Annotated in this window: 53 protein-coding genes (2 of these 53 cut by a window edge); 31 read left to right on the forward strand and 22 right to left on the reverse strand. The window is 55.7% G+C overall.

Annotated elements, in window-relative coordinates; genetic code table 11:
• A protein-coding gene (locus M495_RS04485; protein WP_020825459.1) for a peroxiredoxin C crosses the window boundary here: on the reverse strand, positions 1-546 show its 5' portion. Its footprint begins 57 nt before the window's first position; 546 of the gene's 603 nt are visible here — the first part of the coding sequence; its start codon is at positions 544-546; the stop codon falls past the left edge of the window.
• Between the two features lie 229 nt (positions 547-775).
• Positions 776-1357 (reverse strand): ACP phosphodiesterase, encoded by a 582-nt coding sequence (locus tag M495_RS04490; protein WP_020825460.1) that lies wholly within the window; start codon positions 1355-1357, stop codon positions 776-778.
• Between the two features lie 244 nt (positions 1358-1601).
• On the opposite strand from M495_RS04490, the gene queA reads away from it, so the two are divergent.
• From queA to secF, 5 genes are all read left to right on the forward strand, one after another.
• A complete protein-coding gene (queA, locus tag M495_RS04495; RefSeq protein WP_020825461.1) occupies positions 1602-2672 on the forward strand; it encodes a tRNA preQ1(34) S-adenosylmethionine ribosyltransferase-isomerase QueA in 1071 nt (356 codons plus the stop codon).
• Positions 2673-2744: 72 nt separating this feature from the next.
• Complete coding sequence (tgt, locus tag M495_RS04500) at positions 2745-3869, forward strand: tRNA guanosine(34) transglycosylase Tgt (RefSeq protein ID WP_020825462.1); 1125 nt, start codon at positions 2745-2747, stop codon at positions 3867-3869.
• Positions 3870-3902: 33 nt separating this feature from the next.
• Entirely contained in the window at positions 3903-4235 is a 333-nt protein-coding gene (yajC, locus tag M495_RS04505) for a preprotein translocase subunit YajC (RefSeq protein WP_004949246.1), read from the forward strand.
• Between the two features lie 25 nt (positions 4236-4260).
• Complete coding sequence (gene secD, locus M495_RS04510) at positions 4261-6108, forward strand: protein translocase subunit SecD (protein WP_071844576.1); 1848 nt, start codon at positions 4261-4263, stop codon at positions 6106-6108.
• Between the two features lie 10 nt (positions 6109-6118).
• Positions 6119-7087 (forward strand): protein translocase subunit SecF, encoded by a 969-nt coding sequence (secF, locus tag M495_RS04515; protein WP_020825464.1) that lies wholly within the window; start codon positions 6119-6121, stop codon positions 7085-7087.
• Between the two features lie 70 nt (positions 7088-7157).
• Here secF and ttrR read toward each other — a convergent pair whose 3' ends face one another.
• Together ttrR and ttrS are read right to left on the reverse strand one after the other, a co-directional pair.
• Complete coding sequence (ttrR, locus tag M495_RS04520; protein ID WP_020825465.1) at positions 7158-7757, reverse strand: tetrathionate respiration response regulator TtrR; 600 nt, start codon at positions 7755-7757, stop codon at positions 7158-7160.
• Positions 7735-9492, reverse strand: coding sequence for a tetrathionate respiration histidine kinase TtrS (gene ttrS / locus M495_RS04525; RefSeq protein WP_041414268.1), 1758 nt, complete (start codon positions 9490-9492; stop codon positions 7735-7737). Before ttrS ends, ttrR begins: the two co-directional genes overlap by 23 nt.
• 153 nt (positions 9493-9645) lie before the next feature.
• On the opposite strand from ttrS, the gene ttrB reads away from it, so the two are divergent.
• The 3 genes from ttrB to ttrA are packed head-to-tail and all read left to right on the forward strand — an operon-like array spanning position 9646 to position 14511.
• Positions 9646-10380: a tetrathionate reductase subunit TtrB gene (gene ttrB / locus M495_RS04530; protein ID WP_020825467.1), complete on the forward strand. Its 735-nt coding sequence runs from the start codon at positions 9646-9648 to the stop codon at positions 10378-10380.
• Positions 10377-11435: a tetrathionate reductase subunit TtrC gene (gene ttrC / locus M495_RS04535; protein ID WP_020825468.1), complete on the forward strand. Its 1059-nt coding sequence runs from the start codon at positions 10377-10379 to the stop codon at positions 11433-11435. Before ttrB ends, ttrC begins: the two co-directional genes overlap by 4 nt.
• Positions 11428-14511, forward strand: coding sequence for a tetrathionate reductase subunit TtrA (gene ttrA / locus M495_RS04540; RefSeq protein ID WP_020825469.1), 3084 nt, complete (start codon positions 11428-11430; stop codon positions 14509-14511). The genes ttrC and ttrA overlap by 8 nt, the downstream gene beginning before the upstream one ends.
• Positions 14512-14558: 47 nt before the next feature.
• Here the strand turns inward: ttrA and M495_RS04545 are convergent, their stop codons facing one another.
• The gene (locus tag M495_RS04545) at positions 14559-15113 is read right to left on the reverse strand and encodes a SadB/YajI family lipoprotein (RefSeq protein WP_020825470.1); all 555 of its coding nucleotides are present in this window, start codon (positions 15111-15113) and stop codon (positions 14559-14561) included.
• Positions 15114-15299: 186 nt separating this feature from the next.
• On the opposite strand from M495_RS04545, the gene nrdR reads away from it, so the two are divergent.
• The 6 genes from nrdR to pgpA all read left to right on the forward strand — a co-directional run bounded on the left by nrdR (position 15300) and on the right by pgpA (position 19428).
• Positions 15300-15749, forward strand: a complete 450-nt coding sequence (gene nrdR, locus M495_RS04550; protein WP_004949256.1) for a transcriptional regulator NrdR — start codon at positions 15300-15302, stop codon at positions 15747-15749.
• 10 nt (positions 15750-15759) lie between these two features.
• Positions 15760-16869 carry a bifunctional diaminohydroxyphosphoribosylaminopyrimidine deaminase/5-amino-6-(5-phosphoribosylamino)uracil reductase RibD gene (ribD, locus tag M495_RS04555; protein WP_020825471.1) on the forward strand — a complete coding sequence of 370 codons (1110 nt, stop codon included), beginning with the start codon at positions 15760-15762 and terminating at the stop codon, positions 16867-16869.
• Between the two features lie 119 nt (positions 16870-16988).
• Complete coding sequence (gene ribH, locus M495_RS04560) at positions 16989-17459, forward strand: 6,7-dimethyl-8-ribityllumazine synthase (RefSeq protein ID WP_012005513.1); 471 nt, start codon at positions 16989-16991, stop codon at positions 17457-17459.
• A 20-nt stretch (positions 17460-17479) separates the two neighbouring features.
• Complete coding sequence (gene nusB, locus M495_RS04565; RefSeq protein ID WP_020825472.1) at positions 17480-17896, forward strand: transcription antitermination factor NusB; 417 nt, start codon at positions 17480-17482, stop codon at positions 17894-17896.
• Between the two features lie 52 nt (positions 17897-17948).
• Positions 17949-18932, forward strand: coding sequence for a thiamine-phosphate kinase (thiL, locus tag M495_RS04570; protein ID WP_020825473.1), 984 nt, complete (start codon positions 17949-17951; stop codon positions 18930-18932).
• 1 nt (position 18933) lies between these two features.
• The gene (gene pgpA / locus M495_RS04575; RefSeq protein ID WP_041414271.1) at positions 18934-19428 is read left to right on the forward strand and encodes a phosphatidylglycerophosphatase A; all 495 of its coding nucleotides are present in this window, start codon (positions 18934-18936) and stop codon (positions 19426-19428) included.
• Positions 19429-19474: 46 nt separating this feature from the next.
• Here the strand turns inward: pgpA and M495_RS04580 are convergent, their stop codons facing one another.
• The 4 genes from M495_RS04580 to xseB all read right to left on the reverse strand — a co-directional run bounded on the left by M495_RS04580 (position 19475) and on the right by xseB (position 23647).
• Positions 19475-20449 (reverse strand): aldo/keto reductase, encoded by a 975-nt coding sequence (locus M495_RS04580; RefSeq protein WP_020825475.1) that lies wholly within the window; start codon positions 20447-20449, stop codon positions 19475-19477.
• 108 nt (positions 20450-20557) lie between these two features.
• Positions 20558-22423, reverse strand: coding sequence for a 1-deoxy-D-xylulose-5-phosphate synthase (gene dxs, locus M495_RS04585; protein WP_020825476.1), 1866 nt, complete (start codon positions 22421-22423; stop codon positions 20558-20560).
• A gap of 34 nt (positions 22424-22457) precedes the next feature.
• Positions 22458-23378 (reverse strand): (2E,6E)-farnesyl diphosphate synthase, encoded by a 921-nt coding sequence (ispA, locus tag M495_RS04590; protein ID WP_020825477.1) that lies wholly within the window; start codon positions 23376-23378, stop codon positions 22458-22460.
• A 5-nt stretch (positions 23379-23383) separates the two neighbouring features.
• Positions 23384-23647, reverse strand: a complete 264-nt coding sequence (gene xseB / locus M495_RS04595; protein WP_020825478.1) for an exodeoxyribonuclease VII small subunit — start codon at positions 23645-23647, stop codon at positions 23384-23386.
• Positions 23648-23879: 232 nt separating this feature from the next.
• On the opposite strand from xseB, the gene thiI reads away from it, so the two are divergent.
• Positions 23880-25328: a tRNA uracil 4-sulfurtransferase ThiI gene (gene thiI / locus M495_RS04600; protein WP_020825479.1), complete on the forward strand. Its 1449-nt coding sequence runs from the start codon at positions 23880-23882 to the stop codon at positions 25326-25328.
• Positions 25329-25361: 33 nt separating this feature from the next.
• Here thiI and yajL read toward each other — a convergent pair whose 3' ends face one another.
• Together yajL and panE are read right to left on the reverse strand one after the other, a co-directional pair.
• Entirely contained in the window at positions 25362-25952 is a 591-nt protein-coding gene (gene yajL, locus M495_RS04605) for a protein deglycase YajL (protein ID WP_020825480.1), read from the reverse strand.
• Positions 25915-26826 (reverse strand): 2-dehydropantoate 2-reductase, encoded by a 912-nt coding sequence (gene panE / locus M495_RS04610; RefSeq protein WP_020825481.1) that lies wholly within the window; start codon positions 26824-26826, stop codon positions 25915-25917. Before panE ends, yajL begins: the two co-directional genes overlap by 38 nt.
• Before the next feature lie 167 nt (positions 26827-26993).
• Between panE and M495_RS04615 the strand changes: the two genes are divergently transcribed.
• Positions 26994-27485 carry a YajQ family cyclic di-GMP-binding protein gene (locus M495_RS04615; protein WP_020825482.1) on the forward strand — a complete coding sequence of 164 codons (492 nt, stop codon included), beginning with the start codon at positions 26994-26996 and terminating at the stop codon, positions 27483-27485.
• 201 nt (positions 27486-27686) lie between these two features.
• On the opposite strand, the gene M495_RS04620 is transcribed toward M495_RS04615, so the two are convergent.
• The 8 genes from M495_RS04620 to M495_RS04655 form a co-directional block, all read right to left on the reverse strand.
• Positions 27687-29051, reverse strand: a complete 1365-nt coding sequence (locus M495_RS04620; protein WP_020825483.1) for an MFS transporter — start codon at positions 29049-29051, stop codon at positions 27687-27689.
• Between the two features lie 347 nt (positions 29052-29398).
• Positions 29399-30289, reverse strand: a complete 891-nt coding sequence (cyoE, locus tag M495_RS04625) for a heme o synthase (RefSeq protein WP_020825484.1) — start codon at positions 30287-30289, stop codon at positions 29399-29401.
• Between the two features lie 17 nt (positions 30290-30306).
• Complete coding sequence (locus M495_RS04630; protein WP_020825485.1) at positions 30307-30645, reverse strand: cytochrome o ubiquinol oxidase subunit IV; 339 nt, start codon at positions 30643-30645, stop codon at positions 30307-30309.
• Positions 30642-31259, reverse strand: coding sequence for a cytochrome o ubiquinol oxidase subunit III (locus M495_RS04635; RefSeq protein ID WP_041414272.1), 618 nt, complete (start codon positions 31257-31259; stop codon positions 30642-30644). The genes M495_RS04630 and M495_RS04635 overlap by 4 nt, the downstream gene beginning before the upstream one ends.
• Entirely contained in the window at positions 31249-33240 is a 1992-nt protein-coding gene (gene cyoB / locus M495_RS04640) for a cytochrome o ubiquinol oxidase subunit I (RefSeq protein WP_020825487.1), read from the reverse strand. Before cyoB ends, M495_RS04635 begins: the two co-directional genes overlap by 11 nt.
• Positions 33241-33244: 4 nt before the next feature.
• The gene (cyoA, locus tag M495_RS04645; RefSeq protein WP_041414273.1) at positions 33245-34192 is read right to left on the reverse strand and encodes a cytochrome o ubiquinol oxidase subunit II; all 948 of its coding nucleotides are present in this window, start codon (positions 34190-34192) and stop codon (positions 33245-33247) included.
• Between the two features lie 439 nt (positions 34193-34631).
• Positions 34632-36110, reverse strand: coding sequence for a muropeptide MFS transporter AmpG (gene ampG, locus M495_RS04650; protein WP_020825489.1), 1479 nt, complete (start codon positions 36108-36110; stop codon positions 34632-34634).
• 53 nt (positions 36111-36163) lie between these two features.
• Entirely contained in the window at positions 36164-36742 is a 579-nt protein-coding gene (locus M495_RS04655) for a lipoprotein (RefSeq protein WP_006319785.1), read from the reverse strand.
• Positions 36743-37107: 365 nt separating this feature from the next.
• On the opposite strand from M495_RS04655, the gene bolA reads away from it, so the two are divergent.
• From bolA to M495_RS04700, 9 genes are all read left to right on the forward strand, one after another.
• Positions 37108-37422, forward strand: coding sequence for a transcriptional regulator BolA (gene bolA / locus M495_RS04660; RefSeq protein ID WP_004940361.1), 315 nt, complete (start codon positions 37108-37110; stop codon positions 37420-37422).
• 366 nt (positions 37423-37788) lie between these two features.
• Complete coding sequence (gene tig, locus M495_RS04665; protein WP_020825490.1) at positions 37789-39093, forward strand: trigger factor; 1305 nt, start codon at positions 37789-37791, stop codon at positions 39091-39093.
• A 623-nt stretch (positions 39094-39716) separates the two neighbouring features.
• Positions 39717-40340: an ATP-dependent Clp endopeptidase proteolytic subunit ClpP gene (clpP, locus tag M495_RS04670; protein ID WP_020825491.1), complete on the forward strand. Its 624-nt coding sequence runs from the start codon at positions 39717-39719 to the stop codon at positions 40338-40340.
• Positions 40341-40503: 163 nt separating this feature from the next.
• Positions 40504-41775, forward strand: coding sequence for an ATP-dependent protease ATP-binding subunit ClpX (gene clpX / locus M495_RS04675; protein ID WP_020825492.1), 1272 nt, complete (start codon positions 40504-40506; stop codon positions 41773-41775).
• A 194-nt stretch (positions 41776-41969) separates the two neighbouring features.
• Positions 41970-44324 carry an endopeptidase La gene (gene lon, locus M495_RS04680; RefSeq protein WP_020825493.1) on the forward strand — a complete coding sequence of 785 codons (2355 nt, stop codon included), beginning with the start codon at positions 41970-41972 and terminating at the stop codon, positions 44322-44324.
• 216 nt (positions 44325-44540) lie between these two features.
• Complete coding sequence (gene hupB / locus M495_RS04685; protein WP_006319790.1) at positions 44541-44813, forward strand: nucleoid-associated protein HU-beta; 273 nt, start codon at positions 44541-44543, stop codon at positions 44811-44813.
• 182 nt (positions 44814-44995) lie between these two features.
• Positions 44996-46879 (forward strand): peptidylprolyl isomerase, encoded by a 1884-nt coding sequence (ppiD, locus tag M495_RS04690; RefSeq protein ID WP_020825494.1) that lies wholly within the window; start codon positions 44996-44998, stop codon positions 46877-46879.
• Between the two features lie 139 nt (positions 46880-47018).
• Positions 47019-47408: a ComEA family DNA-binding protein gene (locus tag M495_RS04695; RefSeq protein ID WP_020825495.1), complete on the forward strand. Its 390-nt coding sequence runs from the start codon at positions 47019-47021 to the stop codon at positions 47406-47408.
• 155 nt (positions 47409-47563) lie between these two features.
• The gene (locus M495_RS04700; RefSeq protein WP_020825496.1) at positions 47564-47977 is read left to right on the forward strand and encodes an acyl-CoA thioesterase; all 414 of its coding nucleotides are present in this window, start codon (positions 47564-47566) and stop codon (positions 47975-47977) included.
• A 35-nt stretch (positions 47978-48012) separates the two neighbouring features.
• Here M495_RS04700 and queC read toward each other — a convergent pair whose 3' ends face one another.
• Positions 48013-48711, reverse strand: a complete 699-nt coding sequence (queC, locus tag M495_RS04705) for a 7-cyano-7-deazaguanine synthase QueC (protein WP_020825497.1) — start codon at positions 48709-48711, stop codon at positions 48013-48015.
• A gap of 97 nt (positions 48712-48808) precedes the next feature.
• A complete protein-coding gene (locus M495_RS04710; protein ID WP_041415228.1) occupies positions 48809-50557 on the reverse strand; it encodes an SgrR family transcriptional regulator in 1749 nt (582 codons plus the stop codon).
• Positions 50558-50660: 103 nt separating this feature from the next.
• On the opposite strand from M495_RS04710, the gene cof reads away from it, so the two are divergent.
• On the forward strand, positions 50661-51485 hold the full coding sequence (cof, locus tag M495_RS04715; RefSeq protein WP_020825499.1) for an HMP-PP phosphatase: 825 nt from the start codon (positions 50661-50663) through the stop codon (positions 51483-51485).
• A 61-nt stretch (positions 51486-51546) separates the two neighbouring features.
• On the opposite strand, the gene M495_RS04720 is transcribed toward cof, so the two are convergent.
• Positions 51547-52587 carry a PLP-dependent cysteine synthase family protein gene (locus M495_RS04720; RefSeq protein ID WP_020825500.1) on the reverse strand — a complete coding sequence of 347 codons (1041 nt, stop codon included), beginning with the start codon at positions 52585-52587 and terminating at the stop codon, positions 51547-51549.
• Between the two features lie 122 nt (positions 52588-52709).
• Between M495_RS04720 and M495_RS04725 the strand changes: the two genes are divergently transcribed.
• From M495_RS04725 to amtB, 5 genes are all read left to right on the forward strand, one after another.
• The gene (locus tag M495_RS04725; protein ID WP_020825501.1) at positions 52710-53171 is read left to right on the forward strand and encodes an Lrp/AsnC family transcriptional regulator; all 462 of its coding nucleotides are present in this window, start codon (positions 52710-52712) and stop codon (positions 53169-53171) included.
• A gap of 97 nt (positions 53172-53268) precedes the next feature.
• Positions 53269-55044, forward strand: a complete 1776-nt coding sequence (locus M495_RS04730) for a SmdA family multidrug ABC transporter permease/ATP-binding protein (RefSeq protein WP_020825502.1) — start codon at positions 53269-53271, stop codon at positions 55042-55044.
• Complete coding sequence (locus M495_RS04735) at positions 55037-56815, forward strand: SmdB family multidrug efflux ABC transporter permease/ATP-binding protein (protein WP_020825503.1); 1779 nt, start codon at positions 55037-55039, stop codon at positions 56813-56815. The genes M495_RS04730 and M495_RS04735 overlap by 8 nt, the downstream gene beginning before the upstream one ends.
• Before the next feature lie 292 nt (positions 56816-57107).
• Positions 57108-57446, forward strand: a complete 339-nt coding sequence (gene glnK, locus M495_RS04740; protein ID WP_012005549.1) for a P-II family nitrogen regulator — start codon at positions 57108-57110, stop codon at positions 57444-57446.
• A 36-nt stretch (positions 57447-57482) separates the two neighbouring features.
• Positions 57483-57671, forward strand: the 5' portion of a protein-coding gene (gene amtB, locus M495_RS04745) for an ammonium transporter AmtB (RefSeq protein ID WP_020825504.1). 1098 nt of this gene lie beyond the right edge of the window; 189 of the gene's 1287 nt are visible here — the first part of the coding sequence; its start codon is at positions 57483-57485; the stop codon falls past the right edge of the window.

Below are 57671 nucleotides of genomic sequence, written 5' to 3' on the forward strand. Positions count from 1 at the left end.
CATACCTGCTTTGCCTTTTTCCCATTGAGCCGGGCACACTTCGCCGTGCTGCTCGTGGAATTGCAATGCGTCAACGGTACGGATCATTTCGTCGATGTTACGGCCGATTGGCAGGTCGTTAACAACCTGAGCGCGAACCACGCCGTCTTTGTCGATCAGGAAAGAACCACGCAGGGCAACGCCTGCTTCTGGGTGCTCGATGCCGTAAGCTTTCTGAATTTCACGCTTAATGTCAGCAACCATTGCGTATTTCACTTCCCCGATGCCGCCATTTTCGACTGGGGTTTTACGCCATGCGTTGTGGACAAATTCTGAGTCGAATGAAACGCCAACCACTTCAACGCCACGCTTCTGGAACTCTTCATAGCGGTGATCGAAAGCGATCAGCTCAGAAGGACATACGAAGGTGAAGTCCATCGGCCAGAAGAACAGGACGGCCGGTTTGCCGTTCAGGTGCTTCTTGAAGTTGAAGTTTTCAACGATTTCGCCATTGCCGAGTACGGCAGCTGCGGTGAAGTCAGGGGCTTGACGAGTTACCAGGACCATAATTACTCCTGTAATAGGTGTTAAGGGGTTGATGTAAAAACAAGGGCCAGTATAGGGGCCACGACTGGGTGAATAAAGGGTAAAAGACCAATCAATGAGATAGCTTTTACCTATCAAAGTCGTTGATTAAATTTAGCGAGCTTTAAAAATAACCTTTTCCCGTAAAAGGGCAAGGCTTAAAAAACAATTTCTTGTAAAGCGTCGCATTTTCAATGGGTTTGGTTTGACCTTACAGCTTTTTCTCTTTTGCCTGCTGCATCATCTGGGGGTAAAACTGCCAGAACTGTGTTTCAAGCTGATGATAATTGCGCTCTACGTCGGCGAAAGATCCCGCCAGCGCCGCCAGGCGTGGACGACGGCTGGCCATGCCCGCCAGCACGTTGCCGATAAACGGCAGTTCGGCGTAGCGCTCCAGCCAGCGTTCCGGCCAGAGATAACCGTTCAGATTCTGAAAGCGCGCCGGCGTCAGTGGCAAATGCGGCACGATCTGGCTGCGGGCTTGCTGGGTAAAGCCGTGCAGGCTGAGGGACGGCTCCAGTTGCTGCCAGTGGCGAGCCAGAAAGTGATCCCATACCACGTCGAGCGTGATTGGCGCTACGCGCCGGTGTTCTGCAGAGAAATAGTCGCGGCAGGCTTTGACCTGCGGCAGGCTGTCGGTCAATACGTCGACGCGGCGGTGCATCATAATGCCGGCCACCACCTCGGGATCGTACTCGCCTGCGGGGTTGCCGCGCACGAAGTCGGCCAACAGATTGCCCAGTAACGAGCTTTCCGCAAGCTGGGCCAAATGGAGATGAGCGAGAAAATTCATCCGGCAACTATACCTGAAGTCATGCAAATCCTCCTTATTTCTTGCCGCTGACCGCCCACAGCTTTAGACTAGGCCGCCTGTTTTTTATGACCAACATACCCGTCGCCTTTCAAGCCGCAGTGTTGTTGGCTGCACTTGCCCACTCCGGTCACTTACTCAAGTAAGCTCCCGGAGATGGGCAAGCTGGCCGCCTAACTGCAACTTGAAATGCATAGGGTATATACAATTGAAGAAGTGAATACCCATGCGCGTCGCCGATTTTTCATTTGAACTTCCCGAGTCCCTGATTGCCCGCTATCCCCAATCTGAGCGTAGCGGTTGCCGCTTGCTGCAGTTGGACGGGCCGAGCGGGGCGCTGACGCACGGCGTATTCACCGATCTGCTGGATAATCTGGAAGCCGGCGATCTGCTGGTGTTCAACAATACCCGGGTGATCCCGGCCCGCATGTTTGGCCGCAAGGTCAGCGGCGGCAAGATTGAAGTCCTGGTTGAACGCGTGCTGGATGACCATCGTGTGTTGGCGCACGTTCGCGCGTCGAAAGCGCCTAAGCCGGGCGCCGACCTGCTGCTGGGCGACGATGAAAGCATCGCCGCCACCATGGTAGCGCGTCACGATACGCTGTTCGAACTGCGTTTCAACGATGAGCGCGACGTGTTCACTATCCTCAATGCCGTCGGCCACATGCCGCTGCCACCTTATATCGATCGCCCGGACGAAGACGCTGACCGCGAGCTTTATCAGACGGTCTACAGCGAGAAGCCGGGTGCCGTCGCTGCGCCGACCGCCGGGCTGCACTTCGACGAGCCGCTGCTGGCCGCGCTGCGCGAGAAGGGCATCGAGATGGCCTTTGTCACGCTGCATGTGGGCGCCGGCACCTTCCAACCGGTGCGGGTGGAAACCATCGAAGAACACGTCATGCACGCCGAATATGCGGAAGTGCCGCAGGACGTGGTTGACGCGGTATTGGCCTGTAAAGCTCGCGGCAAGCGCGTGGTGGCGGTAGGCACGACCTCGGTGCGTTCCCTGGAAAGCGCCGCAAACGCCAGCAAGGAGGCGTTAATTGCCCCGTTCTTCGGCGACACCAGCATCTTTATCTTCCCCGGCTACCATTATCAGGTGGTTGACGCGCTGGTGACCAATTTCCACCTGCCGGAGTCCACGCTGATTATGCTGGTTTCCGCCTTTGCCGGTTATAAAAACACCATGAATGCTTATCAGCAGGCGGTGGCCGAGCAGTACCGATTCTTCAGCTATGGCGATGCGATGTTCATCAGCCGTAACCCGCAGGCGGAGCAAGAGTCCGTCGGCGCCTGATTTTCTGGGCTGCGCATCTGGCGCGGCCCTGTTTTAACGACATCAGACTGTTTCTCTGATGCTGGAGGCTTTGTGAAGTACGAATTAGACACTACCGATGGCCGCGCTCGCCGTGGCCGCCTGATCTTTGACCGTGGCGTGGTGGAAACCCCGGCCTTTATGCCTGTCGGCACCTACGGCACGGTAAAAGGCATGACGCCGGAAGAAGTGAAAGAGACCGGCGCGCAGATCCTGCTGGGCAACACCTTCCACCTGTGGCTGCGCCCAGGCCAGGAAATCATGAAGCTGCATGGCGATCTGCATGATTTCATGCAGTGGCATGGCCCGATCCTCACCGATTCCGGCGGCTTCCAGGTGTTCAGCCTGGGCGCAATGCGCAAGATTAAAGAGGAAGGCGTTCATTTCCGTAACCCGATCAACGGCGACAAGGTGTTCCTCAGCCCGGAAAAATCGATGGAAATCCAGTATGACCTGGGTTCCGACATCGTGATGATTTTCGACGAATGTACGCCGTACCCGGCAGATTGGGACTACGCCAAGCGTTCGATGGAAATGTCACTGCGCTGGGCGCAGCGCAGCCGCCAGCGTTTTGACGAACTGAATAATAAAAATGCGTTATTCGGCATTATTCAGGGCGGTGTTTACGAAGATTTACGTGATGTTTCAGTAAAAGGGCTGGTGGATATCGGTTTTGATGGTTACGCTGTGGGCGGCCTGGCGGTCGGTGAGCCAAAAGAGGATATGCACCGCATTCTTGAACATGTTTGCCCGCAAATTCCGGAAGATAAGCCGCGTTACCTGATGGGCGTCGGCAAGCCGGAAGACCTGGTTGAAGGCGTGCGTCGCGGTATCGATATGTTCGACTGCGTGATGCCAACGCGTAATGCCCGTAACGGCCATCTGTTCGTGACTGACGGTGTGGTAAAAATCCGTAATGCCAAGCACAAGGATGATACTTCTCCGCTGGATAAAGACTGTGATTGCTATACGTGTCGCAATTACAGCCGCGCCTACTTGCATCATCTCGATCGTTGCAACGAAATACTGGGTGCCCGATTGAACACCATTCATAACCTGCGTCACTACCAACGCCTGATGGCGGGTTTACGCGAGGCCATTGAACAGGGTAAATTAGAGCTGTTTGTTGCGGATTTCTACGGTCGGATCGGTAAACCGATTCCACCTTTAAACGCTTGAATTAATAATTGATAACTTAATGAGGGAATTTCAATGAGCTTTTTCATTTCTGACGCCGTCGCATCCGCAGGGGCTCCGGCTCAGGGAAGCCCGTACTCTCTGATCATTATGCTGGTGGTGTTCGGTCTGATTTTCTATTTCATGATCCTGCGCCCACAGCAGAAACGCGCTAAAGAGCACAAGAAGCTGATGGACTCGATCGGCAAGGGTGATGAAGTGCTGACCACCGGTGGCCTGATTGGCCGCGTGACCAAAGTGGCTGACACCGGCATTATCGCCATTGCGCTGAACGACACCACGGAAGTGATGATCAAGCGTGACTTCGTGGCGGCCGTTCTGCCGAAAGGTACCATGAAGGCCCTGTAATTTTGTTTTCCCGAAGGGAATTGCCGTGCTAAACCGTTATCCTTTGTGGAAGTATCTGATGCTGATCGTGGTGATCTTCATCGGTCTGCTTTACGCGCTTCCCAACATCTATGGTGAGGATCCGGCTGTACAAATCACTGGCGCGCGCGGTGTCGCCGCCAGTGAAACTACACTGGACCAAGTCCGTACCGTATTAGAAAAAGACAAGATTACGAGCAAGTCGATTGCGCTGGAAAATGGCGCCATCCTGGCTCGCTTTAGCAATCCTGATATTCAGCTGCGCGCCCGTGAAGCCCTGATGGCGGAACTGGGTGACAAGTTCGTGGTTGCGCTGAACCTGGCGCCGGCCACACCAGCCTGGTTGGCCATGCTGGGCGCCGAACCGATGAAACTCGGTCTGGACCTGCGCGGTGGCGTGCACTTCCTGATGGAAGTCGACATGGACACTGCCCTGAGCAAGCTGCAGGAACAGACCATGGATACCCTGCGCAGCGAGCTGCGTGAAAAGGGCATTCCTTATGCGTCTATCCGCAAGCTGGACAACAACGGCGTGGAAGTACGTTTCCGTGACGATGCTGCCCGCGATCAGGCCATCAGCTACCTCAGTCCGCGTCAGCGCGATATGGTGTTCTCTGCCAACGGCAGCAACACCCTGAAAGCCAACCTGACGGATGCCCGTCTGAGCGAAGCGCGCGAATACGCGGTACAGCAGAACATCACTATCCTGCGTAACCGCGTTAACCAGCTCGGCGTTGCCGAACCGCTGGTGCAGCGTCAGGGCTCCGACCGCATCGTGGTCGAACTGCCGGGCATTCAGGATACCGCTCGCGCCAAAGAGATCCTCGGCGCTACCGCTACGCTGGAATTCCGCCTGGTTAACACCAATGCGGACGTCACGGCTGCGGCAAATGGCCGTGTCCCAGGCGACTCAGAAGTGAAAGACACCCGTGAAGGCCAGCCTGTCGTGCTGTACAAGCGTGTGATCCTGACCGGTGACCATATCACCGACTCCACTTCCAGCACCGACGAATATAACCAACCGCAGGTGAACATCTCGCTGGACAGTGCCGGCGGCACTGCGATGTCCAACTTCACCAAGGACAATATCGGCAAGCCGATGGCGACCCTGTTTGTGGAGTACAAGGACAGCGGCAAGAAAGACGCCAATGGCCGTGCGATTCTGGTGAAACAGGAAGAAGTGATCAACGTGGCGAACATTCAGTCACGTCTGGGCAACAGCTTCCGTATTACCGGTATCGGCAACCCGAACGAAGCACGTCAGCTTTCGCTGCTGCTGCGTGCCGGTGCGCTGATTGCGCCAATCCAGATTGTGGAAGAGCGTACAATCGGCCCGACCCTGGGACAACAGAACATCACCCAAGGTCTGGAAGCCTGCTTGTGGGGCTTGGTGGCATCCATCGTGTTTATGGTGGTTTGGTACCGTAAGTTCGGCATGATCGCCACCACGGCGCTGGTCGCCAACCTGGTGCTGATTGTCGGCGTGATGTCCCTGCTGCCGGGGGCGACGCTGACCATGCCGGGGATTGCCGGTATCGTGCTGACGCTGGCGGTGGCGGTCGACGCCAACGTACTGATTAACGAACGTATCAAGGAAGAGCTGAAGAACGGACGTTCCGTTCAGCAGGCGATCCATGAGGGCTATAAAGGCGCGTTCTCCAGTATCGTTGACGCCAACATCACCACCCTGATCACCGCGATCATTCTGTACGCAGTAGGTACCGGTTCGATCAAGGGCTTTGCGATTACCACCGCAATCGGTGTGGCGACGTCCATGTTCACCGCGATTGTCGGTACCCGTGCCATCGTCAACCTGCTTTACGGCGGCAAACGCATTAACAAGCTGTCTATCTGAGGAGTGCGTTGTGGCACAGGATTATACTGTTGAACAACTCAACTACGGCCGTAGAGTCTATGACTTTATGCGCTGGGATTACGTGGCCTTCGGCATCTCGCTGGTGCTGCTGATCGCGTCAATCGCCGTTATGTCGGTACGTGGTTTTAACTGGGGTCTCGATTTCACCGGCGGTACGGTGATTGAAATCAGCCTGGAAAAACCGGCCAACCTCGATCTAATGCGCGATACGCTGGAAAAAGCTGGGTTCCAGGACCCGGTTATTCAGAACTTTGGCAGCAGCCGTGACGTGATGGTGCGTATGCCACCGGCGACCGGTACCGCTGGCCAGGAACTGGGTAACAAAGTGATCGGCGTGATCAACGATTCGGTCGACAAAAACGCTAGCGTAAAACGCATAGAGTTCGTCGGCCCGAGCGTGGGGACCGAACTGGCGCAAAACGGCGGCATGGCGCTGCTGGTGGCGTTGATCAGTATCCTGATCTACGTCGGTTTCCGCTTCGAATGGCGTTTGGCGCTGGGGGCGGTTATCGCGCTGGCACACGACGTGGTCATCACCTTGGGCGTGCTGTCGCTGTTCCATATCGAGATTGACCTGACCATCGTCGCTTCATTGATGTCGGTTATCGGTTACTCGTTGAACGACAGCATCGTGGTTTCCGACCGTATTCGTGAGAACTTCCGCAAGATCCGCCGCGGGACGCCTTACGAAATCATGAACGTGTCGCTGACCCAGACGCTGAGCCGTACTTTGATGACCTCCGGTACCACCCTGATGGTGGTGCTGATGCTGTACATCTTCGGCGGCGCGATGCTGCACGGCTTCTCTCTGGCTATGTTGATCGGTGTGTCTATCGGTACCGTATCCTCCATCTACGTGGCGTCCGCGCTGGCGTTGAAGCTGGGTATGAAACGTGAACACATGCTGCAGCAGAAAGTGGAGAAAGAGGGCGCAGATCAGCCTTCTCTCTTGCCGTAATCTGTCGGTGAGTTGAAATACGATGCCGGTCCGGTTTATCCCGACCGGCATTTTTTTTGCCTGAAAATCGCTAATCCAGACTGGTTAGCGTTAGTCGGTTAAGCGCGTTCACCAGTTCTGCCAGGCTACCCGCCTGCATTTTTTCCATCACTCTGGCCCGATGCACTTCGACGGTGCGTACCGCGATAAAGTGGCTTTCGGCGATCTGTTTGTTGGTCATTCCTGCGGCTACCGCACGGGCAATATCGCGTTCGCGCGGTGTCAGCGCGCCGAAAAGCTGTTGCCGTTGGCGTTGCTCAACCTGACGTTGCGAATGGATAATGCCGCGCTCCAGTGCTTCAATCAGCGGCGCGGCGGCGATCGGTTTTTGTAGAAAATCGACGGCTCCCAGCTTCATTTCCTCCACGGCCATGGCAATATCGCCGTGACCGGTGACGATCACCACTGCCAGCGTACTGTTTTGCCGCCGCAGCTGTTGATGAACCTGTTGCCCATCAATCCCCGGCATCCGGATATCCAGCATGACGACGCCGCATTGATAGGGATCGATGCTGTCGATGAATTTTTGACTGTCGTGCCAGGTTTGTACCCGATAATTCAGCCCTTCGAGTAAAAAGCGGCAGGCGTCGGTAACGGCAAAATCATCATCAACCAGATGTATCAGCGCCATGGCTGGGATCCTTTTGAATGACAGGGAAGTGCAGAATAACGCGCAGCCCCTGTCGTTGTGGGGAAGCTAAGTAATTTTCCAGCGTCAGCTTTGCGCCTTGGCCCTTCAACAGCCGCTGGCAGATCACCAACCCTAAGCCCAGACCTTCCTGTTTGGTACTGCGGAAGGGCACGAACGGCAGTGCCAGTTGTTCGTCGCTGAGCCCGCCGCCATCGTCTTCAACGATCAACCGGTGCTGATGTGCGTCGGCTTCGTGGCGCAGCGTGATTTGTTGGGCACCCGCCTGCAGGCTGTTGCTCAACAGATTGGTGAGCACTTGCTCTAATAACGTCGCCTGGCTGTACAGCTGACTCTGCGACGGGATGTTAATGGTTAATCGGCACTGCGGATGCTGTTGTTTTATTTGCATCAATTGGATGACGTGTTCCACCAGCGGGCGCAGTAACAGCCATTGTGCATTTTCGTCATGGGGTGTTTTGCTGGCCCAGCGTCGCAAGTTAACGATACTCTCCGCACCACGCTGTGCCTGCTGGCCAATCTGTTCGAGGATTGGCAGCAGTTCATGTTGGTTGTCGCTGCGTTCCAGACGGATACGACACCCTTCCGCATAGTGGCGGATCGCCGCCAGCGGTTGGTTAAGCTCATGGGCAAAACCGGAGGCCATTTCGCCCAGGGCGCTGAGGCGCTGCGCCCGGGCCAGAGCAGTTTCTCTGGCGCGTAGCGTCTGATGCATTTGTTCGAGTTGGCGCCCGCGGCGGCGTACCAGATAACCTACCCACAGATGATTGGCGCCGAGCAATACCATCACCCCGAAAATTCCACTGAGCAGCAGCCAATGCTGCTGTGCCCAAAGGTACAGTTCCTGCCAGAGAGAACGCTGCGTCGGGTGGATATTCAGATCCTGCAGCAGCTGATTAACCTGACGTGATGACGCCGGGGCTCCCCAAACCGGCAAGCCGGGGGTGTTCATCTGCAGCAACTGGCGAGTTAATTCGTCTGCCAACCGGTCCGGCACGTGGTTTAAGGCGGCAAAGGACCAGTTAGGGTACAGTTCGGTGCTGGTCAGGCAGCGCTGGCCGCTTTGCTTCGCCAGCAGTGCGCGATAATCACCGGCCTGCAGTAATCCTTCCGCCTGCATTTTTTCCAACAGGCAAACCGGCACAATCACCGCATCCAATGCTCGATCGCGCAATTGATACAGTAGAGCATCCGCCGGGTAACCGCTGAAGTGCAGCTGCAGATCTTTCTCCGGGTTCAGCCCCGCGGAAAGCAGTTCTTTGTAACCCAGCAGGTAGCCGCCAAAAGCATCGGTAGCGACGGCACCGACGTTCTTTCCGGTCAGTTGGCGGGGCGTGGTTATTAGACTGTCGCTGCGCACCAGTATGACGCCGCCGACGACGTTGCTTGAGCCCTGCTGAGGGGGTTGGGCTGAACGCAGTGAAACCAGCCAGCGCAGTGGATAGCGGTTATCCAGTTGAACGTATTGAGCCGGGTTGGTGAGCAGAAAATCGACGCGCTCGCTGCGGACGGCCTCTTTCATACCGCTGAGGCTCACTGGCGACAGTTGGAAATGGTCTGCGGGAAACTGGCGGTTAAGATGATCGACCAACGGCTGCCATTGGACCAGCGCATGGGCATCGCCACGCAGCGCCAGCACCGCTATCGTCCATTGTTCCGCCCAGGCTGAGCTCAACCAACTGCCCAGCAACAGAAGTAGCGCTGCTGCTCTTTTCACATCATCTCCGCTTTTATGATCCCCATCACCGGTCTGAATTGTCCTGGATCAAGCCGTCGACGGTAATGTGGTAAACCACAATATTGGCGACCGGTTGCCCTTTTTACACTCCCTTGTATCAGTTCCCCGGCAGGTACTTATTGGGAGAAATCAATGGACAGTGGGAAACGTCAGTTTTTACAACGGCTAGGTGCGCTCACCGCCGGCGCTGCGCTGGTGCCGCTGGCGCAGTCAGGTTGGCAGTTACAGCCGGCCCGTCGCGAAGGCAACGGTGAAAAACGCATGGCGATGCTGATTGATTTGCGTCGCTGCATTGGCTGTCAGGCATGCACGGTCAGTTGCGCGGTGGAAAACCAACTGCCTCAGGGGCAATTTCGCACCAGTGTACTGCAATATCAGGTCACCCTGGAGGGCCAGGCATCGACCACCAACGTGCTGTTGCCACGGCTGTGCAATCACTGCGATAACCCGCCCTGCGTGCCGGTTTGCCCGGTACAGGCCACTTTCCAGCGGCAGGACGGCATTGTGGTAGTCGATAACACCCGTTGCGTTGGCTGTGCCTATTGCGTACAGGCCTGCCCTTATGAGGCGCGCTTTATCAACCATGAAACTCAAACCGCGGACAAATGCACGTTCTGCGTGCATCGGCTGGATGCCGGACTGCTACCGGCCTGTGTCGAATCCTGTGTCGGAGGCGCACGGATGATTGGCGATCTTAACGATCGTCAGGGAGTGTTGAGGCGCACTTTGGAACAGCACCAGCCTCAGCTCAAGGTACTCAAGCCTGAGCAGGGCACGCATCCGCAGGTTTTCTATCTGGGGCTGGATGAGGCTTTCGTCAGACATGTCCGGGGGCAACCGGCGTTGTGGCAGGAGGTGCACGCATGATCCGCGAAATCATGGCCCGTCCGCAGGAGATCGCCTGGCTGCCCTGGGCGGTGCAGTATTTCTTCTTCATCGGTTTGGCCTGCGGCAGCGTCGTTATTGCCGTCTGGCTGCGCTGGCGTGAACCCAACAAAACGGTCCGGCTGGAACTGGCCGCCGTCTCGTTGGCAGTCGTGAGCGGCACAGTCGCCCCATTGGCTCTGAGTGCCGATCTGCACCAACCTGCCCGTATCTGGCATTTTTACGCGCACTTTACGCCCTGGTCGTGGATGTCGCTCGGCTCGCTGTTCTTGCCGCTGTTTACCCTGCTAGTGATGGGCTATTTCGCGCTGCTGATGCGTAGCCGGTTGAGAGCGGAAACCTTGCCATTCTGGGCGCGTTGGTTGCAGATATTCCCGGCCTGGCGCGAGGAAAAATGGCTACGTTGGGTGGCGCTGGCCACCTTGCTTTCGGCAGCCAGCATCTTGCTCTACACCGGGCGCGAGGTATCCGTCCTCAGGGCGCAGCCGCTGTGGTACAGCCTGTGGTTGCCCTGGTTGCTGTTGCTTACCGCTGTGCAGGCCGTTCCGCCGCTGTTGGCCTGCTGGTTGCGGTACGAACCGCAGTGGCAGCCACGTCTGGCTGGCTATCAGGCAGTGAGTTTGCTGTTGCTGTGCTTCTCTTGCCTTGGCTGGTGGCTGGATGGCAGCACGTCCTCTGCCGCGTTGCATCGCTTGGCAAGTCAAGGCGTGGTTTGGCGTTTGGCCGGCATCGCCGTTGTCGTCTCGATCTTGTTGTTGTTGGCGCTGGCCTGGCGAGTTCGCAGCCAAGCGCTGGGGGCAAAAGGGTTGCTGGGCCAGTGCATGGTCGCGCTGTTGCTCTGCTGGGGTGTGCGTTGGCTGCTGCTGATGCAAACCCAGACGCTGCCTAAGTTCAACGTATTAACCAATCCCTATGTGCTACCGCTCGGCAGCGAAGGGCTGTTGGCGATTCTGGGCACTTTGGGGTTGTGGATAGCGTTAATCATTGGGATCCGTGAATTACAGCATCAGTTGATGGAGAAAAAACAGTATGGCTAAGTCAACGCGACGTCAGTGGTTAAAAGGCGGCCTGGCCCTGGGCGGGTTGACGCTGTTCGGCGCCAGCTACAGCGAGATGGTGCAGAAGGTGTTTACCGGGCTGCGCGACGGCAGCAGCGGTAAATTGACGCTGGACAGGATCAGCGCCAACGCCTTGCCGACCGAAGGGCGTCGACACCCCGATGGCTGGCAGGCCAACCCACAGCAGGCAGTATCGATGACCCAGTGTTTTGGCTGCTGGACGCTATGCGGGGTACGGGTCAGGGTGGATCGCCAGAACCACCAAATCTTGCGGATCGCCGGTAATCCTTACCATCCGCTGTCTCACGATCGTCACTTTCCCTACGCTTTGCCGGTGGCGGACGCGCTCAACCGTCTGGGGGGCGATGAGGGCCTTGAACAACGCTCGACGGCCTGCGCCAGGGGCGCGACCTTGCTGGAGGGATTAACCAGCCCTTACCGCGTGCTGGAGCCGATGAAGCGGGTAGGGCCGCGCGGCAGCGGGCAGTGGCAACGCATCAGCTTTGAACAGCTGATTCAGGAAGTGGTGGAGGGCGGCGATCTGTTTGGCGAAGGGCCGATCGAGGGGTTGCGGGCTATCCGCGATCTCGACACGCCGCTCGATCCGGCTCAGCCTTCGTTGGGCCCCAAGGCCAATCAACTGTTGGTCACCAATGCCGGCGATGAAGGCCGGGACGCGTTCATCAAACGTTTCGCGCAAAACGCCTTCGGGACACGTAACTTCGGTCATCATGGTGCCTATTGTGGATTGGCCTATCGTGCCGGTTCCGGGGCTTTAATGGGCGATTTGGAAACCAATGCCCACGTCAAACCGGACTGGGATAATTTGCGCTTTGGCCTGTTTCTCGGCACTTCACCGGCGCAGTCCGGCAACCCGTTCAAGCGCCAGGGGCGCCAACTGGCCAATGCCCGCATGCGCGACGAGTTTCGTTACGTGGTCGTGGCTCCGGCATTGCCGTTGACCACGACCCTGGCCAACGATCACAACCGTTGGGTGCCGGTGTTGCCCGGTACAGACTCTGCGTTGGTCATGGGGATGATCCGCTGGATTATCGAACAGGAACGTTATAACGCAGACTACCTGGCGTTGCCAGGCGAGGTGGCAATGCAGGCCGCCGGTGAAAAAAGCTGGACCAATGCCACGCACCTGGTAGTCACCGATGAAGATCACCCCTTGTGCGGACAGTTTTTGCGCCAGACAAATCTGGACGGCAGCATGCCAGGAGAGTCAGAGAGTTCGCCTTTGGTATGGGATGAGCAGCGCGGTCAGCCGGTAGCGGCCAACCTGGCGCTGCAGGGGCCGTTGCGGGTGGATCAGCCATTACAGTTGGCCGACGGTTCGCAGGTTCGGGTGCGTTCGAGCTTCCTGTGTCTGCAACAGGCGGCTGAGCGCTTTACGCTGGCTGAATACAGCGCGCGCTGCGGTGTCAGTGCCGAGACCATTGCCGCACTGGCCAAAGAGTTTACCTCTTACCAACGGCAAGCGGCGGTGATTGCCCACGGCGGCATGATGAGCGGCAACGGCTTTTATAACAGTTGGGCGGTGATGATGCTCAACGCGCTGATCGGCAACCTGAACCTTAAGGGCGGTGTTTCGGTGGGCGGCGGCAAATTCAAAGAGTTTGCCGACGGGCCACGCTATAACCTCAAGACGTTTCCCAGCATGGTGAAACCGAAAGGATTGGTGCTATCACGCAGCAAGCAGGCGTATGAACAATCCGACGAATATCGCCGCAAGCTTGAGCAAGGGGAAAAACCTTACCCGGCGCGCGGGCCTTGGTACCCGTTCGTGGCGGGTCAGTTCACCGAACAGTTGGCACCGGCGCTGATGGGATATCCCTACCCGCTAAAAGCCTGGATCAGCCATATGGGCAACCCGCTGTATGGCGTGGCCGGTTTGCGTGAGGTGGTTGAGCGTCGGCTGAAGGACCCGCGGCAGCTACCGCTGTTTATTGCGATCGATGCTTTTATTAACGAAACCAGCGCGCTGGCGGACTATATCGTCCCGGATACGCATAACTTCGAGAGTTGGGGCTTTACCGCCCCCTGGTCCGGTGTGATGGTGCGGGCGAGTACCGCGCGTTGGCCGGTGGTGCCGTCACGTACGGCGAAAACGGCCGATGGGCAGCCGGTGGCGCTGGAGAGCTTTGTCATTGCGCTGTCTAAAGCTCTGGGGTTACCGGGCTTTGGCGACGGCGCATTGCAGGATCCACAGGGTAACCGCTTCGGGCTGCACAATGCCGAAGATTATTATCTGCGGGCGGCGGCCAACGTGGCTTTTGCCGGTGAACCGCTGCCCGAGGTGACGGAAAGCGAGCTGCGATTGACCGGGGTCGATCGCCTGCAACCGGCGCTGGATAGCGTGTTGAAAGCGGATGAGCGACTGCGTGTGGGCTATCTGCTGGCGCGCGGTGGGCGTTTTGCGCCTTATGAGCAGGCCTGGCGTGGCGATGAAACCGGCCCGCAGTGGAAAAAGGGATTGAATATCTGGAACGAAGAGGTGGCCCGCCACCGCCATGCGATGACGGGAGAGCGCTATAGCGGATGTCCGACCTATTACCCGCCGCGTTTTGCCGACGGCTCTGATGTCGGGGAGCACTATCCGCCAGAGGCATGGCCGTTCCGTTTGATGTCGTTCAAATCGCATCTGATGAGCAGCTCTACGGCACCGATCGATCGCTTGCGTGCGGTGAAACCGGTCAATCTGGTGGCGCTGAATCCGGCCGATGCGCGACGCTATGCGCTGCGGCATGGCGATCGGGTCAGGTTGCAGACCCCGGGGGGCAGCGTCGAAGCCCAGATCAGCCTGCTGGATGGTGTGATGCCTGGCGTAATTGCTATTGAGCATGGTTATGGCCATCGTGAGATGGGCGCGCGGACACACACACTGGATGGTCAACCGTTGGCCGCGGATGCACGCATTGCCGCCGGCATTAATCTCAACGACCTCGGTTTGCCCGATCCGACCCGCGAAATCAGCAATAGCTGGCTGGATTGGGTCAGCGGCGCGGCGGTGCGCCAGGGGTTGCCGGCAAGGCTGCAGCGGTTGAGCTAAGCAGTAGGCCCACGCTCGGTCAAGGCCGGGAGTGGGCATTCAAAAGCTTAGTGCTGAGGGACGGCGGCCGTAGTGGGCTCTACGCTGTGCAGTCGCACATAGCCCAATTGCTCTGGCGTCAGGCCGCTGAAACGCAGCTCAAAGCTGTATTCTGTTTTTGGCAGCAGCGAGTCCGCGGTGGCGATAGGTTGTGAAAGCGCATCGGCCGTCAGCGGTTTACCGGTGGCCGCATCTAGCTGGCCCCATTCCACTACCGCCTTGAACGCAGGCAAGGAGGCTTGTGACAGGGTGCGAACGTGCAACAAGGCCTGGGCGCCGTTAGCCTCGGTTTTTACGTGGCTAAGTGACACGCTCAGTTCGCCGAGATTGCTGTGCAGACGGGCGGCATTATTGGCTGCAGGCACCAGATAGACGCCGCTGGTGGAGTTCTGATTCAGCTGGTTTTGCTGTTCCAGCGCCGTGGCCTGATTGGTCAGGATGGTGAGTTTCTGATTCAGTTCAACCACCTGGTTACGCAGCTTCGGCACTTCGCGAGTTTGTGCGCATCCGGCCAGCAGAACCAGTGCGCTGAGCAGGCAAATTTTGGGGTAACGGGTTGTCATGGCGGGTATTTCCTATTCAACATCTCCTGATATCAGCTTAGCCCGCCTGATGGGGAAAGTCATGTTCGTCGCCTTTTGGGCCGCTATTTCGAAGAGGGGCTCGCAACAAATAACCGGCGGCCTTTGTTGTGACCGCACTTCGGGGTAAACTGTTCTTAACTATGAAAACGTTTATCAGGACGTGTTATGCATTGCCCTTTCTGCGCCGCCGTTGATACCAAAGTCATTGATTCTCGCCTGGTGGGTGATGGTTCGCAGGTGCGCCGTCGCCGCCAATGTCTGGTTTGTAATGAACGTTTCACCACCTTTGAAGTGGCTGAACTGGTGATGCCGCGGGTAATAAAAAGCGATGAAGTTCGCGAGCCCTTCAACGAAGACAAACTGCGTCGCGGCATGCTGAAAGCGTTGGAAAAGCGCCCGGTCAGCTCCGACGACGTGGAAAACGCGATTAACCACATTAAATCCCAACTGCGCGCCACCGGCGAGCGTGAAGTGCCGACTAAACTGGTGGGCAACCTGGTGATGGATGCGCTGAAAAAACTGGATAAAGTGGCCTATATTCGCTTTGCCTCGGTTTATCGCAGCTTTGAGGATATCCGCGAATTCGGCGAAGAGATCGCCCGTCTGCAGGACTAAGGGAGCTTTGATGCATAACGACGAATTGTATATGGCGCGCGCCTTCGAACTGGCGCGGCTGGGGCGTTTTACTACGGCACCTAACCCTAACGTCGGCTGCGTGATTGTGCGCGATGGCGAAATCGTCGGCGAAGGCTACCATTTGCGCGCCGGTGAACCCCATGCGGAAGTGCATGCGTTGCGCATGGCGGGCGAAAAAGCCCGTGGTGCCACGGCTTACGTCACGTTGGAGCCTTGTAGCCACCATGGCCGCACGCCGCCTTGTGCCGATGCATTGGTCGCCGCCGGCATTACCCGTGTGGTTGCGGCGATGCAAGATCCTAATCCGCAGGTCGCCGGTCGTGGTTTGTATAAGCTGCAGCAGGCCGGGCTGGACGTACGCCACGGTGTGATGCTGGCCGAAGCCGAGGCGGTGAATTTGGGCTTCCTCAAGCGCATGCGCACCGGCTTCCCTTATGTACAACTGAAGCTGGGTGCCTCGCTGGATGGGCGCACGGCAATGGCCTCTGGCGAAAGCCAATGGATCACCTCTGAGCAGGCGCGTCAGGACGTGCAGCGGTTGCGGGCGCAAAGCGCCGCGATTCTCAGCACCAGCGCTACGGTGCTGGCTGATGATCCGTCACTGACGGTTCGTTGGGATGAGCTGGACGCCGAAACTCAAAGCATTTATCCGCGTGAAAACCTGCGCCAGCCGTTGCGCATTATCCTCGACAGCCAAAATCGCGTCACGCCTCAGCATCGGGTGGTTAATCAGCCGGGTGCAACCTGGTTGGCACGCCTGCAGGCGGACGCTCAAACCTGGCCGCAGGACGTCGAGCAACTGACGTTTCCGGCGCACGGCGGCGGAGTCGATCTGGTGGTGATGATGATGCAACTGGCAAAACGCCAGGTGAACTCGATCTGGGTAGAGGCCGGTGCACAGCTCGCCGGTGCCTTGCTGCAGGCGGGGCTGGTCGATGAGCTCATTTTGTACATCGCGCCAAAACTGTTGGGCGATAATGGCCGCGGTCTGTGTCAACTGCCGGGCCTTGAGCGTCTGGCCGATGCGCCGGAGTTTGTTTTCAGCGAAGTACGGCAAATTGGCCCCGATTTGCGGCTGCGGTTGAAGGCAAAATACTGAATTTAATGCCCGCGAGCCGGGGCGGTCAGCGTTTTACAAAACCGCCCGCGCAGGCAGATAAAGAATGTGATAGAATCCGCCCCCCTGCGGGGTATTGAACCCATTTTTAAGGAAAGCCCATGAAAGTTATCGAAGGTGTTGTTGCTACTCCAAATGCCCGTGTGGCGATCGCAATTGCACGTTTTAACAATTTCATCAACGACAGCCTGCTGCAAGGTGCTATCGATGCACTCAAGCGCATTGGCCAGGTTGCTGACGACAACATCACCGTTGTCTGGGTCCCGGGCGCTTACGAGCTGCCGCTGACTGCACGCGTGCTGGCTAACACCGGCAAATACGATGCGGTTATTGCACTGGGCACCGTTATCCGTGGGGGCACCGCGCACTTCGAATATGTCGCGGGCGAAGCCAGCTCCGGCCTGGGCAGTGTTTCTTTGAACACTGAAATCCCAGTTGCCTTTGGCGTGCTGACAACCGAGAGCATCGAACAGGCTATCGAACGTGCCGGCACCAAAGCGGGCAACAAGGGTGCTGAAGCTGCTCTGACCGCACTTGAAATGATTAATGTTATCAAAGCTATTAAAGCCTGAATTTAGTTAAGGGGAATTCCGTGAAACCTGCTGCTCGTCGCCGCGCTCGTGAGTGCGCTGTTCAAGCGCTTTACTCTTGGCAGTTGTCTAAAAATGACATTGCCGATGTTGAACACCAGTTCCTGACGGAGCAAGATGTCAAAGATGTGGACATCGCCTATTTTCGGGAGCTGCTGTCCGGCGTGGCGGTGAATGCAGGTCTGCTGGATGGCCTGATGGCACCTTACCTGTCGCGTCAGCTCGAAGAGCTGGGCCAGGTGGAAAGAGCCGTTCTGCGCATTGCGCTGTTTGAGCTGAAAATGCGTGAGGACGTGCCGTACAAGGTGGCTATCAATGAAGCGATCGAGCTGGCGAAAACCTTCGGCGCTGAAGACAGCCACAAGTTTGTGAATGGCGTGCTGGATAAAGCAGCACCAAGCATCCGCAAGAAAAAATAAAAAATTAAGGCCGGTATCCCCGGCCTTAATTTCTTCTATTGGAACATCGACCATGGCATGTGGCGAATTTGACCTCATTGCCCGCTATTTTGACCGGTTTAAGAGTCTGCGCCGGGACGTACAGTTGGGCATTGGAGATGACTGCGCACTCCTGACAGTGGCAGAAAAACAGCTTTTGGCCGTCAGTACCGATACCCTGGTTTCGGGCGTTCACTTCCTGCCGGACATCGATCCGGCCGATCTCGGCTACAAAGCGTTGGCAGTTAACCTGAGCGATCTGGCGGCTATGGGCGCGGATCCAGCCTGGCTTTCACTGGCATTAACCCTGCCGGAAGTGAATGAGCCCTGGTTGAAGGCGTTCAGCGACAGTCTGTTCGAACAACTTAATTATTACGGCATGCAGTTGATTGGCGGCGACACCACGCGTGGCCCATTGAGCATGACGCTGACAATCCACGGTCTGATCCCGGCCGGCCGGGCGTTGACCCGTGGCGGCGCACGTATTGGCGATTGGATCTACACCACCGGTACGCTGGGTGACAGTGCCGCCGGGTTGGCTGTTTTGCAGGATCGCCTGCAGGTGGCGGACGCTGACGCTCGCGATTACCTGATTGGGCGCCATCTGCGACCCCAGCCGCGGGTGCTGCAAGGGCAGGCGCTGCGCGATCTGGCCAGCTCGGCGATTGATATTTCGGACGGTCTGATTTCCGATCTGAAGCACATATTAAAAGCCTCCGAGTGCGGTGCGCGCATCAATTTGGATGAGCTGCCGCTGTCGCAGGCGCTAAGCAGCCACACCGATGCTGAACAGGCGTTACGCTGGGCGTTGACCGGCGGAGAGGATTACGAGCTGTGCTTCACCGTACCGGAGATCAATCGCGGCGCGTTGGAAGTGGCGTTGAGCCATTTGGGCGCGGATTACACCTGCATTGGTCAGATTGGCCCGCTTTCGGAAGGCATCAAGTTCTATCGCAACGATGAAGGGGTTGAGCTGCCATGGCACGGTTTCGATCATTTCAGCGAAGGGCAGGCGTAACATGGATGAAGCAACACGTCGCTTGCGGATGAGCAATCCGTGGCACCTGTTGGCAACCGGCTTCGGCAGCGGTTTGTCACCGGTGGTACCGGGCACCATGGGGTCGCTGGCGGCGATCCCGTTCTGGTTGTTGTTGATCCAACTGCCGTGGCAACTCTATTCGCTGCTGGTGATGTTCAGCATCTGCATCGGCGTTTATTTGTGCCACCAGACGGCCAAAGATATGAAGGTCCATGATCACGGCAGCATCGTCTGGGACGAATTTGTCGGGATGTGGATCACGCTGATGGCGCTGCCGGTCAACGACTGGCAGTGGGTTGCCGCGGGCTTTGTGATTTTCCGCATTCTGGATATGTGGAAGCCGTGGCCGATCCGTTGGTTCGATCGCAACGTGCACGGTGGCATGGGGATTATGATCGACGACATCGTCGCCGGGGTGATTTCCGCCGGTATCATCTACCTGATTGGTCATCACTGGCCTGCCGGGCTGTTCTGATGACAAGGGCGCAGTTCATCATGCTGTGCCCTTGATACTCACTGTACTATTCAAATCCTGTCACATGATGCGGCACATAAGCCGTTTCCAGCTCGGCTATCTCTTCCGGTGTTAATTCAAGATCGACGGCAGCGACCGCGTCTTCCAGATGTTCATGACGTGATGCGCCGATGATTGGCGCACTGACGACCGGCTTGCTCAATAGCCATGCCAGAGCGATTTGCGCCCGAGATACGCCGCGTTCTTGCGCAATGCTCGCCACGCGTTCGGCGATGATGGCGTCAATGCCTTCGGTTTCATCGTACAAGTTTTTGCCGACCTGATCGGACACCAGCCGCGCGGTGGTTTCACCCCATGGGCGGGTCAAACGCCCACGAGCCAGCGGGCTCCAGGGCAGCACCGCGATACCCTCGGCGGCGCACAGCGGCAGCATCTCTCGCTCTTCTTCCCGCTGGATCAGGTTGTACTGATCCTGCATGCTGACAAAACGCGTCCAGCCGTGCAGATCGGCGGTATAAAGTGCCTTGGCGAACTGCCAGGCGTACATCGAAGACGCGCCGATATAACGCGCCTTGCCGGCTTTCACCACCTCATGCAGCGCTTCCAGCGTTTCTTCCAGCGGCGTTTCATAGTCCCAACGGTGGATCTGCAACAGATCAACGTAGTCGGTGCCCAGTCGCTGCAAGCTATCGTCGATGGACTGCATGATTTTAGCGCGCGATAGCCCAGAATCGAGATTGCTCATCGGGAAATAGACTTTGGTGGCGAGCACTACTTCGTCACGGCGAGCGTAATCGCGCAGCGCCCGGCCGACGATCTCTTCGCTGCTGCCATCTGAGTAACTGTTGGCGGTATCGAAGAAGTTGATGCCGGCATCCAGCGCCTGTTTCAGCAGCGGGCGACTGCTTTCTTCCGGTAGCGTCCAGGCATGGTTGCCACGGTCGGGTTCACCGTAGGTCATGCAGCCGAGGCAGATGCGGGAAACGTTCAGGTCGGTATTGCCCAGTTTCAGATACTTCATGCTTTCCTCCCGGTATCAGCACAGAACTTTAACTGTAGCGGGTTTTCGGGCGACGCAAATGAAAACGCCCCCGCAATGCGGAGGCGTCGGTCAAATCAGGCGCGAAAATTATTGCGCCAGCCAGACCTCAATCTTCTGCTGTATCCCTGCGGCATCCAGACCCAGATCGACACGCACCTCTTCCTGGCTGCCTTGTGAGATAAAGCTGTCCGGCAGGCCGATGTTCAGTACCGGGATAGCGCGACGCTTGGCCATCAGCAACTCGTTAACACCGCTACCGGCACCGCCCATAATGGCGTTTTCTTCCAGCGTGACCAGCGCGTCATGGCTGGCTGCCAGCTCCAGCACCAGCTGTTCGTCCAGCGGTTTTACGAAGCGCATATCCACCAGCGTGGCATTGAGCGCTTCCGCCACCTGCGCAGCTTCCGGCAGCAAGGTGCCGAAGTTCAGGATCGCCAGTTTTTCACCTTCACGGCGGACAACGCCTTTGCCGATCGGCAGCGCGCTAAGAGGTTCCAGCGGCGCGCCGGTACCCGTACCGCGAGGGTAACGTACGGCGCTTGGGCCTTCGTTATAGTGATAACCGGTGTAGAGCATTTGGCGGCATTCGTTCTCATCACTTGGCGTCATGATCACCATAGTCGGGATGCAGCGCATGAATGACAGATCGAACGCACCCTGGTGAGTCTGGCCGTCAGCGCCGACAATACCACCGCGATCGATGGCAAACATCACCGGCAAATTTTGAATTGCGACGTCGTGGATCAGTTGATCGTAAGCGCGCTGCAGGAAGGTGGAGTAAATCGCCACCACCGGTTTGTAGCCGCCAATCGCCAACCCGGCAGCGAAGGTCACCGCGTGCTGTTCGGCGATCGCTACGTCAAAATATTGCTGCGGATAGTCGCGGGAGAATTGCACCATGCCCGAGCCTTCACGCATTGCCGGGGTAATCGCCATCAGTGAGCTGTCCTTGGCGGCGGTTTCGCACAGCCAATCGCCAAAGATTTTTGAATAGGTCGGCAGGCCGCCGGCGCTTTTCGGCAGGGTACCGCTGGCCGGATCGAATTTGGGTACCGCGTGGAAGCTGATCGGGTCTTTTTCTGCCGGTGCGTATCCACGGCCCTTTTTGGTCATGATATGCAGCAGTTGCGGGCCTTTCAGGTCACGCATGTTCTTCAACGTAGCGACCAGTCCCTGAACGTCATGGCCGTCGACCGGGCCAATGTAGTTAAAGCCCAGCTCTTCGAACAGCGTGCCCGGCACGACCATGCCTTTCAGGTGTTCTTCGGTACGCTTGACCAGCTCTTTGATTGGCGGCAGGCCGGACAGCACTTTTTTACCGCCCTCACGCAGGGTGGAGTAAAGCTTGCCGGACAGCAGCTGCGCCAGATGATTGTTCAGCGCACCGACGTTTTCCGAAATCGACATTTCATTGTCGTTAAGCACCACCAGCATATCCGGATCGATGTCACCGGCGTGGTTCATGGCTTCAAATGCCATACCGGCGGTGATGGCGCCATCGCCGATAACGCAAACCGTACGGCGGTTTTTGCCTTCGCGAGCCGCCGCTACCGCCATGCCGAGACCGGCGCTGATCGAAGTCGAGGAGTGACCAACCGACAAAACGTCATATTCACTTTCCGCACGCCACGGGAAAGGGTGCAGGCCATTTTTCTGCCGAATGGTGGAGATCTTGTCGCGGCGACCGGTCAAAATTTTATGCGGGTAGGCCTGATGGCCCACGTCCCACACCAGATGATCGAAGGGGGTTTGGTACACGTAGTGCAACGCCACCGTCAGTTCGACGGTTCCCAGCCCGGAGGCAAAGTGGCCGCTGGAACGACTGACGCTGTCCAGCAGGTATTGCCGAAGTTCATCACACAGTTTCGGCAGGCTCTCTTTCGGCAGCGAACGGAGTTCATCGGGATTTTCCGCTAGCGCCAGGGTCGGGTATTTGGCTATATCAAGACTCATTCGATACTCATATCAGAGGAGTTAACGTCACACGTTAATTGTCGCGTTCAATAATGAAGCTGGCTAACGCTCGCAATGGCGCTGTGTTATAAGATTGTGCTGCCAAAGTGTCTAATGCAGCTAAAGCTTCCTGATAGAGATCCCACGCTTTTGCTTTCGCGCTGTCAAGCCCGAGCAAAGCTGGATAGGTGCTCTTTCCGTGTTGCTGGTCCGCCCCCTGGCGTTTACCGATTTTTTCGGTTTCGCCGACCACGTCCAAAATATCATCCTGCACCTGAAACGCCAGGCCTATCGCGGCGGCGTATCGGTCAAGCTGCGGCAGCGCTTTACGGCCGGGTTCACCGGCGGCCAGAGCCCCAAGGCGAACTGCTGCGCGAATTAACGCGCCGGTTTTGTGGCGATGGATCTGTTCCAACGCTTCCAGACCTATCTGTTTATCTTCGGCTTCCAGATCCAGCGATTGCCCACCGCACATGCCGGCAACGCCGCTGGCGGTGGCCAGTTCGGAAACCATCGCCAACCGATCGCGCAGCGCCACATCGGGCATGTCGGCATCGGCCAGAATGGTGAATGCCAGCGTTTGAAGCGCATCTCCGGCCAGAATGGCATTGGCCTCGCCAAATTTGATGTGGCAGGTTGGCTGACCGCGACGCAAATCGTCGTCGTCCATGGCCGGCAAGTCGTCATGAATCAGCGAGTAGGCGTGGATGCATTCTACCGCAGCCGCGGGAGCATCCAAATTATTCAGTGATACGCCAAACATCTGCCCGGTAGTGTACACCAGAAACGGACGCAGGCGTTTCCCGCCCAGCAGTGCACCGTGACGCATTGCCGCCACCATATTGCCATCGTTGAATGGCAACGGTGCGATAAAATCCAGCAGCGTGCGGTCGGCCCGCTGGCGCAAGGCCTGCAACTGGTCAGAAAAAGCGGTCTGTTGGACAGTTTCGGACATGGTGATTACTCGGCATCCGGTGTGAAAGGCGTCAGCGCAGCATCATCGGCGCTGTCGTTAAGCAAAATTTGTACGCGTTGCTCCGCCTGCTGCAGCTTCTGCTGGCCCTGACGCGCCAACTGCACGCCGCGTTCGAATTCATTCAGCGCGTCTTCCAGCGGTAACTCACCCGATTCCAGACGCGTCACGATGTTTTCCAGCTCGCTGAGGGAGCTCTCAAAGCTGACGTTTTGCTCTGTACTGTCTGATTGTGCAGGTTTTTTCGGCATAATTTTCTTTTTACATCATCATGTGAACAGTGGCGCCAGAGCCTATCCTAGCGGATCTTGATTGGCAAATCATGGCGCGCATGTGTGGTTTTGTGCACCGAGACTCACCAGATAGTGATATACTCTGCGCCGCAAATGCGATTGATAAAACATTCGGCAACCCCGTGGGTTTTATCAATCGCATATACATTGTAAATCCTTTTCCCTCGTAATTCTGACAATAAAGACCGCCATGAAGTTTATCATTAAATTGTTCCCGGAAATCACCATCAAGAGCCAATCTGTGCGCTTGCGCTTTATCAAGATCCTCTCGACCAGTATCCGTAACGTCCTGAAGCAGTATGATGAAACACTGGCGGTCGTCCGTCACTGGGATCATATCGAAGTTCGCGCCAAAGATGAAAACCAGCGGCCGGTAATTGCCGACGCGTTAACGCGCATTCCCGGCATTCATCACATTCTGGAAGTGGAAGACCGCGAATATACCGATATCCACCATATTTTCGAGCAGACGCTGGAAGCCTACCGCGAGCAACTGCAGGGGAAAACTTTCTGCGTGCGCGTAAAGCGCCGCGGCAAGCAGGACTTCAATTCGCAAGACGTTGAGCGTTACGTCGGTGGCGGTCTGAACCAGCACATTGAGAGCGCGCGCGTCAAACTGTCGCACCCGCAGGTGACGGTTAACCTGGAAATCGAAGACGACAAGCTGATGCTGGTCAAAGCCCGTCGTGAAGGCATTGGCGGTTACCCGGTGGGCACTCAGGAAGACGTGCTGTCGCTGATTTCCGGTGGTTTCGACTCGGGCGTTTCCAGCTATATGCTGATGCGCCGTGGTTGCCGCGTGCATTATTGCTTCTTCAATCTGGGCGGCGCCGCGCATGAAATTGGCGTACGGCAGGTGGCTCACTACCTGTGGAACCGTTTTGCCAGTTCGCACAAGGTGCGCTTTATCGCCATCGATTTTGAACCTGTGGTCGGCGAGATCCTCGAGAAGGTCGAAGACGGTCAAATGGGCGTGGTGCTTAAGCGCATGATGGTGCGAGCCGCTTCACAGATAGCTGAGCGTTATGGCGTGCAGGCTCTGGTGACCGGTGAGGCGCTGGGACAGGTTTCCAGCCAAACGCTGACTAACCTGCGTTTGATCGACAACGCATCCGATACGCTGATTCTGCGTCCGCTGATCTCCCACGACAAAGAGCACATCATCAAAGTGGCGCGTGAGATTGGCACCGAAGACTTCGCCAAGACCATGCCGGAATACTGCGGCGTGATCTCGAAAAGCCCAACGGTGAAGGCGGTCAAAGCCAAAATCGAAGAAGAAGAAGCCCACTTTGACTTCAGCATTCTCGATCGCGTGGTCAGCGAAGCCAAGAACGTGGACATCCGCACCATCGCCGAGCAGACGCAGGAACAGGTTACCGAAGTGGAAACCGTGGCGGCGTTTGGCGCTGACGAGGTGATTCTTGATATTCGTTCTAATGACGAGCAGGAAGACAAGCCGCTGAAGCTGGATCAGGTTGAGGTGAAACCGCTGCCGTTCTACAAACTCAGCACCCAGTTTGGCGATTTGGACCAGAGCAAAACCTACCTGCTGTACTGTGAGCGTGGCGTAATGAGCCGCTTGCAGGCGCTGTATTTGCTGGAGCAGGGCTACAACAACGTCAAGGTCTACCGTCCGTAATCAATCCAGGGGCGGGTTAACCGCCCCTGTGATTTAATCGCGAAAGTCGTACATCCCCGGAATCAAGACCAACTGAGCGGCAATCTCCGCCGCTTTGGCTTTCCCCAGCAGTAGATCAATCAGCTTCAGCGCAAACTCCATCGAAGTTCCCGGCCCCTGGCTGGTGAGCAGGTTAACGCGCGCGTCGTATACCACACGTCGTTCCATCCATTTATCGGCCGGGATCTGTTCTTTCAACCCCGGGAAGCCGGTCATATTGCCGACGGGGAACAGATCGTGATGTTGCAGCACCAGCGCGGGTGCGGCACAAATGGCGGCGACGATATTGCCCTGAAGATGCATCTGACGCACTTTCTCCACCAGCAGCGGGCTGTCGCGGAAACACTCGGCACCTTTCAGGCCGCCGGGCAGCACTATCGCGTCGAAGGGATCATCGACAATGGACACCAGCGCCGCATCTGCCAGCAGCTTGACGCCGCGTGAGCAGACAATGGTCAGGTCGCCATCGCCGGCTACGCTGGCTGTAGTGACTTTGATGCCCGCCCGAACCAACAGATCTATCGTGGTGACGGCTTCGATTTCTTCGCTACCAGGTGCCAGGCAGACCAGCGCCGATACGCTCATATTCATTTTCCTTTCGCTTAATCAATTCAAACAGTCGCGCGTTCTCCGGCAGAGTCACGCCGTGGCTGCGTGCGCGACGCAGCAGATAGCCGGTAATGTAGTCGATCTCGGTATGCCGCTGAGTGCGGATATCTTGCAGCATCGAAGAGACGTTGTCCGCAGTGCTCTGGATCACCTCCATCACATACTGCTGTAAGCCTTCGCAGGAGGTATGGTAACCCTCCATCGCCATCACGCCGGCGACTTCACGGCAGATAATCTCAATTTGTTCCGGATAGCGCTGCAAATCGCCATTGCGGCAGTTATACAGGGCCGTTAACGGATTAATCACACAGTTGACCGCAAGTTTACGCCAGTTCGCCGAGGCAATGTTGTTGTGCCAGGCGACGTCAGGCAGTGCCTGATGCAGCACTTCCGCCAGGTGGCTGAGCGAAGTCGCCGCCGGAGATGTCGGGCCGATATGGGTGGTGCCGCCGGCAACATGGATAATAGTGCTGCCGTCATGGCGTGCCGCATGGGTGGTGGTACCCTGCAGTATCGGCTGGTTGTTCGGCGGCAGCTCGTCCTGCGTGCCCATGCCGTTATGCAGCAGCAGGATGGCACAACGCGGGTGCAGCTTCGGCAGCAGGGCGCTGACCGCCCCAGAGACTTGCCAGGCTTTTAGCGTGACCAGCAACAGTTCGCTCTGGGCCAGATGTTCAGGATCGTTGGTGGGCAAATTACGGTTGAACGAGCGGCCTTCAGGCTCAATGACGTTTACTGCGCAAAAGGGTTGCGGTACTCGTAACCATCCCTGTACGTCATGGCCCTGCTGATAAAGCCGGGAGAGCCACAGCTGTCCGAGCGCGCCGCAACCAAGAACAGTTATTTTCATCCAGACTCCTTGGGGTAACGGGAAGAACGCCCAGTATCTATCCTATAATTATAGACTTTTCTGCTGCGCGGCGGGGCCGGCAAATTTTGTCTGAGGCGCTAAAGCGGTTATCATGCTCGGCATCGAAATCGCCTATCGCATTAGGCTCTAATTCAGGAGGAAGAAGTATGCCATCTTTCGACATTGTTTCCGAAATTGATATGCAAGAAGTACGTAACGCCGTTGAGAACGCCACGCGCGATCTTGGTACCCGTTGGGATTTCCGTAACGTGCCGGCCAGCTTTGAGCTGAACGAAAAAAACGAAAGCATCAAGGTTGCCAGCGAATCTGATTTTCAGGTGCAGCAGCTGCTCGATATTCTGCGTGAAAAACTCAGCAAGCGTAGCATTGACGGCGGCGCGCTGGAGATCCCCGAGGAGCTGACCCACAGCGGCAAAACCTACAGTGTGGAAGCCAAGCTAAAGCAGGGTATTGAAGCCGCCCAGGCGAAGAAAATCGTCAAGCTGATCAAAGACAGCAAGCTGAAAGTTCAGGTGCAGATCCAAGGGGATGAAGTACGGGTAACCGGTAAATCACGCGACGACCTGCAGGGCGTGATGGCGCTGGTGCGCGGTGCCGATCTGGGGCAGCCTTTCCAGTTCAAAAACTTCCGCGACTGATCCTTTCGCCAAGAACAATATATTGATGGGGCCGGCTTGCCGGCCCTTAGTCTGATGACAAACACCCGAAAAACGTGGTTTTCGGATGTTTGGGGTAAATCAGAAGATATAATCCTTTGTTTTTATTAGCCCCAAGGTCAGGACTTTTAACTGCAAAGGACTTTGTCAGTAATCTGGGGGCCGGCTTGCCGGCCCTTTTCTTTACAGCGAATTCACCAGCGCTTCCAACTGACCGCGGTTGGTTTGCTTGGTATCGACCTTTACGTAGGCGCTGCGCTCTTCCGGCACCACAATCGCTTCTGCTACACCCGGCTGGGCCTTCAGGCGGCTTTCCAACGCCGAGTCTTTCACTGCCAGTTCCGACAGCGTAATACGCAGGCTGCTCACGTACGGCGGTTCCTGCATGGTACTGCTGACCATAAACCAGATGGCGGCTAAAACTGCCCCGGCGATAAAGACCAATCCCGCGCCCTGTAGGCCGTACAGAAATCCTCCCAGGCTGCCGCCAATCGCCACGCCGATAAACTGGCTGGTGGAGTAAACCCCCATGGCCGTGCCTTTATAGCCCGCCGGCGACTCTTTACTGATCAGGGAAGGCAGGATCGCTTCCATCACGTTGAACGCCATAAAGAACAACTGAACGCCGGCAATAATGCCCCAAAGATGCGCGCCAGACAGCCACAGCAGCACTTCAGCACAGAACAATACCGCCACGCAGCCCATAAACACCTGCTTCATGCGGCGCTTCTTTTCGGCATAAATGATAAACGGCACTACGGCGGCGAAAGACACCAGCATGGTGACCAGATAGACAATCCAGTGTTCGCTGGGCGCCAAACCGGCTTTTTCCATCGCTAATGGCAGTGCCACGAAGCTGGACATCAACAAGATATGCAGGCACATGATGCCGAAATTCAGTTTCAGCAGGCGGGAATTGCTCAACACCTTGCTGAAACTGCCACGGACTATACTGGATTCGCGGTTCAGCACGTGGCTGCTGGCGGAAGGCACGACCGCCAGGGTGATGACGATACCGGCCAATGCCAGCACGGCAATCATCCAGAACAGCGCATGCAGGCCAAAAGCGTGGGTGACTATCGGGCCGACCACCATGGCGATGGCGAAGGTAATACCGAAGCTGACGCCGATGAATGCCATCGCTTTGGTACGGTTCTGTTCCCGGGTCAAATCAGACAGTAGTGCCATCACCGCTGCGGCGATAGCGCCGGAACCTTGCAATGCCCGGCCGAGGATCACCCCCCAGATGGAGTCGGTGGCGGCGGCGATCACGCTACCCAGCGCGAAGATCAACAGCCCGCCGACAATCAGCGGCTTGCGGCCGATGCGGTCGGAAATCAGGCCGAAGGGAATTTGGAACACCGCTTGCGCCAGGCCGTAAATGCCAATGGCGATACCGATCAGCGTTTCGCTGGCGCCGTTCAACGCCATACCGTAGGTGGTCAGTACCGGCAGCACCATAAACATGCCGAGCATGCGCAGTGAGAATACCGTTCCTAATCCCCAGGTCGCCCGTCGTTCCAGCGGGGTCATTGCATTATCGTTCATTAAAACCTCATTAAAAGCCATTCCGTCAGGTTATCGGTGATAACGCCTGATGGGATAGCTTCTGTTAAAACTGCGTCATTTTAGTGTGAAGGGCAGGGGGGGTAAATCTAATGTTGTTTAGCAGATATTACAGTTCGTCGGTTTTTCTGCGAGACAAATAAAATGGGCCGCTAAGCGGCCCATAGAGAGCGGACAAAGACCTCAGTAGCTAGTAGTAATGCATTGAGTACTAATAGAAACAAAGGATTATATCTCTGCCTTGCCCCAAACATCCGAAAACCACGTTTTTCGGGTATTTGTCATCAATTTAATGGGCCGCTAAGCGGCCCATTCACAGACGATTTGGCTTACCAGACGTAAGTCATCAAGGTTTCCGGCGAGGCCGAAGCGCTGAAGTCGATAGACATCATCACGCTAAGCGAGGTAATGGCAACAATCGAGAACACAAACAGTTTGCGTGCCCAAACGCTGTCATTTTCGGCTTTGTAACCACGCAGCGCCATCCCCAGCCACCAAACGCTCACCGCCGCAGCGACGATCAGGTATTTGTAGCCGGCGTAGCCGCCCAAAGTCAGCATCAGCGTAGCAACCATAAACGCCACGATGTAGACGGTGATGTGGTTCTTCGCCACCGAGATGCCTTTGACGACAGGCAGTACCGGAATGTTGGCCGCCTGGTAATCTTTAAAGCGGAAGATGGCAATCGCATAGGAATGCGGCATCTGCCACAGGCTAAAGATAGCCAGCAGGATCAACGCACCGGCATCGAACTCGTTGGTGACTGCACAGTAACCGATAACCGGTGGTGCAGCGCCCGACAAGCTGCCGATCAGCGTGCCATATACCGAGTGGCGTTTCATGTACAGGCTGTAGACGCCGACATAAACCACAAAGCCCATCACCGCCAGCCACATGGCCAGCGGGTTGGCGCCAATATACAGCAACGCAAAGCCCGCAATACCCAGGGCGGTAGCGTAAACCAGGCTTACACTCGGCGCGATCAGGCCTTTTACCAGCACCCGATTCTTCGTTCTCTCCATTTTCTTGTCGATGTCGCGGTCAATGTAGTTGTTAAACACACAGCCCGAAGCGACAACCAACGAGACACCCACCAGGGTGGCGAGAAACAGGGGATAGTCGATGCTTCCTTTGGAAGCCAACAGGAATCCCCCGACGACAGAAATTAAATTGCCGAAAATAATTCCTGGTTTAGTTACTTGCAGGTATTGCTTAATCATCACGTGCAGCTCGACTCTTAACTGACCATCATATTGATGTTGAGGTTGTACATAATCCAGAGTGAACCCACAACAACGATACCGATGATCATAGCGGTGAACAGCAATGCCACCAGGTTCCAGCGCTCTTCCGATGAGGTATTCATGTGCAGGAAGTAAATCAGGTGAACGACGACCTGAATCACTGCCATGCCAACAACAACCGCCAGGATGGTTGAGTGAGAGGCGGTACCGCTCATCACCATCGCAAATGGAATCACCGTCAGGATGATCGACAGAATAAAGCCGATCAGATAGGTCTTGACGCTACCGTGGCTTGCGCCGCCGTGAGAAGTTTCATGGGATGAATGACTCATGACATAACCCCCAGCAGGTAAACAACGGTGAAGACGCAGATCCAGACCACGTCCAGGAAGTGCCAGAACAGGCTCAGGCACATCAAACGGGTTTTGTTGGTTGCGGTCAGGCCACGCTTGCTGACCTGAATCATCATGATGATGATCCAAACCAGACCGGTAGTTACGTGCAGACCGTGGGTCGCAACCAGCGCGAAGAAGCTGGACAGGAACGCACTGCGATCCGGGCCATAGCCTTCAACGATCAGGTGATGGAATTCGTAGATTTCCATCGCAACGAAGCCCAGACCGAACAGGAAGGTCAGGAACAGCCAGGTGTTAACGCTGCTAACCTTGCCTTTGTTCATGCCGATCATCGCCATACCGTAGGTGATGGAGCTGAACAACAGCAGGAAGGTTTCAACCAAGACAAACTTCAGATCGAAGATTTCTTTGCCAGTGGGACCGCCAGCGGTCCCGTTCACCAGTACTGCATAAGTCGCGAACAAGCTCGCAAACAAAATACAGTCGCTCATCAGGTAGATCCAGAATCCGAAGACTTTGGTCTCTCCTGCGTCGTGGTGCCCATGCTCTGCATGGGCTGCGTTATGGTTAGTCAGAGTATCAGTTGACATGTTTCACGCCTGCTTTGCTGATTTGTTCATAGTGTTGGTTTTCAATGCGCTCGATCTCATCAACCTGCACATAGTAATCAACATCTTCATCGAAGCTCTTGGCAATCCAGGTCACGATCATACCTACGAAGGCAGCGATCGCCATCCACCAGATGTCCCAGATCATCGCGAAACCAAATACCAGGCTGAAGCCAGCAATAATCACACCGGCACCGGTATTCTTCGGCATATGAATCGGTTCGTATTTAGCCGGTTTCTTATAAGCTACGCCTTTTTCTTTCATGTCCCAGAATTCATCACGGTCATGAATCTGTGGCACTACGGCAAAGTTATAGAACGGCGGTGGAGACGAAGTCGACCACTCCAGCGTACGAGCACCCCATGGGTCACCGGTCAGGTCACGGTTCTGCTCACGGTCACGCACACTGACGAACACCTGAATCACTTGGCACAGGATACCGCAGGCAATCAGAGCCGCGCCGCCAGCCGCTACCAGCAGCAGTGGGTGGAACTCTGGGTTGATGTTCTGGCTGATACGACGAGTCATACCCATAAAGCCCAGAGCATACAGCGGCATAAAGGCAACGAAGAAGCCGATGATCCAGAACCAGAACGCACGGATACCCCATTTTTCGTTCAGCGTGAAGCCGAAGGATTTAGGGAACCAGTAGGTCAGGCCCGCGAAGCAACCGAACACCACACCACCAATGATAACGTTATGGAAGTGGGCAATCAGGAACAGACTGTTGTGCAGCACGAAGTTCGCGCCCGGCACGGCCAACAGAACACCGGTCATACCACCCACGGAGAAGGTGATGATGAAGCCGATGGTCCACAGCATAGCGGAGTTGAGCTGAATGCGGCCTTGGTACATGGTGAACAGCCAGTTGAAGATTTTCACCCCGGTAGGGATGGAAATGATCATGGTGGCGATACCGAAGAAGGCGTTTACGTTCGCGCCGGACCCCATGGTAAAGAAGTGGTGCAGCCATACGATGAACGACAGAACGGTAATCGCGATGGTTGCCCATACCAGTGAGGTATAGCCGAACAGACGTTTTCTCGAGAAGGTCGCGGTGACTTCGGAGAACACACCGAACACCGGCAGAACCAGGATATACACCTCTGGGTGACCCCAGGCCCAAATCAGGTTGATGTACATCATCATGTTGCCGCCCATATCATTGGTAAAGAAATGGGTGCCCAGATAGCGATCCAGGGTCAGCAACGCGATGGTTACGGTCAGAATTGGGAAAGAAACGATGATCAGGACGTTAGTACACAGAGCTGCCCAGGTGAACACCGGCATCTTCATCAGAGGCATGCCAGGAGCACGCATCTTCAGAATGGTGGCGAAGAAGTTCACACCGGTCAACAGGGTACCAATACCGGAAATCTGCAGACTCCAGATCCAGTAGTCGACCCCGACGCCAGGACTGTATTCCTTGCCCGACAGCGGCGGATACGCCAGCCAACCTGTCTGCGCGAACTCACCAACCCCCAGAGAGATGTTGATCAGCACTACGCCCACCACGAAGAACCAGAAGCTCAGGGAGTTCAGGAACGGGAAGGCAACGTCGCGCGCACCGATTTGCAAAGGTACCACTACGTTCATCAGACCGACTACAAAAGGCATCGCCATGAAGAAGATCATGATGACGCCGTGGGCGGTGAAGATTTGGTCGTAGTGGTGCGGCGGCAGGAATCCGGCCTCGCCGGCGGACGCAAGCGCCTGCTGACTACGCATCATGATGGCATCGGCGAAACCACGCAGCAACATAACCATTGCCACGATGATGTACATGATACCAATTTTTTTATGGTCAACCGAAGTCAACCAATCGCTCCATAGCCATTTCCACTTGCCGAAATAGGTTATCAGCGCCAGCAGTGCCAGGCCCCCAATAACAATTGCAGCAACGGTGACCATGATGATCGGTTCGTGGTACGGAACCGCATCAATCGTTAATTTTCCCAACATCAGTTTATTCCTCGGCTCCGGCGTGAGCATGTTCACCCATGTCCATACCCTGGCTCATGTCCATACCTTCGTGCGCGGTAGCGCCTTTGTGCATGTCCATATCACCCATGAATTTGCCAATAGTTTCTTTGAACAAATTCGGTTTGACACTGGAGAAGTACTCGACCGGGTTGTTTTCACTCGGCTCTGCCAGTTTGTTAAAGTCGCTGGTGGCGTTTAGGTTATTCGACGATGCTTTCACCTTGGCAACCCACTGATCGAAGTCGCCTTCGGTTGGGGTGACAATGGCGGTGAATTTCATGCCGGAGAACCCGCGACCGCTGAAGCTGCTTGAAATACCGTCGTATTTGCCTGCTTCATTGCCGATCAGGTGCAGTTTGGTCTGCATCCCGGCCATCGCATAAATCTGCCCACCTAACTGAGGAATAAAGAACGAGTTCATTACCGAGTTAGAGGTGATCTTGAATTCGACTGGAACATCTTTCGGGAAGGCCAGCTCATTAACCGTCGCGATACCTTGTTCCGGGTAGATAAACAGCCATTTCCAGTCGAGCGACACCACTTCGATCGTCATCGGCTTCTTGTCAGTGACAATCGGCTTGAACGGATCCAGTTCGTGGGTAGTCTTCCAGGTAATGGTGCCCAGGATGGCGATGATAATGATAGGAATGGTCCAGACGACCGCTTCGATCTTGTTGGAATGTGACCAGTTCGGACTGTATTTGGCGTCTTTGTTGGAAGCACGGTACTTCCAGGCAAAGGCGAACGCCATAAAGATAACTGGTATCACTACGATCAACATCAATGCGATTGCAGTGATAATCAGTGTCCGTTGCTCAACACCAATTGCTCCTTTGGGATTCATCAATACCATATTGCAACCACTGAGCATTACAGTGGAGGCAATTAATGACAACATCCCAATACTTTTATTGTATTTCTTAAGTCTCATCTAACGACCTCAATTACAAAGGCTCTATTGTCGTTTCATGTGTGCGGGCATTTTACGGGAAGGTTGCAGTACTGTAAACATGCTTAAGGGAGTGTCAGCGCCTTGTTGACACTTTCTGTTAAGGGTGTCACAGATGTCACGCTACGTGACAATTTACTAATGGCAACAACGCGTTGGCGCGCTGAATCGTTCCGGGTAATTCGTATGTTAAGGAAAACTAAAGGTATGATGAATCTTGCAGGTGAAAACGCTTTTTTGAAATACGAATGAAAGGTTTATTTAATGTAAAATAATTGTGTCTTAAAGGTGAATTTAATTTTATTTCCGAGCGCCGTACTCGGATAAAAAAATAATTTGGACAGGAATTATATTTTTTAACTAAATAAATACATCACTCTGATGCGTTTTTGTCGACCGGCACGATGGCCGGTCGACTCGATCAGGCCAGCCGGGTTCGACGCAGTGCCAGATAGTCCAGCAGGCTCCCCATCGCAATACCTACCAGACTCAGCGCGGCGCCCATCTGCAGTAACCGATCGGCCAGGTTCGGCAAGAGGGTCCAGTCGAGCGCATTGGTGATAAGCAGGAGCAGCCACAGGCCCAGCAAGGAGCAGCCAACCGTCAGCAGGCGCAATGCCCAGCGGTAAAATTGGCGGAATTCGGTACGCGGCATGAAGTTATCGGTGCGTTGAGTATATTCCAGCGTCTGACGGCACAGGTGCAACAGCAGCAGACCAGGCACCGCAGCAACGATCGAGAATAAATAGAACAGTGGCCAGCCGTGTGCTTCAACAAACCATCCGGCAATCGGCCCGACGTATACCCGTCCGACGGCAGATAACGCCGACAGCAGGGCAAACTGGGTGGCGGAAAATGACTTGTTGCACAGCGTCATCAGCAGCGCGACAAAGGCCGCAGTGCCCATGCCACCGCACAGGTTTTCCAGGAAGATGGCACTGCCCATGGTCATGATGTTTTTATCGGTGACCGCGAGGATCCAATAGCCGAGATTGGAAACCGCCTGCAGAATGCCGAACAGCATCAGGGCACGGAACAGGCTGAGGCGTTGCATCAGCACGCCGCCGAATAGTGCGCCGACGATGGTGGCGAACAGGCCGAGCGTTTTGTTGACCAAGCCGACTTCACCGGCATCGAAGCCAACGCCACGGATCAGGAAGGTGGTGCTCAGGCTGCCGGCAAAGGCATCGCCCATCTTGTACATCACGATCAGCAGTAAAATCAGCCAGGCATTGTTACGCGCAAAGAAATCACGCAGTGGAGCGACTACCGCCTGCTCCATGGTGCGCGGTGCCGGAATGCTGTCGTCGGGTTCAGGCGCCAGCAGGGTGGCAACAATACCGATCAACATCAAACCGGCCATCAACCAATAGGTCGACTGCCAGCCTAAGTAGCGGTCCGCCAGCCACAGCGCCAACCCACCGGACACCAGCATCGCCAGCCGGTAACCCAATACCGAGACGGCGGCACCGGTGCCGCGCTCTTCTGCGCTCAGCAGATCGGTTTTATAGGCGTCAAAAACAATATCCTGTGACGCAGAACAGAACGCCACCAGTACCGCCAATGCCGCCAGCCACCACAGGTGCTGTGCCGGCTGCATAAATCCCATCGCCACAATTGACACCACCAGCAACAGCTGGCTGATCAGTAGCCAGCCGCGCCGACGCCCGAGAAAGGGCGGGGTGTAGCGATCCATAAAGGGCGACCAGAGGAATTTGAACACATAGGCCTGACCGACCAGCGAAAAAATGCCGATGGTTTTCAGATCGATGTTTTCGACGGTCATCCAGGCTTGCAGCGTGCCGGAGGTCAGTGCCAAGGGCAGACCCGACGCGAAGCCCAGCAGCAGGAGGATGGCGGAATTACGCTGGGTGAAGATATTCAGATACTGTTTCGACATGAGTTCCCTGTCTGCACCGCCCGATGGTTCGGGCGGCACAAGGCGTTCGCGGATTAACGCGCGTTTTGCTTGATGAAGTCGTTGACGCTGGTGTCTTGCGCCATATCGGCAATAACGTCGCCCAACACGGTGTTGACCGCGTTAGTGATTTTCTCGTTGGTTGCCGTGAAGGCACCCTGAACGTTATAGGTTGAACGGTAGTTTTTCACCTGCTTGTTGCCGTTTTTGGCCTGGGCGGTAATAGAAATATCGGCCTTGGTGGTGATGTTGTAGCGCAGGTTGCCTTCGGAGACGTCTGCATACAGGTTATTGACGACGATTTGCAGATCAACTGCGCCGTCAGCGCCAATCATGTAGCCGCGTGCGCCCATTTGTTTCTCGAGCACTTCCTGCAGCAAGAAGCGCAGATCGCGTGATGGGGTCAACGTCACCAACTGGCCGTCGCGGTTCACTTTCGCCAGCGCCTGGTCCTGACGCTGATCCGCGCCGTTAATGCTGATGGTCACGCCCTGCAGGGTCGGATCCTGCTGCGGCAGGACGATCTTCGGCGTCACGTTCAGGGTGTTGCTGCTGGTGGCACAGCCGGCCAGCATCAGTGCGGCCAACAGTGGAAGGCAAAGTTTTTTTAACATAGTTACTGTCTCATTCTCGATGGATTTTAAGCCGCCGCAAACTGCCGATATTAACGAAGCGGGTTTGAGCAAGCTTTCTGTAATAATCAGAGCGGGATAGCCAACAACAAATTGTCGACATCATAGCATCGCCGCCGGCCGGAGGAAGCGCAGAACGCAATGGAGTGACAAATTTTTACCTGCCGTTGATAAAAACATGCTTTTTTGGCCGTCTCAATCGGATAAACCTCAAGCGACGGCGGATGTTGACCGTTTTTTGTCCGCAAAAAAGAGAAATTTACCTGAGGAATGGTCTAAAAGGGACGAAAGCGGCTAAGATTGAAATAGATGGGGGCGGTCCTCTGCCGGTGTAGTAAGGAGATCCTATGATTCGCGAGCAAATAGAAGCAAAGTTAAGGGCGGCGTTTGAGCCCGCGTATCTGGAAGTCGTTGATGAAAGTTATCGTCATAACGTTCCGGCGGGTTCAGAAAGCCATTTCAAGGTGGTATTGGTTAGCGATCGCTTCGTTGGCGAACGCTTCCTGACGCGGCATCGTTCGATTTACGGCGTGCTGTCAGAGGAGTTGGCGGATGGCGTACATGCGCTGGCGTTGCACACCTACACCCTGAAAGAGTGGGAAGGGTTGCAGGATACCGTGCCGGCGTCTCCGCCTTGTCGTGGGGCCGGAACCTTGGCCTGACGGCTAAATTTGCGGTATCAGTGGAACTTTGACCACGATTTGGGGTATTACTACAGACGAATTTTGGAACGGCCTGCGGGCCGTTTCTGTTTTTGACGACGACATAGCCGATGCGTAATGCAGCGAAGGCCGGGTCGGCTTCGGCGGCCTTTTGGCGATCAAATCGGCAAAAGTGTGAGTTTTAGCGCGCCGCCGCCGCCTTGCTTTCCTCGACTCGCTCCGCTTGCGCCGCTATAATGTCGCGTCTTATTTTTCCGGAATGGTTTCGGGACGCTTCTGTCATCAGGAAACTCGGTTCTGTAATGTAGCCGTCCTGGTTCTTGGAACGGAGTTGACCGAGCACTGTGATTTTTTTGAGGTAACAAGATGCAAGTTTCAGTAGAAACCACTCAAGGCCTTGGGCGCCGTCTCTCTATTACTGTACCCGCTGATACTATCAAGCAGGCTATTAAAAAAGAGCTGATCAACGCGGCAAAAAGCGTTCGTATCGATGGCTTCCGTAAAGGCCATGTACCGATGAACATCGTTGAGCAACGTTATGGCGCTTCCGTTCGTCAAGACGTGCTGGGCGAAGCGATGCAACGCAGCTTTGTTGATGCGATCATCAAAGAAAAGATCAATCCGGCCGGCGCACCAAACTACGTGCCGGGCGAGTACAAAGAAGGTGAAGATTTCACTTTCGCGGTTGAATTCGAAGTGTATCCGGAAGTTGAGCTGAAAGGCCTGGACAGCATCGAAGTTGAGAAGCCGGTTGTTGAAGTTAACGACGCCGACGTTGACACCATGCTGGACACCCTGCGCAAGCAGCAGGCGACCTGGAAAGACAGCGATCGCGCAGCGCAAGCTGAAGACCGCGTAACCGTAGATTTCTCCGGTTCTATCGATGGCGAAGAGTTTGAAGGCGGCAAAGCCTCTGACTTCGTACTGGCTATGGGCCAGGGCCGCATGATCCCAGGCTTCGAAGAAGGTCTGGTCGGTCATAAAGCCGGTGAAGAATTCACTATCGACGTTAACTTCCCGGAAGATTACCACGCTGAAAACCTGAAGGGCAAAGCGGCTAAGTTCGCTATCGTTCTGAAGAAAGTGGAAGAGCGTGAGCTGCCAGAGCTGACTGAAGAATTCATCAAACGTTTCGGCGTGGCTGATGGTTCTATCGAAGGCCTGCGTGCTGAAGTGCGTAAAAACATGGAGCGCGAGCTGAAAGGCGCAGTGCGTAACCGCATCAAGACTCAGGCAATCGACGGTCTGGTCAGCGCTAACGAAATCGACGTTCCTGCTGCGCTGATCGACGGCGAAGTTGACGTTCTGCGCCGTCAGGCTGCACAGCGTTTCGGCGGCAACGAGAAGCAAGCGCTGGAACTGCCACGCGAACTGTTCGAAGAGCAGGCTAAGCGTCGCGTAGTTGTTGGCCTGCTGCTGGGCGAAGTGATCAGCACCAACGATCTGAAAGCTGACGAAGATCGCGTTAAGACGCTGATCGAAGAAATGGCTTCCGCTTACGAAGATCCAAGTGAAGTTGTTGAGTTCTACAGCAAAAACAAAGAGCTGATGAACAACATGCGCAACGTTGCTCTGGAAGAACAAGCGGTTGAAGCCCTGCTGGCAAAAGCGAAAGTGACTGAAAAAGCCACTACCTTCAGCGAGCTGATGAACCAGACTCAACAGGCGTAATGTCTGTACGCCAGGGCGCAATCTAACGCGCCTTCGGGGCTGGCTTGCCGGTCCCGGCGTTAAAAAAGCCCGTAACCTTCGGTTGCGGGCTTTTCTTTTTGCCACGTAGCTGATTAATCTCAGGTTAAGCGTGACAATATGCACTATATTTACCCTGTTGCTCTTGGGACAGTCTGGCATGATGGTCATCGTCGACAATGCTGGCCGCGTTAAAATACGCAGTTGGGCTTGAAATTCTGTCAGCGGCCCCAATCTGTAAAATGTATATATACCCTATAGCTTTCAAGTCGCAGTCAGGCGCCCAGCTCGCTCATCCTCAGGCGCTTACTCGAGTAAGTCACTGGGGTGAGCGGCAAATCTGTCGGGAACAGATTTGAACGCGGCTTGCAGCGGCCCTTAAGGGGCAAGACCCACTGAGGGGTCTTGTAAGCAGGTAACAACGCTGCGACTTGAAAGATGATGGGTATGGGCTGTTTGCCAGAGTGCGCGGTATGAGAAAAACCGTCGGGTACGTGTGGCGCGGGTCGAATGCTTGAGCATAGTCATCATGACCGTTCTCAAGTAGAATCGGTGTAATAGGGTGTAACCCTGGCCGCCAAGGCAATTTCTATTAGGAGACGGTAATGTCATACAGTGGCGAACGAGATCAATTTGCACCTAACATGGCCCTGGTGCCGATGGTGGTAGAGCAGACTTCACGCGGGGAGCGTTCTTACGACATCTATTCCCGCCTGCTGAAAGAGCGCATTATTTTCCTGACCGGCCAGGTCGAAGATCACATGGCCAACCTGATTGTGGCGCAGATGCTGTTCCTCGAAGCGGAAAGCCCGGAAAAAGACATTTACCTGTATATTAACTCCCCGGGTGGCGTGATCACCGCTGGCATGTCAATCTATGACACCATGAAGTTCATCAAGCCGGACGTCAGCACCATTTGTATGGGCCAGGCGTGCTCGATGGGCTCTTTCCTGCTGACCGCAGGTGCCAAGGGCAAACGCTTCTGCTTGCCGAACTCACGCGTGATGATCCACCAGCCGCTGGGCGGTTATCAGGGCCAGGCGACGGATATTGAAATCCATGCGCGTGAAATCTTGAAGGTGAAGGCACGCATGAACGAGCTGATGGCAGAACATACCGGCCAGTCACTGGAGCAGATCGAACGCGATACCGAGCGCGATCGCTTTATGACCGCGGAAGAAGCGGTAGAATACGGTCTGGTTGACGGCATTCTGACGCACCGCAAGTAAGTACCACGCGGCTGGCGAGGTATATGTGCGAGCCGATAGGCTATAGTAATCAGAGCGGGCGCAGCTCGCTCTGGTGAGCATAATCGGCGTTCCCGGTATGCGTTTTGGGCGCACTGCCGCCGTGATATTCCTGCGGGACAAAGACTAAAGAAGAGGTTTACTGATGACAGATAAGCGCAAAGACGGTTCAGGAAAGCTGCTGTACTGCTCTTTCTGCGGCAAAAGCCAGCATGAAGTGCGTAAGCTGATTGCCGGTCCGTCAGTGTATATCTGCGATGAATGTGTTGACCTGTGTAACGACATTATTCGCGAAGAGATTAAAGAAGTTGCCCCGCATCGTGAGCGCAGTGCGCTGCCGACGCCGCACGAAATTCGCCACCACCTGGATGACTATGTCATTGGCCAGGAGCAGGCGAAAAAAGTGCTGGCGGTAGCGGTGTATAACCACTACAAACGCCTGCGTAACGGCGATACCAGCAACGGTATCGAGTTGGGCAAAAGCAACATTCTGCTGATTGGCCCGACCGGTAGCGGTAAAACCCTGCTGGCAGAAACGCTGGCGCGCTTCCTGGACGTGCCTTTCACCATGGCCGACGCCACCACGCTGACCGAAGCTGGTTATGTGGGTGAGGACGTGGAGAACATCATCCAGAAGCTGCTGCAGAAGTGCGACTACGACGTGCAGAAAGCACAACGCGGCATCGTCTACATCGATGAAATCGACAAGATTTCCCGTAAGTCAGACAATCCGTCCATCACCCGTGACGTGTCGGGTGAAGGCGTGCAGCAGGCCCTGTTGAAGCTGATCGAAGGCACCATTGCCGCAGTTCCGCCGCAGGGTGGCCGTAAGCATCCTCAGCAGGAATTCCTGCAGGTTGATACCTCGAAAATCCTGTTTATCTGCGGCGGCGCATTTGCCGGCCTGGATAAGGTGATTGGTCAGCGCGTCAATACCGGTTCCGGTATCGGCTTCGGCGCGACCGTGAAGGGTGAAGCTGAGAAAGCGACCGAAGGCGAACTGCTGCTGCAGGCTGAGCCGGAAGATCTGATCAAGTTTGGCCTGATCCCTGAGTTCATCGGTCGTCTGCCAGTCGTGGCAACCCTGAGCGAACTGAGCGAAGAAGCGCTGATCCAGATCCTGAAAGAGCCGAAAAATGCCTTAACCAAACAGTATCAGGCATTGTTCAATCTGGAAGGCGTGGAGCTGGAGTTCCGTGAAGAAGCGCTGAACGCCATCGCCAAGAAGGCCATGACGCGTAAAACCGGTGCACGTGGTCTGCGCTCCATTGTAGAAGGCGCGTTGCTGGACACCATGTATGACCTGCCATCCATGGACAGCGTCGATAAAGTGGTGATCGATGAATCGGTTATCGCCGGCCAGTCCAAGCCTTTGCTGATTTACGGCAAACCGGAAGCACAGGCTTCAGGCGAATAATTCGCCAGTCAAACCAGAAAGTTAATGTCAAAATGGGGGATTTTATCCCCCATTTCTTTTTCCTGCATTCTTGCCGTTGAATGTAAGAGATTCATCCCCATATACTCATTAACCAGATTTTATGAAACGTTTGATGCTTGCGTCTCATGAGATTCCCCTCAACCTGGCGGAAGTTAAACTTAAGAGAGAGCTCTATGAACCCTGAGCGTTCCGAACGCATTGAAATCCCCGTCTTGCCGTTGCGCGACGTGGTGGTTTATCCGCACATGGTGATCCCGTTATTTGTTGGCCGGGAAAAATCGATTCGGTGCCTCGAAGCAGCAATGGATCATGATAAAAAGATCATGCTGGTGGCACAGAAAGAGGCCTCAACGGATGAACCTGGCATTAATGACTTGTTCTCTGTCGGCACCGTAGCGTCGATTTTACAGATGCTAAAACTGCCAGACGGCACGGTAAAAGTGCTGGTAGAAGGCCTGCAGCGGGCACGTATTACTACGCTTTCCGATAGCGGGGAGCACTTTGCCGCCCAGGCAGAATATCTTGAGTCACCGGCGATTGACGAACGTGAACAAGAAGTCCTGGTGCGCACCGCAATCAATCAGTTTGAAGGCTACATCAAACTGAACAAAAAAATTCCACCGGAGGTGCTGACGTCATTGAACAGCATCGACGATGCTGCACGCCTGGCGGATACCATCGCCGCGCACATGCCGCTGAAACTCAGCGACAAGCAGTCGGTACTGGAGATGTTCGATATCACCGAACGTCTGGAATACCTGATGGCGATGATGGAATCGGAAATTGACCTGCTTCAGGTTGAAAAACGTATCCGTAACCGCGTCAAAAAGCAGATGGAAAAAAGTCAGCGCGAGTACTATCTGAATGAGCAGATGAAGGCGATTCAGAAAGAACTGGGCGAGATGGACGACGCGCCGGACGAGCATGAAGCGCTGAAGCGCAAGATTGAAGCGGCGAAAATGCCGAAAGACGCGCGTGAAAAAACCGAAGCGGAACTGCAAAAGCTGAAAATGATGTCACCCATGTCTGCGGAAGCGACCGTGGTTCGTGGTTACATCGACTGGATGCTGCAGGTGCCGTGGAATGCGCGCAGCAAGGTTAAAAAAGACCTGGTTAAAGCGCAAGAAGTGCTCGATATCGATCACTATGGCCTGGAGCGAGTCAAGGACCGTATTCTTGAGTATCTCGCAGTACAGAGCCGCGTAAGCAAAATCAAAGGGCCTATCCTGTGTCTGGTGGGGCCTCCTGGCGTAGGTAAAACCTCGTTGGGACAGTCGATCGCCAAAGCGACCGGTCGCCAGTACGTGCGTATGGCGCTGGGCGGCGTGCGTGACGAAGCGGAAATTCGCGGTCACCGTCGTACCTACATCGGCTCGATGCCGGGTAAACTGATCCAGAAAATGGCCAAGGTCGGGGTGAAAAACCCGCTGTTCCTGCTGGATGAGATCGACAAGATGTCTTCCGACATGCGTGGCGATCCGGCTTCTGCCCTGCTTGAGGTGCTGGATCCGGAACAGAACGTGGCGTTTAACGATCACTACCTGGAAGTGGATTACGATCTGTCCGACGTGATGTTCGTTGCTACCTCGAACTCGATGAACATTCCTGCGCCGTTGCTGGACCGTATGGAAGTGATTCGCCTGTCCGGCTACACCGAGGACGAGAAGCTCAATATCGCCAAGCAGCACCTGCTGCCGAAGCAGCTTGAGCGTAACGCCCTGAAAAAAGGTGAGCTGACGGTCGACGACAGCGCCATCATTGGCATTATTCGTTATTACACCCGCGAAGCCGGGGTGCGTAGCCTGGAGCGTGAAATCTCCAAGCTGTGCCGTAAAGCGGTGAAAACGCTGCTGATGGACAAGAAGATCAAGCATATCGAGATCAACGGCGACAACCTGAAAGATTATTTGGGTGTGCAACGCGTTGACTATGGCCGTGCCGATACCGAAAACCGTGTGGGCCAGGTCACCGGCCTGGCGTGGACGGAAGTGGGCGGCGATCTGCTGACTATCGAAACCGCGTGCGTGCCGGGCAAAGGCAAGCTGACCTACACCGGTTCTCTCGGTGAAGTGATGCAGGAATCGATTCAGGCTGCGCTGACCGTGGTCCGTGCGCGTGCAGACAAACTGGGTATCAACGCTGATTTCTACGAGAAGCGCGATATTCACGTGCACGTACCGGAAGGTGCGACGCCGAAAGACGGCCCGAGTGCCGGTATCGCTATGTGTACCGCGCTGGTGTCTTGCCTGACCGGCAACCCGGTTCGTGCCGATGTGGCAATGACCGGTGAGATCACCTTGCGTGGTCAGGTACTGCCGATTGGTGGCTTGAAAGAGAAACTGTTGGCTGCGCATCGCGGCGGCATTAAAACCGTGCTGATCCCGTATGAGAACAAGCGCGATTTGGAAGAAATTCCGGACAATGTTATCGCCGATCTGGAGATTCATCCGGTGCAGCGAATCGATGAGGTTTTGAACCTTGCGTTGCAGAATCCGGCCTTCGGCGCACTGCCGGTAGCGGCAAAATAGTGACGAATCGCAAAAACCATTGATAAAACTTATGCTGGCAAGTCATTTCGGACTTGCCAGTCTTTTTTTGTACCGCTAAGTTAGAAAGCTGTCGGCCCGCGTTTTGTCACGCTTTCGGTGGCTTGCCAAGGTTCGATGGGATTGATATAACAGCTGCGCTGTCGCAACCGTAGGGATTTTCCGGTGCGACGATTGAATTCTAGAGGGGATGATAGAGTGAATAAGTCACAACTGATCGACAAAATTGCCGCAGGTGCTGATATTTCCAAAGCGGCAGCTGGGCGTGCTTTAGATGCAGTGATTGCATCTGTTACCGAATCCTTGAAGGAAGGGGATGACGTGGCGCTGGTTGGTTTCGGTTCTTTCACCGTGCGTGAGCGTTCTGCCCGTACTGGCCGTAACCCACAGACCGGTAAAGAGATCAAAATCGCGGCAGCCAAAGTTCCGGCCTTCCGTGCAGGGAAAGCGCTGAAAGACGCAGTAAACTGATTGTTTGCGTCTAACCGTTTAGCGTTGCAGGGTTTAGCAATAAACAATCACCTGACGCAACGGTGCTGGTAAGGTAAGATATAAGGCGCATCAGATTGATGCGCTTTTTTTATTTTTGTCGCAGGGAACGCGCCTGCACAAGGGTGTTTTTAATCCACATCACAGCGGAGTGTTGTCACACTATGATGGACAATTTACGCGCGGCAGCTAATCACGTCGTGCTCAAAATCATCCTGGGCTTGATCATTTTGTCATTTCTTTTGACAGGGGTGGTCAGCTATCAGGGGAGTGCCGGTGATTATGCAGCGAAGGTCAATGGCCAGGTGATCGAGCGTGCTCAGCTGGAACAGGCTTTCCAAAGCGAACGCAGCCGCATGCAGCAACAGTTGGGTGACCAGTTCTCCGTACTGGCGGGCAACGAAGGCTATATGCAGCAGATGCGCCATCAGGCACTGTCACAGCTGATCGACAACATGCTGCTGGACCAATATGCCAAGAAATTAGGCCTGAGCGTCAGTGACGATCAGGTGAAAGAAGCCATCCGTAAAGCGCCTTACTTCCAGACAAACGGCCAGTTCGATAACGCTAAATATCTCGATCTGATTAGCCGCATGGGTTACACCGCCGATAACTTTGCGCAGTCAATGCGTCAGCAGTTGGTTAATCAGCAGGTGATCCAGGCCTTCGGCGAGTCAGGTTTCATCCTGCCAACCGAAGCGCAAGGGATGACGTCACTGGTGCTGCAGCAGCGCGATGTGCGCCTGGCTACGCTGGATCTGAAAGCGTTGCAGGCCAAGCAGACCGTGACCGACGACGAGCTGAAAGACTACTACAGCCAGAACAAGAACAGCTTTATTGCGCCAGAGCAGGTCAAAGTAAGCTACATTCCGATGGACGCCGCCTCTATGCAGGACAAGGTGACGGTAGCCGATGCGGATATCAGCGCCTATTACGACCAGCACAAAAGCAGCTACGGCCAGCCTGAGCGTAAAAACTACAGCGTGATCCAGCTGAAAACCGAGGCGGAAGCCAATGCGGTGCTGGACGAGCTGAAAAAAGGCGGCGATTTCGCCACCCTGGCGAAAGAAAAATCCACCGACATCATCTCACGCCGTACCGGTGGCGAGCTGGGCTGGCTGGAGCCGGACACCACGGCAGACGAGCTGAAACAGGCAAACCTGACCGAAAAAGGCCAGCTTTCCGGTGCAGTGAAGTCCTCTGTCGGCTATTTAGTCGTACGTCTGAACGACATCGAGCCGGAAAAAGTTAAGCCGCTTAGCGAAGTGCGTGATGCCATCGCCAAGCAGGTTAAGCAGGAGAAGGCAGTAGACGCCTATTACGCGCTGCAGCAAAAGGTGAGTGAAGCGGCGACCAGCGATAACGAATCTCTGGCCTCAGCCGAAGAAGCCGCCGGTGTGAAAGCGACTCAGACCGATTGGTTCACCCGCGACAACATTCCGGCTGCGCTGAACTTCAAACCTGTCGTCCAGTCGATTTTCGACGGTTCACTGATTGGCGAAGGCGGCTCTCCGGGCAGCAACTCCGATGTAATCACCGTTGATGGCGACCGTGCCTTCGTGATCCGCGTCTCAGGCCACAAGCCAGAAGGCATTGAGCCGTTCGATCAGGTAAAAGATCGCGTGGCGGAATTGGTCAAGCGCAACAAAGCCGAACAGGAAGCGAAACTGCAGGGCGAAAAGCTGTTGGTTGAGCTGAAACAGGGCAAGGGCGACGAAGCGATGAAAGCGGCCGGCCTGAGCTTTGGCAGCGTGCAGAAGATGGCACGCGCGCCGGAAGACAGCCAACTGGTGCAGAGCGTGTTCGCGCTGCCGCACCCGCAGGAAGGCAAACCGGTATACGGCATGTCGCAAGACCGTCAGGACAACGTAGTGCTGATTGCACTTGATGCCGTGACGCCAGGCAGCCTGTCTGCAGACGAAATGAAAACCTTCGTCAGCAAAATGGAAGAAGGCGCTACCGGCGTCTCCTTTGACTCGCTGCTGGCCAGCTTGCGTAAAGAAGCCAAAATCACCATGGGTGCCGCTGAGCAGCAACAGCCTCAGTAACGCGCCGCAGTTTTCTGCAACGCAATGCAATTCCAAAAGGCCGCTTTCGCGGCCTTTTCCATATCTGTTATCCGCCAATTGCTGAAGTTCACCCGCTGCGGCAAGGTGAGCTTGCTGTTAAACACAAGGAGGATACAGCATGCAACTTGCAGAAATGAAAGCGGTTAATGGATATGGTTTCAGCCTCAAAGTTTTGCTGGCCGCGGCCCTGATAGGTTTGGCCGGGCCATCGATGGCCGCTGAGGAAAAGATCACGACCGGTCAGCCGGTGTTATCAGCACCGGCGGTGAAAGCAGGGCAAGGCACTGAAGCCGCAGTCGGCATCGACGATGAGGCATCGGTCAGTATCAATCAGGCCGATGCCGAGCAGTTGGCCAGTGTACTGAAGGGGGTGGGTTTGAAGAAAGCGGAAAGCATCGTGCGCTACCGTGAGCAGAATGGTCCTTTTACGCAGATTGAGCAGCTTCAGGAAGTGCCGGGTATTGGGCCCGCCCTGTTTGAACGGAACCGTGCGCGGCTCAAAATGTGATATCTATCACGGCTGCATGGCAAAGTGCCGATGCAGCCCTTTTTCCTCTGCTACATTTTACAGGTCTTACCAGTTTGGCGATTTGACCAAACGGGTGAAGGAGCCATCAGTGGCTCCTTCTTTCTGTAATCACCAGGCAGGAGTGGCCGTTCCCTATGCATCAGACCTTTATCAAAGTCCGTGGTTATCATCTCGATGTTTACCAACATGTTAACAATGCACGCTATCTCGAATTTCTCGAGGAGGCGCGCTGGGATTGGCTGGAGAACCAGGAGGGCTTCCGTTGGATGACGGAAAACAACATCGCCTTTATCGTGGTTAATATCAATATCAATTACCGCACGCCGGCGGTGCTGGGAGACAAGTTGCGTATCGACAGTCAGATGGTGCAGCTTAACGGTAAAAGCGGCGTGCTGAGCCAAAAGGTGACGCAGGATGCCACGGGCGCGCCGGTCGCGGATGCGATGCTGACCTTTGTCTGCGTCGATTTGAAAACTCAGCGGGCGTTGCCGATTGAAGGGCAACTGCGCGAACACCTTCAGGTGCTCACGCTGTCGGAAGAAGGGTAAAGCAACGAGCGGCAATGTTTGCCGCCGTTATTCACTCAGACCAGGCCGGTCTTCTGTTTCAGGCTCGCCATCACTTCCGCTTTGTTGATTTGGTATTGCGTCAGGCCGTTGGCGCGCAGGTGACAGGCGGCACATTCACCGCAGCCGTCGCCTTTAATACCGCTGTAGCAGGTCAGGGTTTCCTGCCGAACCAGATCCAACTGATGGTAGTAATCTGCCAGTGCCCAGGTCTCAGCCTTGTTCAGCCACATCAGTGGCGTTTCAAAACGGATATCGCGGGCGATGCCCAGCACTATTGCCTGGTTCAGCGCTTTGACAAATTCGTCGCGGCAGTCGGGATAACCGGAAAAATCGGTTTCGCAAACGCCGGTGATCACCGCCTCGGCTTCGACCTGGTAGGCATAAATCGCCGCCAGCGTCAGGAACAGAATATTACGGCCCGGCACGAAAGTGCTCGGCAACCCGTTGGCCTCGGTGCTGCCGTAAGCCGGAACCGGGATATTGTCACGGGTCAGGCTGCTGATCGCCAGTTCATTGAGCAGGCCAACGTCCAGCAGTTTATGCGCCTTGGCCCCAAGGGCCACCGACAGCGCTTGAGCCACCTCAATCTCGGCGCGATGGCGCTGACCGTAATCGAAGGTGACGCAGTGAACTTCGTCGTACTGTTGCAATGCCTGAATCAAGCAGGTCGTGGAATCTTGTCCACCGCTGAAAACGACAACCGCGCGTTTCATAAAATTACCTCAATTTAGTGCTGAGACCCTACCCGATGAACACTCGGGCGGTAGGATAAAAATGCGTTGCGGCAGCAATGGTAGCAGAAATAGCGGGTTACCGCTGGGCCGGGCCCATTAAGTCTGGGGAAAGCGGCTCTGTCGAGTCCAGCGGCGGCGGCAGCCAGGCCTGGCAGAAATCGAACCAGCCATGGGCGGTCAGAGTAACCCCATGAATGCGCGGCGGTGCGCTAATTTGATACTGATAGTGAAACAAGGGCGTGATGATCGCCGCCCTCATCAGCTGCTGATAATACTCTTTCAACTGCTCATAACGCGGTTGCTGTGCAGGTAACTGTTGGATCTGCTGCAGCGTCTGCTGCTGATGTCGCCAGCGATCGTCGGGCAGAATGCCGCGCCACAGCGTATCTTGCCGCAGCCAGCTTTCCAGCGTCGCTTCCGGTGACTCACCGATCAGGTTATCGGCCAGCAGCAGGTCGGCCTGTTCGATTTGTTCGGCGCTTTGCCAGCGTTTACCCGCGTAATAACGCAGTTCCAGCTCGCAGCCGTGGCGTGCCAAAAGCTGCTGCAGAGCCACAGTGACCGTTTCCAGTTCTACCGGTGGCCGATACAGCAGCGTCAATTTGGCGGGAAGGGCTATCTCATCATCGACCTGATGCCGAGGGATGGCCCAGCCTGGCAGCATTTCGTGGCTGGGGGTGATGACGCTGTTTGGTACCGGCAGATTGGCCAACAGGCCAGATTGCTGGATCAACATCAGCAGTTTTTGGCCCTGGGCTTCGTTGAGCACGCCGTGTTTCAAATTGACCGCCAGATAGCACCAGCCCAGGCTCATGCTGCGTTGCACCGGCCGTGCCAGCGCCATCTCTTCCTGCTGGCCGATGGTTATGCGCACCGGGTGCTGGCAACTGGTGTAAGCCGCGTCGACCTGTAGCTCCGGGGTGATCCAATACTCGATACTCTCAAGATAAGGATGCTGCAAATGGTAAAACGGATGCTGTTCCAGCCGTACCAAATGCGCCTCGTTTAGCGTCAGTTTGAAAGGGCCAGCGCCAATGCCTGCGGCCTCCGGGTGGGTTAGCAGGCAAGGCAATTCCGCAAGACGATGCGCCAACCAGTAGTCGGGATGCTGTAAATCAAACTGCAGACACAGCGCATGCGGCAGGCTGATGGCCTTAACGTTGGCTAGGCTAGGCCGGCTGCGAGGGTGTCGTTGCAGCTTTTCCAGCGTTTGCAACAGCTGCTGGCCGGTCAGCATTTCACCGTTGTGCCAGCGCAATTGACTGCGCAGGAAGAACTGCCAGCGCAGGCCGTCATGGCTGATTTGCCAGTGATGTGCCAGATCGGATTGCGGTTCAGGATTGCCGGTAATGAAGCGCGTCAGCCCGGCATGCAGGGTGGCAACCAAATGTTGTTCGGCGCGGCCGGTCAGGGTCAGTGGATCCAGAGATTCCAGCGTGCGGTAATAGGGGATACGCAGCGTTGGGCTGCCTGCTTGCCACTGGCCGCCGAGATGCGGGCTGAGCAACTCCTGCAAATGCTGCGGCGCCAACTGCGCCATTTCCAACGCGCCCTGGTGGTCGCCGTCATGCAGTAAGCGCTGCAAGTGTGCGGCGCGCAGCTCATCCGGGGTTTTCAAACACTGCAGGCGAGCCCGCTTGCCGCGACCGGGCTGTGACTGCCAGCTTAGCCAGCCCTGATCCTGTAGCTGTTGTACCAGCGTGCGAGCATGGCGTTCGCTGCAATAGAACAGGGCTGCGAGTTCGCCGATGGTGATGGCCACCGGCGCAGCACCGAGCTGTTGATACAGGCGTTGATACTGGCTGAGACGATGGGTCAGGCGCATGATGGAAATCCGGAACAGTTTTCCAGAATTGTTCACTATTACTTCCGCAAATACCATCTCATACTGCAGGGACTGTAATCGCGTTCACATTCATGAGGTCTTTATGTATCGCCTGGCGGCTTTTGATATGGATGGCACATTGTTGACACCGGATCACCGGGTCGGGCCGGAAACTCTGGCGGTGCTAAAGCAACTGGTTGAACGGGAGATGGTTGTCACCTTCGCTACCGGGCGTCACTACCTGGACGCGCAGCCGATCATGGCGCAACTGGGTCTGCAAGGCTATCTGATTACCGGCAACGGTACGCGGGTTTACGATCATCTGGGGCAACAACTTCACGCCACCGATTTGCCTGCTGAGATAGCCGAAGAGGTGCTGCACACCCATTGGCATACGGTTGCCAGCATGCACGTCTTCCGTGACGAAGGCTGGATGACCGAGTTTGCGGTACCGGAAGAAATGTTGCGGGCTCATCATCTGAGCGGCTTCCGTTATCAGCTTACCGAAGTGCGTCGTTTACCGGCATTCGGCAACAGCAAGGTGTGCTTCGTTGGACCACATGTGGAACTGCTTAAGCTGCAGATTCAGCTACGAGAACAGTTTGGAACACGCGTTGATCTCTGTTTCTCTGCCTATGAATGCCTGGAGGTCTTGCCGTTGGGGTGTAACAAAGGCACCGCGCTGGATACGTTGAGCCGCCATCTGGGGCTGAAGATGGCGGACTGCATGGCGTTTGGCGATGCCATGAACGACAGGGAAATGCTGGCGACGGTAGGGCACGGCGTGGTGATGGGCAATGCCCTGCCGCAGCTGAAGTCTTCACTGCCACAACTACAGGTTATCGGCCATTGCGAACAGCAGGCGGTGGCTCACTATTTGCAACATTGGCTGCGTTCACCTTACCTCACCTATTCCCCCGAATTATGAGGCTTTATTGGCAGCCGGCCGGGTATGACTTACCCGGCTTTTTTTCGCCTGCCCGGTGCGATTACAAGTCTGCCAGCTGCGCCAGATACGGGGTCAGATCGCCGATATTGTTTCTCACCCATTCAGGGTTGTAGTAGGTATCCAGATAGCGCTCACCGCTGTCGCATAGCAGGGTGACGATAGAACCCTGTTCGCCATTTTCCCGCATCTGTTTCGCCAATTGCAGCGCGCCCCACACATTAGTGCCGGTGGAGGCGCCCACTTTACGGCCCAGTACCGTTTCCAGCCAATGAATGGTAGCAACGCTGGCCGCGTCCGGAACGCGCAGCATGCTGTCGACCACCGACGGGATAAACGAGGGTTCGGCGCGCGGGCGGCCAATACCTTCGATCCTGCTGCCGCAACTGCCGATCAAGGTGCGATCGCGCTGGTGGAAACAATCATAGAATACCGAGTTTTCCGGATCGACGACCGTCAAGCGGGTGTCGTGCCCCTGATAGCGAATATAGCGTCCCAGCGTTGCAGATGTACCGCCGGTGCCCGCGCTCATCACGATATGTTTAGGGACAGGGAAGGGTTCACGCGCCATCTGGCGGAAGATGCTGTCGGCGATATTGTTATTGCCGCGCCAGTCGGTGGCGCGTTCGGCGTAGGTGAACTGATCCATATAGTGGCCGTTCAGTTCTTGCGCCAACTGCTCGGAGACCGCGTAAATCTGTGCCGCGTGATCGACGAAATGGCAGCGGCCGCCGTAAAACGCAATTTGCTCAACCTTGCGGCGTGCCGTGCAGGAAGGCATCACGGCAATAAACGGCAGGCCAATCAGCCGGGCGAAGTAAGCTTCGGACACGGCGGTGCTACCTGAAGAGGCTTCGATAATCGTGGTGTTTTCGGTGATCCAGCCGTTGCACAGGCCGTACAGGAACAGCGAGCGCGCCAGCCGATGCTTCAGGCTGCCGGTCGGGTGAGTGCTTTCATCTTTCAGGTACAGGCAGATACCGGGAAATTCGGGCAGGTTCAGGCGGATCAGGTGCGTGTCGGCGGAGCGTTGGAAATCCGCTTCTATTTCACCGATAGCATATTTTACCCAAGAGTTTGTCATCGTCTGGCCTCAGAATAGGGGGCTTATTTGCTGCATAATATAGCCTGCCGCCGGGAAAAAAGGATTGCCATTTTTCCTGTTTAATCGCTTAATGAGAGAAAATTTTTCTCCTGGTTGACGATATGTTAGATAAAACAGACCGTAAGTTACTGTGCATGCTGCAACAGGACTGCACCCAGCCGCTGCAGGCGCTGGCCGATGCGGTCAATCTGACGTCGACGCCTTGCTGGAAAAGGCTGAAACGGCTGGAAGAGGAAGGCTATATCCGTGGGCGGGTCGCGCTGCTGGATAATGAAAAACTCGGGTTGAGCCTGACGGCATTTGTGCTGATCAAAACCCAGCAGCACAGCAGCGAGTGGTATCAGACGTTCGTGCAACTGACCCAGCAGATGCCGGAGGTGCTGGCATTTTACCGCATGGCGGGGGAGTACGATTACCTGATGCAGGTCGAAGTGGCAGATATGAAGAGCTACGACAGCTTTTACAAGCGTTTGGTGAACGGGGTACCTGGGCTGATCGACGTCACCTCCAGCTTCGCGATGGAAAAAATCAAATACACCACCGCCCTGCCGGTTCCTGAGTGAAAAGTTCACCAAATTGGCAAAGTAACGGTGGTATCCTACTCTGCTGAGGCAGATCGAGAGAAAAAACTATTACATCTACATCCTGGAATAAAACTGCGTGAGACTATTTACCCAAATCGGCTGGTACTTCCGCCGCGAGTGGCGCCGCTACCTGGGGGCAGTGGTGTTGTTGATCATCATTGCCATTCTGCAGCTGTTGCCACCCAAGCTGGTGGGGATCATTGTCGACGGTATTACCGAAAAACAGATGTCCAGCGGCGTGCTGATGGCATGGCTGGGGCTGATGCTCGGCACCGCCGTGGTGGTCTACCTGCTGCGCTACGTATGGCGAGTGTTGCTGTTTGGCGCGTCTTATCAGCTTGCCGTCGAACTGCGTGAAAATTTCTACCGCCAGCTTAGCCGCCAGAACCCGGCTTTCTATCTGCGCCACCGTACCGGCGATCTGATGGCACGTGCCACCAATGATGTCGATCGGGTCGTTTTCGCTGCCGGTGAAGGGGTGTTGACGCTGGTCGATTCGCTGGTAATGGGCTTGGCGGTGCTGGTGGTGATGAGCACCCAAATTAGCTGGCAGTTGACGCTGCTGTCGTTGATCCCTATGCCCATCATGGCGATCGTTATCAAGTATTACGGCGATCAGTTGCATCAGCGCTTTAAATCGGCGCAGGCGGCGTTCTCCAGCCTGAACGATCAGGCGCAGGAAAGCATGACCAGCATCCGCATGATTAAGGCGTTTGGTCTGGAGGATCACCAATCCAATCAATTTGCCGAAGTGGCCGCCCAAACCGGCGCCAAAAATATGCACGTAGCGCGGGTAGATGCGCGTTTTGACCCGACGATTTACATCGCTATCGGTACCGCCAATCTGTTGGCTATTGGCGGTGGCAGCTGGATGGTGGTCAATGGCTCCCTGACGCTTGGGCAACTGACCAGCTTCGTGATGTACCTCGGCCTGATGATTTGGCCGATGCTGGCGCTGGCCTGGATGTTCAACATTGTTGAACGCGGCAGTGCGGCATACGGCCGCATTCGCAGCCTGCTGGAGGAAGCGCCGGCAGTGACCGACGGTGAGCATCCATTGCCGGCGGGGCGTGGCAGCCTGGCCGTCGATATCCGATCCTTCCACTATCCTGGCAACCAGCACCCGGCGTTGCACGATGTCACGTTGAAGCTGGAGCCGGGTCAGATGCTTGGCCTGTGTGGCCCGACCGGTGCCGGTAAGTCAACGTTACTGTCGTTGATCCAGCGCCAGTTTGATGTGGATGATGGCCAGATTAGCTATCAGGGATTGCCGCTGACCCAGGTGAAGCTCGACGACTGGCGCTCGCGACTGTCTGTGGTGAGTCAGACGCCATTCTTGTTCTCGGACAGCGTGGCCAACAATATTGCGCTGGGGAATCCGGGTGCGACGCAGGAACAGATTGAGCGTGCGGCCCAGTTGGCCAGCGTGCATGAAGACATTATGCGCCTGCCGCAAGGCTATGAAACTGAAGTGGGCGAGCGTGGCGTGATGCTGTCCGGTGGCCAGAAACAGCGTATTTCTATTGCCCGTGCACTGTTACTGGATGCAGAAATCTTGATCCTCGACGATGCGTTGTCGGCGGTAGATGGTCGAACCGAACACCAAATCCTGCACAATTTGCGCAGTTGGGGACAAAACCGGACGGTGATTATCAGCGCGCACCGGCTTTCGGCACTGACCGAAGCCAGCGAAATTCTGGTGATACAACACGGCGGCGTGGCTCAGCGTGGCGAACATGCGTCCCTGGCGGCCCAACCGGGCTGGTACCGCGATATGTACCGCTATCAGCAACTGGAAGCGGCGCTGGATGAGGCACCGGAAAGCGGCGAGGAGATACTGGCCAATGAATAAGATGCAAAAGCTGTGGCCGACGCTGAAACGGTTGCTGGCTTATGGATCGCCATACCGCAAACCTCTGGGGCTGGCGGTGTTGATGTTGTGGGTTGCGGCGGCAGCGGAAGTCGCCGGGCCGATCCTGATCAGTTATTTTATCGATAACTATGTGGCTAAGGGCCAGTTGCCGCTGATGATCGTCTGCGGGCTGGCGGCGGCCTATATTCTGCTGGAGCTGTTGGCGGCGGCGCTGCACTATTTTCAAGCGTTGTTGTTCAATCAGGCCGCGGTCGGGGTGGTTCAACGCCTGCGTACCGACGTGATGGACGCCGCGTTGCGTCAGCCGCTCAGCGCTTTTGATACGCAGCCGGTGGGGCAGTTGATCTCGCGAGTGACCAATGACACCGAGGTGATTAAAGACCTGTACGTCATGGTAGTGTCCACCGTATTGAAAAGCGCTGCGCTGATTGGCGCCATGCTGGTGGCGATGTTCAGCCTGGACTGGCGTATGGCGCTGGTGGCGATCTGCATCTTCCCGGCGGTGTTTGTGGTGATGGGCATTTACCAATACTACAGCATCCCGATTGTGCGCCGGGTGCGCAGCTATCTGGCAGACATCAACGACGGCTTTAACGAAGTGATCAACGGCATGGGCGTGATCCAGCAGTTTCGCCAGCAGATCCGCTTTGGTGAACGCATGAGCGCCGCCAGCCGTTCGCACTACACCGCGCGTATGCAGACTCTGCGGCTGGATGGTTTCCTGTTGCGTCCGCTGCTCAGCCTGTTTTCGGCGCTGGTGCTGTGTGGCCTGCTGATGTTGTTTGGCTTCAGCGGTGAGGGAAGCATTGGCGTGGGCGTGCTCTATGCCTTTATCAACTACCTCGGGCGTCTGAATGAGCCGTTGATTGAGCTGACGTCGCAGCAGTCGATTCTGCAGCAGGCGGTGGTGGCCGGCGAGCGTATTTTCGAACTGATGGATCGCCGTCAACAGAGCTATGGGACGGACGATCGCCCGCTCGAGAGTGGCCGCATTGATATTGAAGACCTGAGCTTTGCCTACCGCGATGACAAAAAGGTGCTGCAGCATATTTCGCTGTCGGTGCCGTCGCGGGGTTTTGTGGCGTTGGTGGGGCATACCGGCAGCGGCAAGAGCACGCTGGCCAACCTGCTGATGGGGTATTACCCGGTCAATCAGGGCGAAGTCCGTCTCGATGGTCGTCCGCTGGCCAGCCTGTCGCACCGTACGTTGCGGCAGGGGGTGGCAATGGTGCAGCAGGATCCGGTGGTGATCGCCGAATCGGTGCTGGCCAACGTTACGCTGGGCCGTAACATCAGTGAAGAGATAGTGTGGCAGGCGCTGGAAACGGTGCAATTGGCTGAGCTGGTACGCAGCTTCCCACAGGGGATTCACACCCGGCTGGGCGAGCAGGGTAACAACCTGTCGGTGGGCCAGAAACAGCTATTGGCGATGGCCAGGGTATTGGTGCAGGCGCCGCAGATCCTGATCCTCGACGAAGCGACCGCCAATATCGATTCAGGCACTGAGCAAGCGATTCAGCGTGCACTGCGTTTGATTCGTGAACATACCACGCTGGTGGTGATCGCTCACCGATTGTCGACCATTGTCGATGCCGATTCCATTCTGGTTCTGCACCGGGGTCAGGCGGTCGAGCAGGGCAATCATCAGCAACTGTTGGCTCAGCAGGGGCGTTACTACCAGATGTACCAGCTGCAACTGGTGGGTGAAGAATTGGCCGCTGCCAATCGCGAAGAAACACAACCCGCATGATCTGGGGGCCGTTTTAACGGCCCCTTTCTTTTGTCGCCACGCACCACAAACAGGCACAAGTCCGTTTAAAATCCCTCTCGCTGCACTTTTTCGACGCGCTACGCACCAAATTAGTGCGCAATATTTAATCAGCCCATCAGTTGGTCGCGCGTTGTTAGCCGATCGTTGCATGCCAGATCCCCATCCTGCCGGTTAATTTGCTGAATCCGCGTACAAAACCATTTGTGGCATAGCCTTTGCTTTATAAGTCTCGTACCGGGGTGAGTTTGGGCTTAATTCGTGGAGGGGCAATATGAAGCTGGTGACCGTGGTGATTAAACCATTCAAGCTGGAGGACGTGCGTGAAGCCCTATCCTCTGTAGGCATTCAGGGGCTGACCGTAAGCGAAGTAAAAGGCTTTGGTCGCCAGAAGGGGCACGCTGAGCTCTATCGCGGAGCCGAATACAGCGTCAACTTTTTACCTAAAGTAAAAATCGACATCGCTATCGCCGACGATCAGTTGGATGAAGTGGTTGATGTGATTAGTAAAGCGGCGTACACCGGCAAAATCGGTGACGGCAAAATTTTCGTTGCCGAATTGCAACGTGTCATTCGCATTCGCACCGGCGAAACAGACGAAGCAGCACTGTAATCACAGGCTCAGTAAAGTAATGGGGATGGATTGATAATGAAAAAACTTTTATCCATGTTGGGCCTGAGTACGGTAACCATGGTTCCTTCTTTGGCCCTGGCCGCTCCGGCGGTCGCAGACAAGGCTGACAACGCCTTCATGATGATTTGCACCGCTTTGGTGCTGTTCATGACCTTGCCGGGTGTCGCTCTGTTTTACGGTGGTTTGCTGCGCTCCAAAAACGTG

This window comes from Serratia liquefaciens ATCC 27592 (assembly GCF_000422085.1).
Taxonomy (GTDB): domain Bacteria; phylum Pseudomonadota; class Gammaproteobacteria; order Enterobacterales; family Enterobacteriaceae; genus Serratia; species Serratia liquefaciens.

Bases quoted from the DNA above. Each gene is read 5' to 3' on its own strand.
- ribD (WP_020825471.1), top strand. From the start codon at position 15,760: ATGCATAACGACGAATTGTATATGGCGCGCGCCTTCGAACTGGCGCGG.
- yajC (WP_004949246.1), top strand. From the start codon at position 3,903: ATGAGCTTTTTCATTTCTGACGCCGTCGCATCCGCAGGGGCTCCGGCT.
- cyoA (WP_041414273.1), bottom strand. From the start codon at position 34,192: ATGAGACTTAAGAAATACAATAAAAGTATTGGGATGTTGTCATTAATT.
- yajL (WP_020825480.1), bottom strand. From the start codon at position 25,952: ATGAGCGTATCGGCGCTGGTCTGCCTGGCACCTGGTAGCGAAGAAATC.
- ribH (WP_012005513.1), top strand. From the start codon at position 16,989: ATGAAAGTTATCGAAGGTGTTGTTGCTACTCCAAATGCCCGTGTGGCG.
- lon (WP_020825493.1), top strand. From the start codon at position 41,970: ATGAACCCTGAGCGTTCCGAACGCATTGAAATCCCCGTCTTGCCGTTG.
- M495_RS04615 (WP_020825482.1), top strand. From the start codon at position 26,994: ATGCCATCTTTCGACATTGTTTCCGAAATTGATATGCAAGAAGTACGT.
- M495_RS04695 (WP_020825495.1), top strand. From the start codon at position 47,019: ATGCAACTTGCAGAAATGAAAGCGGTTAATGGATATGGTTTCAGCCTC.
- M495_RS04655 (WP_006319785.1), bottom strand. From the start codon at position 36,742: ATGTTAAAAAAACTTTGCCTTCCACTGTTGGCCGCACTGATGCTGGCC.
- M495_RS04490 (WP_020825460.1), bottom strand. From the start codon at position 1,357: ATGAATTTTCTCGCTCATCTCCATTTGGCCCAGCTTGCGGAAAGCTCG.
- cyoE (WP_020825484.1), bottom strand. From the start codon at position 30,289: ATGATTAAGCAATACCTGCAAGTAACTAAACCAGGAATTATTTTCGGC.
- clpP (WP_020825491.1), top strand. From the start codon at position 39,717: ATGTCATACAGTGGCGAACGAGATCAATTTGCACCTAACATGGCCCTG.
- M495_RS04700 (WP_020825496.1), top strand. From the start codon at position 47,564: ATGCATCAGACCTTTATCAAAGTCCGTGGTTATCATCTCGATGTTTAC.
- ttrA (WP_020825469.1), top strand. From the start codon at position 11,428: ATGGCTAAGTCAACGCGACGTCAGTGGTTAAAAGGCGGCCTGGCCCTG.
- ampG (WP_020825489.1), bottom strand. From the start codon at position 36,110: ATGTCGAAACAGTATCTGAATATCTTCACCCAGCGTAATTCCGCCATC.
- M495_RS04545 (WP_020825470.1), bottom strand. From the start codon at position 15,113: ATGACAACCCGTTACCCCAAAATTTGCCTGCTCAGCGCACTGGTTCTG.
- tig (WP_020825490.1), top strand. From the start codon at position 37,789: ATGCAAGTTTCAGTAGAAACCACTCAAGGCCTTGGGCGCCGTCTCTCT.
- M495_RS04635 (WP_041414272.1), bottom strand. From the start codon at position 31,259: ATGTCAACTGATACTCTGACTAACCATAACGCAGCCCATGCAGAGCAT.
- pgpA (WP_041414271.1), top strand. From the start codon at position 18,934: ATGGATGAAGCAACACGTCGCTTGCGGATGAGCAATCCGTGGCACCTG.
- M495_RS04620 (WP_020825483.1), bottom strand. From the start codon at position 29,051: ATGAACGATAATGCAATGACCCCGCTGGAACGACGGGCGACCTGGGGA.
- clpX (WP_020825492.1), top strand. From the start codon at position 40,504: ATGACAGATAAGCGCAAAGACGGTTCAGGAAAGCTGCTGTACTGCTCT.
- panE (WP_020825481.1), bottom strand. From the start codon at position 26,826: ATGAAAATAACTGTTCTTGGTTGCGGCGCGCTCGGACAGCTGTGGCTC.
- M495_RS04710 (WP_041415228.1), bottom strand. From the start codon at position 50,557: ATGCGCCTGACCCATCGTCTCAGCCAGTATCAACGCCTGTATCAACAG.
- M495_RS04725 (WP_020825501.1), top strand. From the start codon at position 52,710: ATGTTAGATAAAACAGACCGTAAGTTACTGTGCATGCTGCAACAGGAC.
- ispA (WP_020825477.1), bottom strand. From the start codon at position 23,378: ATGTCCGAAACTGTCCAACAGACCGCTTTTTCTGACCAGTTGCAGGCC.
- ppiD (WP_020825494.1), top strand. From the start codon at position 44,996: ATGATGGACAATTTACGCGCGGCAGCTAATCACGTCGTGCTCAAAATC.
- glnK (WP_012005549.1), top strand. From the start codon at position 57,108: ATGAAGCTGGTGACCGTGGTGATTAAACCATTCAAGCTGGAGGACGTG.
- thiI (WP_020825479.1), top strand. From the start codon at position 23,880: ATGAAGTTTATCATTAAATTGTTCCCGGAAATCACCATCAAGAGCCAA.
- thiL (WP_020825473.1), top strand. From the start codon at position 17,949: ATGGCATGTGGCGAATTTGACCTCATTGCCCGCTATTTTGACCGGTTT.
- M495_RS04630 (WP_020825485.1), bottom strand. From the start codon at position 30,645: ATGAGTCATTCATCCCATGAAACTTCTCACGGCGGCGCAAGCCACGGT.
- queA (WP_020825461.1), top strand. From the start codon at position 1,602: ATGCGCGTCGCCGATTTTTCATTTGAACTTCCCGAGTCCCTGATTGCC.
- M495_RS04735 (WP_020825503.1), top strand. From the start codon at position 55,037: ATGAATAAGATGCAAAAGCTGTGGCCGACGCTGAAACGGTTGCTGGCT.
- queC (WP_020825497.1), bottom strand. From the start codon at position 48,711: ATGAAACGCGCGGTTGTCGTTTTCAGCGGTGGACAAGATTCCACGACC.
- ttrB (WP_020825467.1), top strand. From the start codon at position 9,646: ATGGACAGTGGGAAACGTCAGTTTTTACAACGGCTAGGTGCGCTCACC.
- dxs (WP_020825476.1), bottom strand. From the start codon at position 22,423: ATGAGTCTTGATATAGCCAAATACCCGACCCTGGCGCTAGCGGAAAAT.
- ttrC (WP_020825468.1), top strand. From the start codon at position 10,377: ATGATCCGCGAAATCATGGCCCGTCCGCAGGAGATCGCCTGGCTGCCC.
- cyoB (WP_020825487.1), bottom strand. From the start codon at position 33,240: ATGTTGGGAAAATTAACGATTGATGCGGTTCCGTACCACGAACCGATC.
- M495_RS04720 (WP_020825500.1), bottom strand. From the start codon at position 52,587: ATGACAAACTCTTGGGTAAAATATGCTATCGGTGAAATAGAAGCGGAT.
- nrdR (WP_004949256.1), top strand. From the start codon at position 15,300: ATGCATTGCCCTTTCTGCGCCGCCGTTGATACCAAAGTCATTGATTCT.
- M495_RS04580 (WP_020825475.1), bottom strand. From the start codon at position 20,449: ATGAAGTATCTGAAACTGGGCAATACCGACCTGAACGTTTCCCGCATC.
- bolA (WP_004940361.1), top strand. From the start codon at position 37,108: ATGATTCGCGAGCAAATAGAAGCAAAGTTAAGGGCGGCGTTTGAGCCC.
- cof (WP_020825499.1), top strand. From the start codon at position 50,661: ATGTATCGCCTGGCGGCTTTTGATATGGATGGCACATTGTTGACACCG.
- ttrR (WP_020825465.1), bottom strand. From the start codon at position 7,757: ATGGCGCTGATACATCTGGTTGATGATGATTTTGCCGTTACCGACGCC.
- xseB (WP_020825478.1), bottom strand. From the start codon at position 23,647: ATGCCGAAAAAACCTGCACAATCAGACAGTACAGAGCAAAACGTCAGC.